Raw genomic sequence first — 57,165 nt, 5'->3', positions numbered from 1 at the left:
CGACCGGCTCGCCACGCACGTCCGCGTCGGCGGCCTCGACACCGAACTGCCCTACTGGACCGGGGTGCTCGACGGTCCCGCCGCGGACCTGCCGGTCGACGCGGCGGGGGAGAACACCGGCTCTCGCACGGTCACCTCGGCCCTGGACGCCGCCACCACCGACGCCCTGCTGCGCCAGGTCCCCGACGTCTACCGCACGCAGGTCAACGACGTCCTGCTCAGCGCCCTGGGCCGGGTTTTGGCCCGGTGGAACGGATCCGAGCGGGTCCTGGTCGCGCTGGAGGGGCACGGCCGTGAGGAGCTCTTCGACGACCTCGACCTGTCCCGCACGGTCGGCTGGTTCACCGCCGAGTTCCCCGTCGCGCTCACGCTCCCGGACACCGAAGACTGGGGGCCGACGCTGAAGGCGGTCAAGGAGCAGCTGCGGGCCGTGCCCGGCAAGGGCCTCGGTTACGGCGCGCTGAGCCGGCTCGTACCGGACTCGCCCCTGCGCGATGCCCGTACCCCGCAGATCTCGCTGAACTACCTCGGCCAGTGGACCGCCGCCGGCGGCGACGGCGGCCTCTACCGGGGCTTCGGCGGCGACCTGGGCGAAGACGACACCCGGCCGCGCAGTCACCTGCTCGACGTCGTCGGCATCGTCGAGGGCGGCCGGCTGGAGCTGGCCTGGACGTATTCCCCCGGCGTGCACCGCGAAAGCACCGTGCGGGACCTCGCCGGGCAGGTCACCGCGGCGCTGCGCGAGATCGTCGTGCACTGCGCCACTCCCGGCGCCGGCGGCCGGACGCCCGCGGACTTCCCGCTCGCCCGGCTGAGCCAGCGCGAACTCGACGTCGTGGCCGGCGACGGCCGGGACGTCGAGGACGTCTACCCGCTCACGCCGCTGCAGGCCGGCATGGTGTTCCACACCCTGTTCGACAGCGGCTCCCCGGCGTACTTCGAACAGGTCCGCGTGCGCCTGGCCGGGGTCGCCGATCCCACCGGGCTCGCCGCGGCCTGGCAGCGGGTGGTGGACCGCACGCCGGTGCTGCGGACCCGGCTGGTCCTGACCGGCGTCGAGGAGCCCGTCCAGGTGGTGGACCGCGCGGCCACGCTGCCGGTCACCCACCACGACCTGCGCGACCTCGGCCCGGCGGCTCGTGAGGCGGCCGTGCGGGAGCTGCTCGAAGCCGACCGCGCGGTGCCGTTCGACCTGAGCCGGGCCCCGCTGACCCGGCTGGCGATCGCCGCGCTGCCCGGCGACGAGGTCGACCTCGTCTGGACCTCCCACCACGTCCTGCTCGACGGCTGGAGCTCCGCCCAGGTCTTCGCCGAGGCGTGCGAGCAGTACGCCGCGACCACGTCGGGCACCCGGTCGGGCCTGGTCACCCGCCGCCCGTACCGCGACTACCTCGGCTGGCTGGCCGAGCGCGACCAGACCCGCGCCGACGCGTTCTGGCGCGCCACCCTGGCCGGGTTCGACGCGCCGACGGCGTTGCCCTACGACCGCCCGCCGGCCGAGGCCCACCGGTCCCGCTCGACCGATGCGGTCCGCACCGGGCTGGCCCCGGCCGCGACGCTGCGGCTGCGCGAGTTCGCCCGGACCCACGGCCTCACCGTCAACACGGTCGTCCAGGGCGCCTGGGCGCTGCTGCTGTCGCTGCTGTCCGGCGACCGGGACGTCGTGTTCGGCACCACCGTCTCCGGCCGCCCGGCCGACCTGGCCGGCGTCGAAACGATGATCGGCATGTTCATCAACACCATCCCCACCCGCGTGCGCCTCGACGGCACCCAGCCGGTCGCGGCGTGGCTGGGGGAGCTGCAGGCGGCCCAGAGCGAAGCGCGTGACCACGACTTCGTCTCGCTGGGCCGGCTCCGGCCGCTCAGCGACGTCGCCGCCGGGCAGAACCTGTTCGACAGCATGGTGGTCTTCGAGAACTACCCGATCAGCGAGCCCGCGACCACGGGCGCGCCCCGGGTCGTCGAGGTCGCCTCGGCCGACGCCACCAACTTCCCGCTGTGCCTGCGCGCGTCCCTCGATGAAGGCCTCACCGTCGACCTCGCCTACGACCCGGGACTGTTCGACGCCGGTTCGATCACGGCGATGACCGACCGGCTCGGCCTGCTGCTCGACGCCGTCACCGCCGATCCCACCCGGCCGCTGGCGCGGCTGCCGTGGGTCGAGGGCGCCGAACGCGCCCAGGTGCTCGCCGACGCCCACGGCGCGGGCGGGCCCGCACCCGCCGCGACCGTGCCGGCGCTGTTCGCCGACCAGGTCCGCCGTCGGCCGGACGCGCCCGCGGTCGTCTCCGGCGACCGGACCCTGACCTACACCGAGCTGGACGAACGGGCGAACCATCTCGCGCACCGGCTGGTCGAGCTGGGCGTCGGCGCCGAAGACCGCGTCGGCCTGCTGCTCGAACCGTCGGCAGACCACGTCGTCGCCGAGCTGGCCGTGCTCAAGGCGGCCGCGGCCTACGTGCCGCTGGACACCCGTGCCCCGCACGAGCGGCTGCGGGCCGTGCTGGCCGAGGCCGCGGTGACGGTCGTGGTGGCCGGGCCGACCTGGGTGACCACCGCCGAGTCCGTCCACAGTGGACCCACGTTGACCGTGGGCGGGCAGCGGTCCTCCTCGGCACCGGAGCGTGCGGCCGATCCCGGCAGCCTCGCCTACGTGATGTACACGTCGGGCTCGACCGGGACGCCGAAGGGTGTCGCGGTGTGCCACCAGGACATCACCGCGCTGGCCCAGGACTCGAGGTTCGCCGGTGACGCCCACGCCCGGGTGCTGGCCCACTCGCCGCTGGCCTTCGACGCCTCCACTTACGAGCTGTGGGCCCCGCTGCTCACCGGCGGCGCCGTGGTCCTGCCCGACGGCCCCGACCTGACCGTGGAGTCGTTGCGGCGCGCGGTGTCCGAGCACGGCGTGACGGCGGCATGGCTGACCGCGGGGCTGTTCCGGCTCCTCGCCCACGACGCCCCGGACGCCTTGCGCGGCCTGCGCGAGGTGTGGACCGGTGGTGACGTCGTCCCGCCGGCCGCGGTGCGGGCGGTCCAAGCGGCCTGCCCCGGCCTCGTCGTGGTCGACGGGTACGGCCCCACCGAAACCACCACCTTCGCCACGTCCTACCGGCTGACCGCGGACGTGCCCGAGCCGATCCCGATCGGCCGCCCGCTCGACGGTGTCCGCGCCTACGTGCTCGACCGCGACCTGCGGCCGCTGCCGGCGGGCGCGCCGGGCGAGCTGTGCCTCGCCGGGCCCGGCCTGGCGCGCGGCTACCTCGGCCGTCCGGGCGCGACCGCCGACCGGTTCGTCGCCGACCCGTTCGGCGCGCCGGGGGAGCGGATGTACCGGACCGGGGACGTCGTCCGCCGTGACGCCGACGGCGACCTGGTGTTCCTCGGCCGCTCCGACGACCAGGTCAAGCTGCGCGGGTTCCGGATCGAGCCCGCCGAGATCGAAGCCGTGCTCACCGCCCACCCGGCGATCGCGCAGGCGATCGCGACGGTCCACACCGACGCCGCCGGCACCCGCCGGCTGGTGGCCCACGTCGTCGCCACCCCGGGGCGGACCGCCGACCCGGCCGAGCTGCGCGCGCACGCCGCCGAGACCCTGCCCGAGTACATGGTGCCCGCGGTCGTCCTGGTGCTGCCGGTACTTCCGTTGAACCGCAACGGAAAGGTCGACCGCCGCGCGCTGCCCGCGCCGGACGGCCCGATCCCGGCCCAGCGCGCCTACGTCCCGCCCGCCACGGTGACCGAGCAGACCGTCGCCGGAATCTGGCAGCGGCTGCTCGGCACCGCCCGGGTCGGCGCGCAGGACAACTTCTTCGAGCTCGGCGGTGACTCGATCCTCAGCATCCGGCTCGTTTCCCGGCTGCTGGCCGAATTCGCCGTGTCGATGTCGCCGCGCGCGGTGTTCGCGCACCCGACGGTGGCCCGGCTCGCCGCGGCGATCGACACCGTCGGCGCCGCCCGCACCGCCGCCGACCCGATTCCCGCCGTGCCCCGCGACCGGCCGCTGCCGCAGTCCTTCGCCCAGCAGCGCTTGTGGTTCCTCGACGAGTTCGAACCCGGCGGCACCGAGTACGTCACGAGCACGGCCGTGCGCCTGCACGGCGAGCTGGTCGTCGACGCGCTCGCCGAGGCGTTCACCGGCCTGGTGGCCCGGCACGAGCCGCTCCGCACCACCTTCGCTTCGGCCGACGGCCACGGCGTCCAGGTCGTGCACCCGCCGACCGCGGTGCCGGTCCCCGTCACCGACTTGAGCGACCACCCCGCCGAGACGCGGGAAGCGGCGCTGGCCGAGGTCCTGCGGGCGGACGGCGAGCAGCCGTTCGACCTGCGGGAAGGCCCGCTGCTGCGGGTCAAGGTCATCCGGCTGGCCCCGCGGGAGCACGTGCTCACCGTGACCGTGCACCACATCGTCACCGACGGCTGGTCCAACGGCCTGATCGCCGAGGAGATAGGCCTGCGCTACGCGGCCGCGCTGCGCGGCGAGCCGGCGGAGCTGCCGCCCCTGCCCGTGCAGTACGCGGATTTCGCGGCCTGGCAACGCGGTCTGCTCGCCGAGCGGGTGCTGGCCGGCCAAGTCGCCTACTGGACCGAGCGCCTGCGTGACCTCACCCCGCTGGAGCTGCCCGCCGACCGGCCGCGGCCGCCGGTGCGCACCACCAGCGGCGCGACCCGGGAGCTGGTCGTCCCGGCCGCGGTGACCGCCCGGCTCGAGCAGGTGAGCCGGCAGCGGGGGACCACCCTGTTCACCACCCTCGTCGCGGCCTGCCAGGTGCTGCTCGGCCGCTGGGCCGGCCAGGACGACGTCGCCGTCGGCACGGTCACCTCCGGCCGCGAGCGCGCCGAGCTGGAAAGCCTCGTCGGGTTCTTCGTCAACACCCTGGTGCTGCGGTCCCGGGTCCGCCCGGAGGTGCCGTTCACGGAGTTCCTCGACGAGGTCGGCGCCGGCGTCCGCGCGGCGTTCGACCATCAGGATCTCCCGTTCGACCGCGTCGTCGACGCCGTCCAGCCCGGCCGCGACCCCAGCCGCACGCCGCTGTTCCAGGCGATGGTCGTGCTGCAGAACAGCCCGCGGGAACCGGCCCGGCTGCCCGGTCTCGAGGCCGAAGACGTCGAGCAGCCCGCGACCGCGGCCAACTTCGACCTCACCGTCGAGTTCCAGCCGGACCACGGCGTGCTGCACGCCGCGCTGACCTACAACACCGACCTGTTCGACGCCGCCACGATCGACCACCTCGCCGAGCACCTGGGCGTCCTGCTCGCCGGCATCGCCGAAAACCCGGCCCGGCCGCTGTCGAGGCTGCCGCTGCTGGGCGAGGACGAACGCCGCCTGCTGCTCGGCACGTGGAACGACACCGGCCGCGCAGTTGCCCCGGGCACCCTGCCCGAACGCGTCGAGGCCCGCGCCCGGCGGCACCCGGACGCGACCGCCGTCGTCTCCGACGGGACCACCCTGACCTACGCCGAACTCGACGCCCGCGCCGGGCGGCTGGCCCGGGTCCTCGCCGCGCGCGGCATCGGCCCGGAGCGGATCGTCGCGCTGGCCCTGCCCCGGTCGGCCGACATCGTCGTGGCGCAGCTCGCCGTCCTGAAGGCGGGCGCGGCGTTCCTGCCGGTCGACCCGACCTACCCGCTCGAACGCATCACCTACATGCTCACCGACGCCTGCCCGGCCCTGGTGCTCACGACCGACACCCTCGCCCCGCCCGTCCCCGACGGCGTCCCGGTGCTCTCGCTCGACGACCCGGCCGCGTTCGCCGCGGACCCGGGAGTGCCGCTCACCCCGCCGAAACCGGGCAACCCCGCCTACGTCATCTACACGTCCGGGTCGACCGGGCGCCCCAAGGGCGTCGTCGTCACCCACGCCGGGCTGACCGGTTTCGCCGACGCGGAAGCCGAGCACCTGCGCATCGCCGAAGACGACCGCGTGATGGCGTACTCCTCGCCGAGCTTCGACGCCGCCGTGCTGGAGCTGTGCCTGGCCCTGCCCGCCGGCGCGGCGCTCGTCGTCGTCCCGCCCGGGCCGCTGCTGGGGGAGCCGCTCGCGGAATTCCTCACCACGCACGAAATCAGCCACACCCTGATCCCGCCCGCCGCGCTGGCCACCCTCCCGGAGGGGCCCCTGCCGCACCTGCGCACGCTCGTCGTGGGCGGTGACGCCTGCCCGGCGGAGCTGGTGGACCGCTGGGCGCCCGGCCGGCGGATGATCAACGCCTACGGCCCCACCGAATCCACGGTCGTCGCGACCTGGAGCGACCCACTGACCCCGGGCGTGGCGCCGCCGATCGGCCGGCCGCTCCCGAACACCCGCGTCTACGTCCTCGACGACGCGCTCACGCCGGTCCCCATCGGCGTCGCGGGCGAGCTGTACGTCGCCGGGCCGAGCCTGGCCCGCGGCTACCTCGACCGGCCGGGCCTGACCGCCGACCGGTTCCTGGCCAACCCGTTCGGCGCGCCGGGGGAACGGATGTACCGCACCGGCGACGTCGCCGCATGGAGCGCGGCCGGGCAGCTCGAGTTCACCGGCCGGGCCGACGACCAGGTCAAGGTCCGCGGCTTCCGGATCGAACTGGGCGAAGTCGAATCGGCGCTGCTGCGTCACCCCGGCATCAGTGCCGCCGTCGCCGCCGTGCAGCAGGACGAGTCCGGGTACAAGCGCCTGGTCGCCTGCTTCGTCGCGGCCTCGCCGGACGACCCGCCCGCCGCCGGTGACCTGCGCGAGTTCCTGGGCCGGTCGCTGCCGGGGCACCTCGTGCCCTCGGCGTTCCAGCCGCTGGCGGCGCTCCCGCTCGGCCCGAGCGGCAAGGTCGACCGGCGGGCCCTGCCGGTGGTGACCGCCGCGGCCGAGCCCGCCGCCCGCCACGTCGAACCGGTGACGCCGGCCGAGCGGGTGCTGGTGGAGGTGTGGGCGCAGGTGCTGGGCCTGGACCGGGTCGGTACGGAGGACAACTTCTTCGAGCTGGGCGGCGATTCCATCCTCAGCATGCAGGTGGTGTCCCGGGCCCGGCAGGCCGGGCTGCGGCTTACCGCGAAGGACGTGTTCCTGCACCAGACCATCGCCGGCCTGGCTCCGCAGGCGACCGCGGTGTCCGAAGGGACGGAGCCCGGCGGGCCGGTCGTCGGGCCGGTGCCGCTGACCCCGATCCAGGACTGGTTCTTCGGGATCCACACCGTCAACCCGCACCACTTCAACCAGTCCATGCTCGTCGACCTGACCGACGGCTTCGACGCCGGGGCACTGCGGCAGGCCCTGGCGGCGGTGTGGGCCCACCACGACGCCCTGCGGATGCGGTTCCGGCAGACGGCGGACGGGTGGCACCAGCACAACGCCGGGCTCGACCCGGCACCCGAGCTGCGCCACGACGACCTGACCGGCGTCGCCGACGCCGACCGCCCGGCCGCCTTGGAGCGGATCGCCGACGCCGTCCACGCCGGTTTCGACCTGACCCGCGGCCCGCTGCTCGGCGCCGTCCTGGTCACCGCGGAACCGAGCTGGCGGCCCAAGCTCTTCCTGGCGGCGCACCACGTCGTGGTCGACGCGGTCTCCTGGCGCATCCTGCTCGACGACCTCGACACCGCCTACCGGCAGGCGCTCCGGCGCGCCCCGGCCGACCTCGGCCCGCGCACGACGTCGTTCCGCGACTGGTCGCACCGGCTCGCCGAGCACGTCCGCGCGGGCGGCTTCGACGACGAAATCCCGTACTGGACCGGCCTTCCCGCCGCCGGCGCGTTGCCGGTGGACCACGACGGCGACGCGCCCGGAACGGACGAAGTCACCGTCGTCCTCGACGCCGAGGACACCAACGCCCTGCTGCGGTCGGCGCCCGCGGCCTACCGCACCCGCGTCAACGACGTCCTCCTGGCGGCCCTGGCCTGGGCGCTGGCGCGGTGGACCGGCCGCCCCGACGTGTCGATCGCCCTGGAGGGCCACGGCCGCGAAGACGTCCTCGACGGCGTCGACCTGACCCGGACCGCCGGCTGGTTCACCACGCTCTACCCGGTGGCCCTCACCGTGGACCGTGGCGCGGACTGGCGGACGCTGGTCAAGTCCGTCCGCAAGCAGCTGCGGGCCGTGCCGGGCAACGGGTTCGGCTACGGCGCGCTGCGCCACCTCGGCGCTCCGGACGTGCGCCGGAAGCTGGCCGAGACCGGGCCGCGGCCCGGGATCTCGTTCAACTACCTCGGCCAGTGGGACGGTTCGGGAGCGGCCGGGACGGCGACGGCGGAGAGCCTCTACGCCGCCCTGCACGGTTCGCTCGGCCACGACCACGACCCGGCCGAGCACCGCCCGTACCTGCTCGACCTGGTCGGCGCGGTCCAGGACGGCGAGCTGGTGTTCTCCCTGATCCACCAGCCGGGCCGCCACGACCGGAAGACCGTCGAAGCGGTCGCCGCCGACTTCGCCGGCGCCCTGCGGCAGATCGCGGCCGACAGCCGGGGCGGGCGCCGATGACCGCGCCGCCGCTGTCCCGGAACCGGGACTACCGCCTGCTGTGGGGCAGCCAGGCGCTGTCGGAAGCCGGCTTCGCCGCGTCGGTCATCGCGCTGCCGCTGCTGGTGCTCGCGGTGACCGGCTCGCCGGCGCTGTCCGGGCTGGTGCTCGGCGTGGACGCGATGGCCCAGCTGGTCGCCGGGCTGCCCGCCGGTGCGCTGGCGGACCGCTGGAACCGGAAGAAGCTCATGCTCGGCTGCGAAGCCGTCTACACGCTGGCGGTCGCGAGCCTGGTCGCGACCGTCTGGCTGGACGTCGTGAGCATCCCCCAGCTGATCGCGGTCGCGGCGGTGATGGGCTGCTGCCGCTCGCTGTTCGGCCCGGCCGAAGGCGCGACGCTGGCCCGGATCGTGCCCACGGCCCAGCTGCCCACCGCGGTGGCGATGAACTCGGCGCGCGGCGCGCTCGGCCAGCTCTCGGGTACCGCGATCGGCGGGTTCCTCTACGGCCTCGCGCGGGCCGTCCCGTTCGCCTTCGACGTGCTCGCCCACGCGGTCTCGTTCGCCGCCCTGTGCTTCGTGCGGTCCCCGCGTCACGAGCCCGTGCCGCGTGGCGAAGGGCACCTGGGCCGGGAGATGGCCGAGGGCCTGCGCTGGGTGTGGGGCGAGAGGCACGTGCGCGTCACCGTGCTGTGCGCGGTGAGCCTGAACTTCTTCTTCAGCGCCTACTACATCGTGGTCGTCGTCCTGGCGCGAGACCGGGGCATCACCGCGGGCGAGATCGGCGTGATGGCCGCGATGCTCGGCGTCGGCGGTGTGGCGGGTTCGCTGATCGCGCCCTGGCTGCAGCGCCGGCTGAGCCCGTACGTGTCGATCATGAGCGTGTTCTGGGTGCTCACCCTGCTCACGCCGCTCGCGGCCGTCATCGACGACGGTTACCTGATGGGTGCCCTGTTCGTCGCCATGGCCCTGCTCCCGCCGACGGCCAACACGACGATCGGCACCTACCAGCTGCTGCTCACGCCCGACCGGCTGCGCGGGCGGCTCACCAGCGTGATGGGCGTGATCGGCGGGGTGTCGGCCGCGACCGGCCCGGCCTTCGGTGGCCTGGTGGTGCAGGCCGTCCCCGGCGGGGGCGCCGTCGTGCTGTGCACGGCCGGGATCGCCCTCGTGACCCTGGTCGTCACCTTCAGCCCCACCCTGCGCCACTTCCCCCGCAGCGACGCCCTCACCGCCGCCCCGGCCGAACCGCAGCCGGTGGGCGGCGCCCACTCCGCCGACGTCCCGACCACCGAGGAGAACCAGCCATGACCACCCAGGAACCCGACCTCGCCTTCGCTTTCGAAGACCTCCTGGCGCGTTCGGCCGAGCTGCGCGAACGCGGCGGCCCGGTGCACCACGACGAGGAGCAGGGCAGCTGGCGGGCGCTCGACCACCCGACCGTCTCGCGCGTGCTGTCCGACCCGGCCACGTTCTCCTCGGACTTCAGCGGGCTCACCCCGGTCCAGGAGGACTTCGAGACCTTCCGCAAGGGCAACTTCGTCGGGATGGACCCGCCGGACCACCGCAAGCTGCGGACCCTGGTCACCCAGGCGTTCACCCCGCGCGTGGTGGCCGGGCTCGAACCGCGGATCCGGGCCATCACGCACGAGCTGCTCGACGAAGTCTCCGGCGCGTCCAGGATCGACCTCGTCGACGCACTCGCCTACCCGCTCCCCATCATCGTGATCGCCGAGCTGCTCGGCATCCCGGTCGCCGACCGGCCACTGTTCACCCGGTGGGCGCAGGTGCTGTTCGGCGGGGACCAGCTGGGGGAGTCGGCCGACATGGACGACATCCAGCGCGCGCTCGACGCGATCGCCCCGACGATCCGCGAGATGAACGCCTACATCCTGGACCACATCCGGCAGCACCGCGCCCACCCCGGTGACGGGCTGACCAGCCGGCTCGTCCAGGCGGAGTTCAACGGCGAACGCCTGGAGGACCAGGAGATAGTCGGGTTCGTGGCGCTGCTGCTGGTGGCCGGGCACATCACGACGACCGCGCTGGTGGGCAACGCCGTGGTCAGCTTCGACCGGAACCCGCACGCCGCGGCCGCGCTGCGCGCCGATCCGGCCGGTCTGCCGACCGCGCTGGAAGAGGTGCTGCGGATGCTGCCGCCGTTTCCCGAACTGGGCCGGCGCACGACCTCGGACGTCGAACTGGGCGGCCGGATCATCCCGGCGAACTCGATCGTGATGGCCGACGTGGCCGCGGCCAACCGCGACCCGGCGAGCTTCGAGCGGCCGGGCGAGTTCGACGCGCGCCGCAGCCCGAACCCGCACCTCACCTTCGGGCACGGGATCCACTTCTGCTTCGGCGCCCCGCTGGCCCGGTTGGAGGGCCGGGTGGCGTTCGAAGTCCTCTTCGAGCGCTACCGCGACCTCGCCGTCGCGCCCGACGACCAGGTGGAGTTCCAGAATCCGGCGGTGATCGTCAGCGTGAAACGTCTTCCTCTTGACGTCGAGACCACGTGAGCAGTGTCATCGGCCACGAGAGACTTCCGGCCGAAACTTGGTCCGGCCGGAAAGCTGCGCACCCGTTGACGTCCGCGGGTGCGCAGCGCCCCGGCCCTACGGCGCAACCTGGTCCACCTCGACCCGGGTGCGCAGGAGGGGCGTCGCCAACCCGTCGACGTCGATGACCACCACCCAGTGCCCGTTCGACGGGACCGTCAGCTTGAACATCGGCGTGAGAGCAACACCGCCGAGCATTTTGTAGAACTGCTTCTGCTTGTAGGCAAGAAAATTCGCCTTGGTCATGAGCCTGACATTCGCGGACGCTTGCAAGAGCACGGTCACGACGGCATCTTTGCGGACGGAACCGAGATCAAAAACGCGCGACTGCATACCTCCCCCTCTACGTCTTCGAAAGACGTCAGGCCGCCGCCCCTGCTTGACCTGCAGACCTCTTCAGGTCAGTCGACCACGCATTCGATGTTGTTACGACGGTAAATGCGCTGTGAACAATTCTTGTTCACGGCGATGAAGTTGATTAACGGTCAACAGGGTTTGGTTTTGGGTACCGTTTCACGGCGTCCGGGCGGCTGGCAGTCCGGCTGTGATGGCGGCGCCACCGCCCGTGGCAGGTCGGCACGCCGGTGACGGGGAAACCGAGCCTCGGCATGACTTCATGCTTAACGCGCTGATGACCAGCGAGGGTCCACTCAGGATTCTGTCCCGACGATCGACGTGCCGGCGGCGGCTCGTCGCACGGCTTCGCAACCGGCCTTCGCGCTGGTCCTGCTGTTGCAGGTTTCGCCGACGATGATGACCTCACCGGTCCCGGCCGAAGGTAGCCCTGTTGCGCCGAATGAGCGTTAGTTTCCGGAAACGGGAGTTCGCTCGGCAAGCAGCGGGGCGAGCAGGTCGCCGGCACGCGCCGGCACGCGCGCACTTCGTCCCAGGTGACCGGCGTCGAGACCGTGGGGTACTCCCGGTCGCGCAGGCTGTATGGCGCGACGGTTGTCTTGGCCGGGTTGTTCTGGCTTCAGCCGATGAACACCCGCCCGGTGCGCTGGTGCAGGTCTGCAACCGGCGGGCCACACGCTCGCGCCGCGGCAAGATCAACGATCCGGTGAAGTGGGTCTGGTCGCTCGAGCCACTCGTCCCGAAATGGATGTACGACGAGCTTATGGACCGTCGCAAGGCCAAGCAACGGTCTCGGGCTGACAGCGGGCCGAACTCGCACCCCCAGACGCGCCGGACGTACACCTTTCGCGGGCTGATCTTCTGCCCGTGCGGCCGCCGTATGGTTCGGTGACCCACGTCACGGTCGCGCGTACTACCTGTGCCGGCCGAGCAACACCAACCGCGGCAGGCCCGACAAGTACGCCGGCCACCCGAAGTCCCTCTACCTCCGCGAGGACGCGATCCTCGACGCCGTGGCAGCGTTCTTCGCCGACCGGGTCTTTCGGGCCGGACCGGAAGGACTGAGTTGGCAGCGAAGCTGTCCGATGTGGACGAGACGCCCAGTTCAGGACCGCGGCTGCTGCCGACGGTGGACGATCTGTCGCTGCTGGATGGGCTGCCCTACCTCGCCCTCAACCTGGTCAAGGCGCCCGAAGCGCTGCTCAGGACACTCTTCGAGGTGGTTCAGCTCCACGACAGGGGAGAGCATGCGACACTGACGATCACCTTGCCCGCCGATCAGATGAACCCGCAAGCAACGCCAGGCCAGGGCGCCGAGGCGGCTTGTGTGATTGCGCGAGTGCCCCCGGTGAGATTCGAACTCACACTGGACGGGTTTTGAATCCGTTGCCTCTGCCAGTTGGGCTACGGGGGCTTGGCATGGTGACTCTACGGGATCACCGGACGCCGGCCGTGTGCGGGGCTGGGGTGTCGCGCCGGCCACTACGTGGTGAACGCCATCTCTGGGACTGGATCGTTCCCGGTAGGCTTCAGGCTTCGCGGAACGCCGCGAAACAACGTTCCGCCGAGTCTTCAGGAGGACCCCGGTGACCGATCAGGCTACCGAGGCCAACGGTGCCGCCACCGTGCCGCAGCGTCGGGTGCTCGTTGCGGAGGACGAGGCGCTCATCCGGCTGGACCTCGTCGAAATGCTGCGTGAAGAGGGCTACGAGGTGGTCGGTGAGGCGGGTGATGGCGAACAGGCCATCGCGCTGGCCACCGACCTCAAGCCCGACCTCGTGATCCTCGACGTCAAGATGCCGAAGCTGGACGGCATCGAGGCCGCGTCCAAGATCACCGGCGACCGGATCGCCCCCGTGGTGATCCTGACCGCCTTCAGCCAGCGTGACCTCGTCGAACGGGCGCGGGACGCGGGCACCATGGCCTACCTCGTCAAGCCGTTCGCGAAGCGTGACCTCGTGCCGGCCATCGAGCTGGCCGTCAGCCGGTTCTCGGAGCTGCAGGCTCTCGAGGCCGAGGTCGCCGGGCTGACCGACCGGCTCGAGACGCGGAAGGTCATCGACCGCGCCAAGGGCCTGCTGATGAGCCGGCAGGGCCTCACCGAGCCGGACGCCTTCCGGTGGATCCAGCGCACCGCGATGGACCGCCGGACCACGATGAAGGCCGTCGCCGAGGCGGTCGTCGAAAGCATCGGGAGCTAGCCGGGAACGGCGGTCGGCGGCAGAATCACCCAGGTGAAACTGCTGCCGGCCGTCGTCGCCCTCACCCTGCTGGCCGGGTGCGAATCCGCCGCGCCCAGCACCCCCGCGCCGACGGCGACCTACGAGCTGCCGCCGCGCCCGGTGCGGCCCGACGAGACCGCCCTCAAGGTGCCGCCCGCCAAGAACGGGGACACCGAGTTCACCCTGCTCGGCCTCGCCGCGGGCCTGCCCAGCATCACCGGCAGCCACGCCGAAATGCTCCCCAAGGGCCAGTACGTCCGGGTGCGGCTCGTGGTGACCAACACCGGCACCTCGAGCGTCCTGTTCGACACGATGCGCCAGCTGCTCGTCGACGACCAGGGCGCCACCCACCCGCCGGACGAGCAGGCCATGCTGATCAAGCGCCAGCCCGCCCAGTTCGACCTCGGGCACAGCGTGCGCGTCGAGTTCGACCTCTACTGGGACATCGCGAAGGACCGCAAGCCGGCCGGCGTCCGGGTCTTCGGCGGCCCCACCATCACCGACATGAAGAACGTCAACGGCACCGACATCAAGCTATGAGAAAGGGCCCGGTCCGTAGACCGGGCCCTTTCTCACGAAAGATCAGACGCCGAGGTCGCCACCGAGGTAGGCGGCCCGCACCTTCGGGTCGTTCAGCAGCTCGGCCCCGGGCGCGCTCTGCACCACGCGGCCCGTCTCGAGCACGTACGCGCGGTCCGACAGCTTCAGCGCCTGCTGGGCGTTCTGCTCGACCAGCAGCACGGTGGTGCCGCGCTTGTTGATCTCGCGGATGATGTCGAAGATCTGCGCGATCAGCATCGGCGCGAGGCCCATCGACGGCTCGTCGAGCAGCAGCACCTTCGGCTTTGTCATCAGCGCGCGGCCGATGGCGATCATCTGCTGCTCGCCGCCCGACATCGTGCCGCCGAACTGCGTCTTCCGCTCGTTGAGCCGCGGGAACAGCTCGTAGACCTCGTCGAGGTCGGCCTGGAGGTCGTCCTTGCGGGTGTAGGCACCCATCAGGAGGTTCTCCTGCACCGTCATGCCGGGGAACACGCCCCGGCCCTCCGGTGACTGGCCGATCCCGAGCAGCACGCGCTTGTGCCCCGGGGTCTTCGAGATGTCCTGGCCGTTGAACAGGATCCGGCCGCTGGTCAGCGGACGCAGCCCCGAGATCGTCTTGAGCGTCGTGGTCTTGCCGGCGCCGTTGGCCCCGATGAGGGAGACGATCTCACCCTCGTCGACCTGGATGCTCATGCCCTTGAGGGCCGCGATCTTGCCGTAGTGGACGTTGATGTCCTCGACCTCAAGAAGCATCTTCGGACACCCCCAGATACGCCTCGATCACCTTCTGGTTGTTCTGCACCTCGTTCGGCAGCCCTTCTGCGATCTTCTGGCCGAAGTCGAGCACGGCCAGCCGGTCGCTGATGTGCATGACCAGGCCCATGTCGTGCTCGATCAGCAGCACGGTGCGGCCGTCGTCCCGGATCTTGCGGATCAGCGCCTGCAGGGCGTTCTTCTCCGCCGGGTTCATGCCCGCGGCCGGCTCGTCGAGCAGCAGCAGCTTCGGGTCGGTGGCCAGGGCCCGCGCGATCTCCAGGCGGCGCTGGTCGCCGTAGGAGAGGTTCTTCGCGACGTTGTGCTCGACCCCGCCGATGCCGACGAAGTCCAGCAGCTCCCGGGCCCGCTCGCGGCCCTGCTTCTCTTCCCGGCGGTGCCACGGCAGGCCGAGCGTCGCGCCGATCGCGCCCGTCTTGTGGTGCGCGTCGACGCCCACCATGACGTTCTCCAGCGCCGACATGTTGTGGAACAGCCGGATGTTCTGGAACGTCCGGGCGATGCCGCGCTTGGTGACCTTGAAGCGCTTCATGCCGTCGATGCGGTCGCCGTCGAAGCGGACCTCGCCCTCGGTCGGCTGGTAGACGCCGGTGACCACGTTGAACACCGTGGTCTTGCCCGCGCCGTTCGGGCCGATGAGGGCGAAGATCTCGCCTTCGTTGATGGTGAGGTTGACCTCGCGCAACGCCGTGACGCCGCCGAAGCGCATGGTCACGTTGTCGAATTCGAGCAGCGCGCTCACTTCGTCACCTCCGCCGAAGCCTCGGAGTCGGGGCCGGCCACTTCCGCGCCCATGGCGCCCATGCCGCCGGTTCCTTCCCGTAGTTCGGCCTTGCGCTGCCGCGACGGCAGCAGGCCCTCCGGCCGCAGCGCCATCATCAGCACCAGGACGGCGCCGAAGACGAGGACGCGGTAGTCGTTGAACTGCCGGAACCGCTCCGGCAGCCACGCGATCACGAACGCGCCGAGGATGACGCCGGGGAGGTTGCCCGACCCGCCCAGCACGACCGCGGCCAGGATGGTCGCGGACAGGATGAACGGGAAGTTCTCCGGCTGGATGAAGATCGCCTTGCTGGCGTAGATCGTGCCGGCGAACCCGCCGATCATGGCGCCGATGGCGAAGGCGAGCAGCTTGAACTTGAACGTCGGCACGCCCATCAGCTCCGCCGCGTCCTCGTCCTCGCGGATCGCCGCCCACGCCCGCCCGACCCGGCTCTTGGTGAGCCGCACCGAGAAGACGATGACGAGCACGATCGCGAACACCATCAGGTAGTAGTACGGCGCCGGGTCGAGGAAGAACTCCATGCCGAACAGCGGCTCGGGGTGCGGGATGTTCGTGATGCCGCGCGCGCCGCCGATGCTGTCGGTGTTGTTCGCCGTGATCCGGACGATCTCACCGAAGCCGAGTGTCACGATGGCCAGGTAGTCACCGCGCAGCCGTAGCGTCGGGGCGCCGAGGATGACGCCCGACACCGACGCCAGGAAGATGCCCAGCAGCACCGTCGGCCAGAACGACCAGCCGTAGGTCGTGCCGATCGACGCCCACGTGTACGCGCCGATCGCGAAGAACGCGACGTACCCGAGGTCGAGCATGCCCGCGTGGCCGACGACGATGTTCAGGCCGACGGCCAGCAGGATGTACGTGCCGACCGGGAAGATCAGCACCGTCGTCCAGTCCGAGTACGGGGACATGAACGAGCCGATCCACGGCGCGGGCAGGATCAGGACCAGGACGATCAGTGCGATGTAGACGCCGTAACGCTGCCAGTGCGGCGCGTCGGCCCACCAGTCGCGCATGCCGTCGATGGGGTGGAAACCCTTGCGCGCGCGGGTTTCGTTCTGTTCAGCCACTCCGTCGCCTTTCATGCGCGTGCCCGCTGCAGGGATTCACCGAGGATGCCGGTGGGCCGGAGCATGAGCACGAGGACGAGGACCACGAACGCGGTGACGTCCTTCCACTCGGAGCCGAGGAAGATCGAGCTCCAGTTCTCGACCAGGCCCAGCACGATGCCGCCGAGGAGGGCGCCGCGCAGGTTGCCGATGCCGCCGAGCACGGCCGCGGTGAACGCCTTGATCCCGAGCAGGAAGCCGACCCGGTAGTCGGTGTTTTCGTACTCCATGACGTAGAGCGCCGCGGCGACGCCGGCCATCGCCCCGCCGAGCAGGAACGTGATCCGGACGATGCGGTCGATGCTGACGCCCATGAGCACGGCGGATTCGGGGTCCTGGGCGGTCGCGCGGATGCCGCGGCCGATGCGGGTGCGGCTGACCAGCTGGTCGAGCACCACCATCACGACGACGGCGGCGATGACGACGAAGACGTGGTCGGTGCGCACGACACCGTTGCCGATCCGGAACAGCTCCTCGTGCGGCACGAACCGGGGCGCGTTCTGCTGGACCTTGCCCGCCTTGTCCGACAGCGCGGGGATGATCAGGAGGCCGAACAGCTCCTGCAGGAACAGGGAGGCGCCGATCGCGGAGATCAGCGCGGCGAGGCGGGTCGCGCCCTTCTTGCGCAGCGGCCGGTAGGCCAGCTGCTCCAGCACGATGGCCGAGCCGCCCGACACGGCAGCCGAGGACACCGCGATGAGCAGGAGGATCCCGATCATCCCGAGCACGCCGACGGTGATCGGGGCGGTACCGCCCGCGACGGCGATGAGGATGAACAGGGACGTCATCGTCCCGATCATGAAGATCTCGGAGTGCGCGAAGTTGATCAGCCTCAGCACGCCGTAGACCATCGTGTAGCCGAGGGCGATGAGAGCGTAGATGGAGCCGGCTACCAGGCCGCCGATGGTGCTGCCCAGAAACTGGCTCTGCAGATCTTGGAACATGACGTAGTTGCCTTACCTGACGGGGCGAGGATGGTCGCCACATTGGCGGGGAGCGGGGGTGCTGTGCCCGTGCACAGCACCCCCGCTCCCGTTAGGTGTTTCTCTTGCTCCGTCAGCCGGCGATCTTGGCTTCGGTCGAGGCACCGAGGTTCTTGATGACCCCGCCGACGACCTGGTAGACGTAGATCGCGTTCGTCTGCGGCTCGCCGTTGTCCTTGAACTTGATCTGCTTCGACGCGCCCTTGAAGTCCTCGGTCTTCAGGAAGTCGTTGATCTTCTCGCCGGTGGTGTTGCCCGCCTTGACCGCGTTGATGATGGCGGTCGCGGCGTCGTAGCCCTCGGTCGCGTAGATCGCCGGGTCGACGTTGAACTTCGCCTTGTACTTGGTGGCGAACTCGTTGCCCGGGGCACCCGCGTCGGGGATGTTGCACGGGCAGCCGACGACGGCGCCTTCGGCGGCCGCGGCACCCGCACCGGAGACCAGCTGCGGGTCGAGCGAACCGTCACCGGTGGCGAAGGTGGCCTTCACGCCACCGTCGCGGAGCTGCTTGAGCAGACGGCCGGCCTGGGCGTAGTAACCGCCGTAGGTGATGACGTCCGGGTTGGCCGCCTTGACCTTCTGCACGGTCGACGAGTAGTCCGACGCGTCCTTGGCGAACTTGTCGCGCTCGGTCGTGATGCCCTTGTCCTTGAAGGTCTTCTCGAACGCGTCGGCCAGGCCGACGCTGTACTCCTGGTCGTCCGAGATGACGTAGGCGTTCTTCGGCGACTTCGCCGTGATGAGGAAGTTCGCGATGCCGGGGCCCTGGTCGTTGTCGTTCGCGACGACGCGGTGCCAGTACTTCCAGCCGTTCGCGGCCAGGCCCGGGTTGGTCGCCGACGGCGACACGCTCGGGACCTTGCCCTGCTCGAGGACACCGCCGACGGCCTTCGACTCACCCGAGAAGGCCGGGCCGATGAGCGCGGTGATCTTGTCCGTGCCGATCGCGGTCTGCACGAGCGAGGTGGCCTGCTCCGGCTTGCCCTGGCTGTCGTAGTTCTTCAGCTCGAGCTTGACCGAAGGATTCGTGGCGTTGTACTCGTCGATGGCGAGCTTGGCGCCGTTGTTGGGCGGGATCACGATCCCGGAGTTCTCACCGGTCAGGTCGCCCATGAACCCGATCTTCAGCGTGCTGCTGTCACCGCTGCCCGACGAGCTGCTGCCGCCGGCACAGCCCGCCAGCGCAAGCGACGTCGCCGCCGCGAGGGCGAGAACCCGTCCAAAACGCACTCCTGACACCGACTACCTCCCATGACCAACCACCGCCGGTAGGCGTTGCCCCCGACACAGGGGCTAGGTTAGGGCAGGAAGATATCCCTCTCGCCCGTCTTGTGCACAGGCGGCCTCACTACTCTGTGTCCACATCGTGACGATCGCAACCGACACGAATTGCACGAAAAGGCGAACGACGTTTCGTTACAGCTCGTCCCTGGTCACGCAGTGATGCTAAGCATCCGGGCGCGTTATGCGAATGGGTGACGTCTGTGTTTCCACAGTATGTCATCGCCCATTTCGACGGCCGGTGCGTGGCCGGTTTCCCCGGTGACCCGCTGTTCACCCTGACGCGGTCCCTTCGGGCGGGGCACCGCCGTAGGGATGCACCTTACGTCCGGTTCGGGCGGCCGGGCGGACCACCCCCGTCCCGGGGCCGGTGAGGTCTGCCCGAAAGGACGTCCGCCCGGGAACGGCTGTCACAACCACCGGTTGTCGTGGACGCCCGGATGGCTGTTGGACCCGTCCCGCTGTCACACGGTTGGCTGAAGGCAGACCGAGGGACAAGGGAGAACGAGATGCGTGAAGTGATCGAGGGTGTCGCCGCCGGGGTGCCGTTCGTGGCCCTGCCGCCGGCGGACCCGGACGCGCCGGCGGCGCTGCTGGCGGGCTGGCACCTGATGGAGGTGCCCGCGAGCGAGCAGGCCTTCGCCGAAGCGGTGCCGATGACCGGGCTGAGGGCGTGGCGGGTGTACCTCGGCCTGCCGCTGACCGGGGCCCGGCTGCCGGAAGGTGGTCCGGCCGAGCTGTTCCGGCTGGCGAGCGAGGACGCCGTGCTCAACGTCTTCGAGCCGGTCACCGAGCAGGCCGTGGCGGAGTTCCCCGCGGCGCTGGCCGAACTGCGCGACCGGCTGCCGGGCGCGGACGGCCCGCTCGGCGTCTTCGGCGGCTCGGCGGGCTCGCTGGTGGCGCTCGAGGTGCTGGCCCGCGGGGACGTCGCCGTCGAGGCCGCGGCGGTGGTCAGCCCGGTCGCCCGGCTGGCGCCGGTGATCGGCCGCAACGAGCGGCTCTTCGACGTCACCTACCCGTGGTCGCCGCGGTCCCGGGCGGTCGCCGACCACTACGACTTCGTGAGCCGGGCCGGTGAGCTGACCACGCCGCTGCTGATCGTGGCGGGGGAAGCGGACGACGCCGCGGTGCGGGAGCCCGCCAGGGCGTTGCGTGAGCGGCTCGGCGACCGCGCGGAACTGGTGGAGATCGAAGGGATGGCGCACGAGTTCGCGCCGGGCTCACCGGAGGCGAAGCACGTCGACGCGGCGTTCACGGAGTGGTTCGGGCGGCGGCTGCGACGCTGAGGTCGTCCGCCGGCAGCCAGGAGTGCGCCGGGTCGTAGGCGCACCAGCCCTCTTCACGGCTGGTGCGCCCGGCCAGCGTCAGCAGCCGCCGCAGCGCCGGGTGCGCCTTCCCGCGCCGCCACACCAGCGACCACGGGAACAGTGGCGACGGCTCGAACGGCAGCACCTTCAGGTTGAGGTCGGGCGCGAGCTCCATGTCCGCGCCGGCGAGGGTGACGCGCCGCTTGCCGTACCGGGTCTGCTCCAGGGTGTGCCGCAGGTCGTAGCTGACGCCGGAGTCGTCGATCGGCACGCCGAACCGCCCGCACAGCTCGGCCACGTACGACAGCCATTCGCCGGGCCCGCTGTGCCCCGGCAGCCAGATCCCGTCGGCGCGCAGCTCGTCGAGGCGCAGGACGTCCAGCACGGCCAGCGGGTGTTCCGGGGCGAGCAGCGCGACCAGCGGCTCCAGCCGGATCGGGCGCTGCTCCAGCTCGTCGGGCAGCGGCCGGCCGCACCCGGTGACCCGGCCGATCGCGACGTCCAGCTCCCCGGACAGCAGCGGCTCGACGGCGTTGGCGAACCCGCGGCCGGCGACCCGCTCGATCCGCAGCTCGGGCTCCCGCTCGGCGAGGCGGCGCAGCAGGAACATCGGGGACAGCCGGAAGTCGACGACGTCCAGGCGCAGTGGCCGGTCGTCAGCGCCCATCGCGGCGACGGCCGCGTCGGCCACCCGCAGCAGCTCCCGGGCGTGGGGGAGGAACCGCTCGCCGTCGGCGGTCAGCTCCACCGTGCGGTTGGTGCGCAGGAACAGCGGGACCGAAAGAGCGCTCTCGAGCCGCCGGATCCGCTTCGACAGCGCCTGCTGGGTGAGGAACAGCGCCTGCGCGGCGCGGCCGAAGTGCCGCTGCTCCGCGGTGACGACGAACGCCCGCACCTGGGCGATGTCGAGGTCCACCGGCTCAGGCGCCCGGCGGGCGGTCCCGGACGACGCACGTGAGCCGCGCGGTGCAGGTGCGGCGGCCCTCGTCGTCGGTCAGCACGATCTCCGCGGTGATGGTGCCGCGCCCGACGTGCAGCGGGGTCGCCACCCCGGTCACCTTGCCGGAGCGGACGGCCCGGTGGTGGGTGCAGGACAGCTCGAGCCCCATCGCCGCGCGGCCGGGGCCGGCGTTCAGGGCGGCGACCGTGGAGCCCAGCGCCTCGGCGAGCACGGCGTTGGCGCCGCCGTGCAGCAGGCCGTAGGGCTGGAGGTTGCCCTCGACCGGGATCGTGCCGACCACGCGTTCGGGCGTCACTTCGACCAGCTGCATCCCGACCTTGTCGTTCAGCTGCTGGTCGGCGGCCGCCGGGTCGATACCCGCCAGCCGGTCCACGTCGATGTGGGCGGCACCATCGGTCACGCAACGCTCCTCTGCTGATGCGACACGTAAGAGTGTCGGACCCCCAGCCTAGACTCGGGCACGTGAGCCCGAGTGAGAAGACGACCGTTGCCAACGCCACAGGAACGACCGCAGTCGCGGAGCGCCCGAAGCTGCTCCTGATCGACGGCCATTCGATGGCCTACCGCGCGTTCTTCGCGCTGCCCGCCGAGAACTTCAGGACCAAGACCGGGCAGGTCACGAACGCGGTCTTCGGGTTCACCTCGATGCTCATCAACCTCCTGCGCGACGAAGCGCCGACCCACCTCGCGGTGGCGTTCGACCTCTCGCGCAAGACGTTCCGGTCGGAGACCTTCGCCGACTACAAGGCGAACCGCAGCGCGACGCCGGACGAGTTCCGCGGCCAGGTGGACCTGGTCCGCGAGGTCCTGGACGTGCTCGGCATCCCGTCGCTGACGAAGGAGAACTTCGAGGCCGACGACATCATCGCCACGCTCACCACGCAGGCCACGGCCGAGGACTTCGACGTCCTGATCTGTACCGGCGACCGTGACGCGCTGCAGCTGGTCACCGGCCAGGTCACCGTGCTGTACCCCAAGCGCGGCGTCTCGGAGATGACCCGGTTCACGCCCGAGGCCGTCGAGGAGAAGTACGGCCTCACCCCGCAGCAGTACCCGGACTTCGCGGCGCTGCGCGGCGACCCCTCGGACAACCTGCCGAACATCCCCGGCGTCGGCGAGAAGACCGCGGCCAAGTGGATCAAGCAGTTCGGCTCGCTCGACGACCTGATCGACCGGGTCGACGAGGTCAAGGGCAAGGCGGGGGAGGCGTTGCGCGCGCACCTCAGCTCGGTGCAGCTGAACCGCCAGCTGACCGAGCTGATCCGGGACGTCGAGCTGGAGGTCGGCCCGTCCGGGCTGGAGCTGCGCCCGTGGGACCGCGAGGCCGTGCACGCGCTGTTCGACGAGCTGGAGTTCCGCGTGCTGCGGGACAGGCTGTTCGCGACCCTGCAGAGCGCCGAGCCGGAGGCCGACGAGGGCTTCGAGGTCTCGGGTGACGCGCTCGCCCCCGGCGCGCTGGCCGCCTGGCTCGCCGCGCACGCGGGCGAAGGCGAGTCGGTGGCGCTGTCCTTCCGCACCACGGGCGCGTCCGTCCGCTCCGACCTGCGCGCGGTCGCCTTCGCGACGTCCGACGGCGAAGGCGCGTACGTCGACGTCACGGCGATGGACCAGGCCGACGACGCGGCGCTCGCCGCCTGGCTCGCCGACCCCAAGATCCGCAAGACCGGCCACGAGCTCAAGGTCCCGTTGCACGCGATCCGCGCCCGCGGCTGGGTCGTGGCGGGGCTCGGCATGGACACCGCGCTGGCCGCGTACCTGGTGCGGCCCGGGCAGCGCACGTTCGACCTGGACGACCTCGCGCTGCGCTACCTGCACCGCGAGCTGCGCTCGGAGACCGACGGCGGCGACGGGCAGCTGTCGCTGCTCGACGGCGGCGCGGAAGGCCTGGAGCAGAAGGAGATCCAGGAGGAGCTCGTCAAGGCGCGGGCCGTGTTCGAGCTGGCCGGCGCGCTCGAGAAGGAGCTCGAAGAGATCGGCGGCGCCCGGCTGCTCGCCGAGCTTGAGCTGCCGCTGCTCGAGGTGATCACCGAGCTGGAGATCGCCGGGGTCGCGGTCGACCTGGAGCAGCTGACCACGCTCGAGGCGCATTACCTCTCGCGCGTCACGCAGGCCGCCGAGGCCGCGTACGAGGTCATCGGCAAGCAGATCAACCTCGGCTCGCCGAAGCAGCTGCAGGTCGTGCTGTTCGACGAGCTCGGCATGCCGAAGACCAAGCGCACCAAGACCGGCTACACGACCGACGCCGAGGCGCTGCAGGGGCTGTTCGAGAAGACCGAACACCCGTTCCTGCAGCACATGCTGGAGCACCGGGACGCCACGAAGCTGCGCACCACGGTCGAGGGGCTGATCAAGTCCGTCGCCGACGACGGCCGGATCCACACCACGCTGCTGCAGACGATCGCGGCCACCGGGCGGCTGTCGTCGACCGAGCCGAACCTGCAGAACATCCCGGTCCGCACCGAAGAGGGCCGCCGCATCCGCGACGCGTTCATCGTGGGCACCGGCTACACCGAGCTGATGACCGCGGACTACAGCCAGATCGAGATGCGGATCATGGCGCACCTCTCCCGCGACGAGGGGCTCATCGAGGCCTTCAACAGCGGCGAGGACCTGCACACGTTCGTGGCGTCGCGGGCCTTCTCGCTGCCGCCGGAGGAGATCACGCCGGAGCTGCGCTACCGCGTCAAGGCGATGTCGTACGGCCTCGCGTACGGGCTGTCGGCGTACGGGCTCTCACAGCAGCTGCGGATTTCGACCGACGACGCCAAGTCCCAGATGGAGGCGTACTTCGACCGCTTCGGCGGCGTGCGCGACTACCTCCTTTCGGTCGTCGGCATCGCCGCGAAGAACGGGTACACGGAGACGATCTTCGGCCGCCGCCGCTACCTGCCGGACCTCAACAGCGACAACCGCCAGCGCCGCGAGATGGCCGAGCGGATGGCGCTGAACGCCCCGATCCAGGGCAGCGCGGCCGACATCATCAAGGTCGCGATGCTCAACGTGCACAGCGCGATCGTCGAGGCGAAGCTGCGGAGCCGGATCCTGCTGCAGGTGCACGACGAGCTCGTGCTGGAAGTCGCCGAGGGCGAGCGCGAGCAGCTGGAGAAGCTGGTGCGCCAGGGCATGGGCTCGGCCTACGAACTCGCGGTACCGCTGGAGGTTTCGGTCGGCTACGGCCGGTCCTGGAACGACGCGGCCCACTGAGTCCGGCCGCCTGACGAACCCCGCGCCGTCTGCCGGTGCGGGGTTCGTCCACGTCCGGGGGACGGTGCCTACGCTGCGTCGCCGCCGGAATCACCGGGTCGTGGGGCGGGACTACTCGGCCGGACGGCGCCCCGCGCGGCGTGTCCGGACGAAGCTGAGTGGCCCGAACGGCCCACCCGGGTCCCGGCCGAAAGGACCACCGTCATGGCCACCGACTTCCAGCGGCGCAAGATCTCCGGCGTGTTCGGCGCGATGGACGCCGACGACGACGGCTTCCTCACCGAGACCGACTTCCGGGCCCTCACCACGAGATGGCTCGACCTCCGCGGCACCGACGACAGCACCGCCGAAGGCCAGAAGCTCGCCGCCATCATGATGGGCTGGTGGGGCACCCTGCTCGCGGCGTCCGACCGGGACCGCGACGGGAAGGTCACCCTCGACGAGGTCCTCGACGTCGTCGACGAGCTGCCCGGGATGGCCGGCGCGGTCACCGGCACCGCCGACGCGATGTTCGAGGCCGTGGACGAAAACGGCGACGGCGCCATCTCCGCGGCCGAGTACCACCAGCTGATCGAGGCCTGGAACGGCACCGAAACCCCGACCGACGAGGTCTTCGCCCACCTCGACCTCGACGGTGACGGCCGGCTCTCCCGCGAGGAGTTCACCGGCCACTGGCTCGAGTTCTGGGCGGGCGACGATCCCGCCGCTCCGGGAAGCTGGGTTTTCGGTCGCGTGTGATCCGCTCAGCGGGACTCCATTGCGACGAACGGCGGACGCCGTTCGGGTGAGGTGTTACCGCTGGGTAGCGGGTCCCGCGCCGCTGCGTCGCGATCACGGCGTAGGGTCCGCCGAATGGGGTTCGAGCGTGAGCGACGACGCTGGCGGGTCCGGCTGCACGACGAACTCGGCCGGCTGTGCGGCGCGGGCACGGTACTCGACGAGTACCACGTCCTGACGAGCGCGCACGTCGTCGAGACCGCCGGCGGCCCGCGATCCGCGTTGAGCGTCGACTTCGTCGGCCTGGCCGAGGCGTTGCCCGGCACGGCGACCGTCGTCGAAGGGTGCTGGGTGCCCTCCGACGGCGGTGGCCGTGGCGACCTCGCCCTGCTGCGCCTCGAACGTCCCGAGTCCCGCGTCTTCCGCGCGCCGCTGCACCGGATGCCGCTCGGCGACCACCAGCTGGTGCGCGCCTTCGGGTTCCCGCCCGGCTCGGTCGGCCGCTGGACCCACGCGCGGCTCGGCGGTCCCGAGCACCCCGGCGGCCCCGGCGGCGAATGGGTGCGCCTGCTGCGCACCGCCGAAGCCGAGTCGCTCGGCCCCGGTTTCGGCGGCACGGCCGTGCTCGACGAGGCCACCGGGCACGTCGTCGGCATGGTCGTCGGCAAGGACACCGGGACCTGGATGATCCCCGTCGAGACCATGCTCGGGCACCTGCCCCAGCTGAGCATCTGGACGTCCGGCGGTCCCGCCGTCGACGCCAGTTTCTCCCGCCCCGTCGGCGAAGCCGTCGACGTCTCCTTCGTGCAGCGCGTCGTCGACTGGTTCTCCAAGGCCGAGCCCGGCACCGTCTGGGTCGTCGACACCGGCGAGGCCGGCTCGCCGGTCGCGGCGGCACTGCGCTTCGGCATCGTCCTCGCCGACCGTGAACGTTCGCTCGGCGTCCCCGGGCTGCCGCCGGCCCTCGGCCAGATGCCGCCGGCGGGCAGCGTCGACCTCGCGGTGGACGCGACCGGCCGCACCGCCGACGCCGTCCGCCACCGCATCGCCGAACGGCTCACCACCGGCGTCGCGGGCCGCACGCTCGTCGTCGACGCGATCGACGACTCCGCCGAACCCGACCGGCTCGTCGGCGAGGTGCTCGGGCCGCTCGCCGGGCGCGCGTCCGAGCTCGGCATCCGGCTGCTGCTGGGCTTCCGCGAGGAAACGTCGCCCGGGGTGGCGGCCGTGCGGGCGAGCACGGACCGCGCCCGTCCGGCGCCGGACGACCTCGCGGGCCGGCTCGACCTGCTGACGCAGTCCGTGGAGGAGCTCGCCGAGATCGAGGCCTACCAGTTGCGGGTCGCGACGCGCTTCACCGGCGTCGCGATGCTGCCCGCGCGGGCCCACCGGCTGCGCGGCGCCCTCAAGCAGCTCCGCTCGGCCGAGGTCGACGGCGACGCCGAGTGGGTCGAGAAGCACATCGACGGCCACGAGCACGCGGTCGCCCCGGCGGTCGAGGACGGCCGCCGCCAGCGCGCGGTGCTCGACGGTCTGGTCGCCCGCCGCGAGGAGCTGCGCGCCCGCCTGGCCGGCGACAACGAGCTGGCCCGCGAACACGGCATCGCGGACGACCCCGACCTGGAGCAGGTGTACGTCCCGGCGAAGCGCCTGCTGATCGACGGCCCCTGCGAGCTGACGGCGGCGGCCACCGCGGTGGACACCTACGCAGCCGCGGTCCGAGCCCGCATCGAAGACCGCACCTGATTTTCCGCGCGGTGCAAGGAAGTCCGTGAATGTCGCATTGAGGGACTTAGAGTCCCTCAATGCGACATTCACGGACTTCGAGGTCCGGAACTGTCGGTGCCGGGCGGTAGCGTGGAAGACGGGGGGCGGCGCCCTGCGGCTGCCGCGAAGACCCGGCCTGTGGTGGCGCGGCTACCTCCGGCCCAGGCCGCGGATCAGCACCATCACCGCTTCCCGGACCTCCGCCCGGGTCCGCTCCGGGCCGAACACCTGCCAGTCCAGCGCCACCACCAGCATCGTCCCGAACAAACCTGCTGCCGCCGTCGGGATCTGGACTCCGTCCGGGAGCCGGCCGGCCTCCTCCAGACGGGACAGCTGGCCCTTCACGATCGAGATGATCTCCTCGCGCAGCAACGAAAGCGTGCCGTGCCACTGGCCGGGCGTGCGCCACAGCTCGCTCACCAGGATCTGCGAAAACCCCGGGTACTGGGCGATGAACTCCAGAGTCACGTCGATCTGTGCCTCGATCACCTCGAGGGGATCCGCGTCGGACACCGCCGAGCGCAGCCGAAGAGCGAGCGTGTCGACGCCGTAGCGCAGCAGGCCGTCGACCAAGCCGTCCTTCGAACCGAAGTTGTAGTAGACGGTGCCCTTCGCGACGCCGGCCTCGGCGGCGATGTCGTCGACCGTGAGACCCACCAGGCCCCGGCTCTTCGAGAGCCGGAGCGTGGCCTCGAAGAGCTTCTGCTTGGTCCCGCCGCTCACAGGCTCAGCTCGGGCTTGAGCGCCGACACCGTCCAGACCCGGCGTTTGCGCGCGGCCAGCGTGGACACCAGGATACCGCCGGCCAGGTAGGCCAGCAGCACGCCGATGTCGCCGAGGATCTGCACGGTGGCGCCACTGTAGAACAGGTGCCGGAAGCCGTCGATCGCGTACCCCATCGGCAGCACGATGTGCAGCGGGTACAGCGCGTCCGGGATGGTCTGCCACGGGAACGTGCCGCCCGCGCTGACCAGCTGCAGCACCAGCAGCACCAGGCCGAGGAACTTGCCGACCGCGCCGAAGAAGCTGTTGAGCGCGTGCACCACCGACGTGAACGTCAGCGACACCAGCACCGCGAAGCCGATCGCGCCCAGCGGGTGCGCGATGTGGATGCCGACCAGCCACGTCACCGCGCCGAACAGGACGATCACCTGCGCGACGCCGAGCAGCGCCGAGGACAGCCAGCCGCCGACGGCGACCCGGAACGGCGCCGCGCCCGCGGTCAGCGCGCGCGTCGAGAGCGGGCGCAGGATCAGGAACAGCACGAACGCGCCGATCCAGGTGGCCAGCGAGATGAAGAACGGCGCCAGGCCCGCGCCGTACGTCCCGGCCGAGGACTCGCCGTTGGCGTTGACCGCCACCGGGTCCGCGATGGTGTTGGCCGTCGCCGCGCGGGTCGGGTCGTCCGGGTTCGGGATCTCCTTGAGCCCGGCCGAAAGTCCGTCACGCAGCTTCACCGCGCCGTCGGCGAGCTGGTTCGTGCCGGTGACCGCGGTCTTCTCGCCGTCGTTCAGCTTCGCGGCGCCGTCCTTGAGCTGGTTCGCGCCGTCGGACGCCTGCGCGATGCCGTTCGCCAGCTGCGGGGACGCGGCGGCGAGCTTGGCCGCGCCGTCGGACACCTGCTTGGCGCCGTCGGCCAGCTTCGCGAGGTCGCCATTGGCCTGCTGGATCTTGCTGTTCGCCTGGTCGACGGGGGAGCGCAGCTGGTCCGCGCGCGCCACGATCGCCGTGATCTGGTCCTCCGGCACCCCGGCGTTGCGGAGGTCGGTCTGCAGCTGCGTGCGGTAGCTGTCGAGCTTGCCCTGGATGTCGGACGACGCGGTCGCGGCCACCGACGCGGCGTCGGCCACCTTCTGGTCCCCGGCGGCCACCTGCGACGCGCCGTCGGCGAGTTTCTGCGTCTGGGACGGGAGATCCGCGGTGCTGCTCTTGAGCGTGCCCAGGCCGGTGGCGAGCGTCGACGAGCCGTCGGCGAGCTGGGCCGCGCCACTGGCCAGCTGCTGCTGGCCGGACTTCAGCTGCGTCGCGCCGTCCGCGAGCTGCGACGCCCCGGTCGACGCCTCCTGGATCTTCCCGTAGATGGTGGAGAACCCGACCAGGAACCGGTCCGCGGCCTCGCTGCCGACCTTCTCCGCGATCGTCTTGCGCACCTGCTCGGCGACCTGCTTCGCGATGGTCCCGGACAGGTAGTTGTTGGCGTCGTTGGTGGTCAGCGTGATCGTCGCCTGCTGCGGCTGGAAGTTGCCGACGGACAGCAGCGCGGCGGAGAAGCCGCTCGGGATGCCGATCGCGAAGGAGTACTTGTCGTCGCGGACGCCGTCACGAGCGTCCTTTTCGGACACTTCGTGCCACTGGAACGTGCCGGACTTGACCAGCTCGTCGGTCACCTCGCGCCCGACGTTGCGCTGCTGGCCGCTGGCGTCCTGCGCGCCCATGTCGCTGGTGAAGACGGCCGCGGGCAGCTTGTCCAGGCGGCCGTACGGGTCGTAGTTCGCGTAGAGGTAGAAGGACGCGTAGAGCAGCGGCACCAGCACGAGCGCGATCAGCGCCAGCTTGGGCATCGTGCCGGTGGAGAGGCGCCGCAGTTCGTTGCGGGCGATCCGGAGGGCGTTCATGCGAGGTCTCCGTCAGGGCTCTCGGCGAGCTCTTCAGTAGGGGGTGCGGGAGTGAAGTTCTGTGGCGCCGGCTGCTCGGCCGAGCCGATGCGCGCGGGCGCGAAGGGCAGTGCGGACACCGGCGTCGTCGCGGTCAGCACGACCACGGCCAGCCCACGCTCGGCCTGTTCGCGGGCCAGCCCGGCCCAGCTGTCGACGTCGCTGGTGTGCCGGTCCGGCGTGTCGAGCACGAGGACGCGCACGCCCTTGCGGACCGCGGCCAGCTCGGTGAGCAGCCGGGTGCGCAGGGCGGGCGCGAGGTTTTCGAACCGGGTGCCGGCGAACGGCGCCGCGTCGTGCTCGGTGAGCCAGCGGGTGACGTCCTCCTTGCCCGCCGGGCGGTGGGCCAGGGCCAGCTCCTCGCCGACGACCACGCGCAGGCTGACCGCCTCGTCCGGGTCGCTGACCCCGGGCGCGTCGACGACCGCGACCAGCTGGGGGAGGCCGGCGTCGGAGCCGTCCACCGTGACCGTGCCGGTGCTCGGCTTGAGCCGCCCGGCGAGCGCCAGGCCGAACGCGGTGACGCCGACGCCGGGTTCGCCGTGCACGATCGCCAGGTCGCCCTCGCCGACGGTCAGCGAGGTGGGCGGTAACAAGGTGCCGTGGTGCCCTTCGAGGGACACCCGATCGGCTCGGACCTGCACGGGGGACTCCAGCGTCTGCGACTTTTGAACTGACCGGTCAGTTCAAAAGCTAGCCCTCGTGGGGGTGCGGAGCAAGATCACCGGACGCACGTCACACAAGTGGGTGACTCACCGCAGGGCGCCCGCCGGGCGCACCTCCCACGTCGTCCACAGTGGACGATAGCCCTGCCGGTGCCAGAACACCGAGGCCAGCGGGTTGGTCGGGTTGTAGTAGAGGTACGTGCCGGTCGCGCCGCCGGTGCGCAGCTCCTGGTGCACGCGGGCCATCAGCGCCCGGCCGAACCCGCCGCCCCGCTCGCCGGGCGCGGTCACGACGTTGTTCACGTAGCCCCAGCGTCCCGGCGGCAGCAGCTCGGCCGCCGCGCTGCCCGCGGTCGCGTCGATCCACGCGCAGTGCGCCATCGCCTGGACCACGCCGCCGTCCTCGGCCAGCCAGACCGCCGGCTCCTCGGCGTCGAGGGCCTCCCGCAGCGCGGGCGCCAGCAGGTCGGCGGTGTTCGCGCGGCGGGGCGCGGCGACGAGGCCGGTGTAGTCGAACGTGGCCGTCGCCAGCTCCAGCGCGACGGCGAAGTCGTCCGGCCCGGCCCGGCGGACGACTTCGACGTCGCAATCCGGGGGCGGCGGCGGCGCGGTCCGCACGCCCAGCGCGCCGAGCGGGACCAGGCCGTGGTCGAGGAAGGCGCGGATCGCCTCGGCGTCCCGGCTGGGCCAGACGACGGCGCACGCCGAGTCGTCACCGGTCTTCTCGCCGTCGAGCAGGCCCCGCAGCGCGCGCAGGAGCAGGTCGAGGCCCTCGGTGCCGGTGTCGCCGAAGTACGGGAAGAGCTGCCAGGTGTCGGCGGCCGACCACAGCGTCGAGACGTCGCCGGGGCCCAGCCGGTGCCGCTGCAGCACCCCGGTGACCTGGGTGCCGTCCGCCGTCGCCGCGTCCAGCCGCACGCCGTCGGCGGGTGGCGCGGCGGGCGGCAGCAGCGCGTCGACGGCCGCGAAGCGTGCCCTGCAGGCAGCGAGCAGCGGCTCGGCGATGTCCATGGTGCCCCTCTGGTCGTCGGTCAGGACCAGGCCGGTCGCCGGATCCACATCGTCCACAGTGGACGATAACCCTGCCGGTGCCAGAACACCGGGGAGAGCGGGTTCGCCGGGTGGTAGAACAGGAACGTACCGCGCACCTCGTACGACAGCAGGGCCCGATGGGCCGTCGCCATCAGGGCCCGGCCGACCCCGCCGCCGCGCGCCGCCGGGGCCACCGACAGCGTGTCGACGTACCCCCAGCGCCCGGGCGGCAGCCTGCCGTGGATGCTGTCGCCCGGCACCGGCGAGGCCAGCGCGCAGGCGGCCAGCCCGGCCGGCACCCCCTCGTCCTCGGCGAGCCAGGCCAGGCCGCTGAAGCGCAGGTGGCGCCGGACCTCGGCGAGCAGCAGCGGCCGCGCCCCCGGCCGCCGCACCGCGGTGCCGACCTGGGACGTGTAGCGCCACTCGGCCAGGCGCAGCTCGGTGATGGCCTCGGTGTCGCCGTCCCCGGCCTTCCGGACCGGCACCCGCGCCGGGCCCGGGCCCGGCGGCGGGTCCGGCGGCCGGACGGCCAGGCAGGTCAGCGGCGCGAAGCCGTGCGCGAGCAGGACCGCGGACGCCTCGTCGTCCCGGCTCGGCCAGGCCAGCGTGCAGCCCGAGTCCGGGCCGGCGCCCGAGCCGCGCATCCGGTCCCGCCACGCGCCCAGCAGCGCCGCGAGGCCCGCGGCGCCGCTGTCGCCCGGCACCGCGGTCAGGTCCCAGATCTCCAGCGGGCCCCACAGGGCGGGCCACGACCCCGGCGCGTGCGTGACGCGGGTCAGCAGGCCGCCCGCCCGCCGGCCGCCCACGCTCGCCAGCAGCGGCTCGCTCGCCCCGTGTGGGGGCGCGATCGGCGGGAGCAGCGGGTCGAGCGCGGCGAACGCGGCGTTCTGCTCCTGCTCGAGGGGCGTCACGAGCGGTGCGTGCGGAAGATCGCGGTGCCCGGGAAGAGCCGGCCGCGCAGCGGGCTCCACTGGCCCCAGGTCCGCGTGTGGCCCTCCGGCCACTCGGGTTCGACGAGGTCGGTGAGGGTGAACCCGGCCGCGGCCAGCGCGCGGACGTAGTCGCCGAGGGTGTGGTGGTACTCGACGTAGGTGGCGGTGCCGTCGTCGTCGACCTCGACGTAGGGCGTGCGGTCGAAGTACGGCTGGGTGACGGTGAGCCCCTGCGGGCCCGGGTCGTCCGGGAAGATCCACCGCATCGGGTGGGTCACCGAGAACACCCACGGCGCGCCGGGCCGCAGCACCCGGCAGACCTCGGCGAACACGGCGTCGACGGACGCCACGAACGGGATCGCGCCGAACGCCGAGCAGGCGGCGTCGAAGCTGCCCGACGCCAGCGGGAGGTACTCGGCGTTCGCCTGCACGAGGGGCACGGCGAGGCCGGTGCGGGTGTTGCCCTCCTGCGCGTGGCGCAGCATGCCGGCGGACAGGTCGGTCGCGACGGCGTCGGCGCCCTCGGCCCGCAGCCAGCGCGCGCACGCGGCCTGCCCGCAGCCGACCTCCAGCACGCGCTTGCCGCGGACGTCGCCGAGCAGCCGGGCGTCCGCCTCGCGCACGCCCTCCGGGCACCAGACGAAGTCGGCGTCGCCGAGGAACCCGCCGTGCTCGGCCTGGTAGTCGTCGGCGTCGGCGTCCCACCAGGCGAGGTTCGCGGCCGCGGCCTCCGGCCCGCCGACCTCGCGGTAGGCGACGGCGGTGGTGCCCAGCGCGTGCTCGGCGGCGTCGTGGCGCCCCGGCGCGGCGGGGTCGTTCGGTGGCATGATGGTGTCTCCGGTCCCGGCCGCCGGTGCCCGCTCCACCCGCGTCCTCCTGCGTGCGTTTGCCTTCGCGAGGACCTTAGCGATCGCCGGGGGACCCTGATTGTGCCGCCTAGCGACTGCCGCGTAGGATAAGTGTTAGCGCAGTGGGTTCGCGCTGCCTTCCGCTCAGCTTCTGGTTGGGACTCGGGTCGCGCACCGTTTGCGGGTCATGCCGCGGTCGTTCACTGGTGGACGTTTGCTTGCAGGGTCGTCGCATGCCGTAACACCCCATCGCGCCGACAACTGCCAACCCTCGATTCCCATCCACCGGAGCAACCCGCCTAATGACCATCGACACCGCCACCGCCCCGACCGCCCCGAACGCGGCCCCGCAGGTCGCCATCAACGACATCGGGTCGGAGGAAGACTTCCTCGCGGCTATCGACAAGACGATCAAGTACTTCAACGATGGCGACATCGTCGAAGGCACCATCGTCAAGGTCGACCGCGACGAGGTCCTGCTCGACATCGGCTACAAGACCGAGGGCGTCATCCCCTCGCGTGAGTTGTCCATCAAGCACGATGTCGACCCGGCTGAGGTTGTCACCGTCGGCGATGAGGTCGAAGCCCTCGTTCTCCAGAAGGAGGACAAGGAAGGCCGTCTGATCCTGTCCAAGAAGCGCGCGCAGTACGAGCGCGCCTGGGGCACGATCGAGGAGCTCAAGGAGAAGGACGAGCCCGTCAAGGGCACCGTCATCGAGGTCGTCAAGGGCGGCCTCATCCTGGACATCGGCCTGCGCGGCTTCCTGCCCGCGTCGCTGGTCGAGATGCGCCGCGTCCGCGACCTTCAGCCGTACGTCGGCCGCGAGCTCGAGGCGAAGATCATCGAGCTGGACAAGAACCGCAACAACGTGGTCCTGTCCCGCCGCGCCTACCTGGAGCAGACCCAGTCCGAGGTGCGCAGCGAGTTCCTCAACGCGCTCGCCAAGGGCCAGGTCCGCAAGGGCGTCGTGTCCTCCATCGTCAACTTCGGTGCCTTCGTGGACCTGGGTGGCGTCGACGGCCTGGTGCACGTCTCCGAGCTGTCCTGGAAGCACATCGACCACCCGTCCGAGGTCGTCGAGGTCGGCCAGGAGGTCACGGTCGAGGTCCTGGACGTCGACATGGACCGCGAGCGCGTCTCGCTGTCGCTGAAGGCGACCCAGGAAGACCCGTGGCGCCAGTTCGCCCGCACCCACGCGATCGGCCAGATCGTGCCGGGCAAGGTCACCAAGCTGGTTCCGTTCGGTGCGTTCGTGCGCGTCGAAGAGGGCATCGAGGGCCTGGTCCACATCTCCGAGCTGGCCGAGCGCCACGTGGAGATCCCGGAGCAGGTCGTCCAGGTCAACGGCGACGTCATGGTCAAGGTCATCGACATCGACCTCGAGCGCCGTCGCATCTCGCTGTCGCTGAAGCAGGCGAACGAGGGTGTCACGCCGGACACCGAGTTCGACCCGACCCAGTACGGCATGGCCGCCGAGTACGACGCCGAGGGCAACTACATCTACCCCGAAGGCTTCGACCCGGACACCCAGGAGTGGCAGGAAGGCTTCGACAAGCAGCGTGAGGAGTGGGAGCGCCAGTACGCCGAGGCGCACACTCGTTACGAGGCCCACATGAAGCAGGTCCAGAAGGCCGTCGAGGCCGACGCGGAAGCCGCGGCGGACGCGGCGACCGGCATCGAGGGTGGCGCGGAAAGCTACACCTCGGGTTCGGCCCCGGCCGACACGAAGAGCACCGGTGGCACCCTCGCCTCCGACGAGCAGCTCGCGGCCCTCCGCGAGAAGCTCTCCGGCGGTGCGTGAGCACTAGCTCTCTGAACCACAGCGAACCCCGGGTCCGGAAACGGCCCGGGGTTCGCTGCGTTCCAGCCCCGGCTCCTGGGTTTCACCCCGAACCACGCGAGTCACGTGTCTGGTCACACGAGCTACGGCCCGGAACACGAGTCGCCGCAGGCCTCGCCCGGTCGGCTCCCCCGCCGGTCGACGCGGGCCGCTCGCTCTGCCCGTGCGCCCCAATGTGGCGTTGGTTGCGTCCGACGCACCGAACGCCACATTGGGTGCGTTGGATGCACCGAACGCCACATTGGGGCGCATCGCGGGCCGGTGGCGGAGCCGGTGAGCCCGGTACGTCAGCGGTCGCGCAGGCCCAGGCCGGTCATCATCGCGATGACACCCCGCCGGTACATCTGTGCGTTCGCGTCGTCCGTCGGGGGGATGAACCAGTCCGGCAGCGCGGTGCGGGAGGCGAGCATCAGCTCCGCCCCGACCAGGCCGTGCATGGCCGTCCACAGCTGGTACGCCGCGGTCTGCGCGTCCGTGCCCGGGGGGCTGACCCGCCGGACGCGGTCGATGAACAGGCCGAACGTCGTCCGCACCACGGCCGAGCGCAGCGCCGGGTCGGGGTCGAAGCCGGGGACCGGGCGCTCGAACATCAGCGCGTAGCGGGCCGGGCTTTCGCGGGCGAAGAGCCGGTACGCCATCGCCAGGTCGAGCAGGTCCGCGATGCCGTCCGGGCTTTCCGGCGGCAGCGCCTCCAACGCCCCGTGCAGCGACTCGAAAGTGCGCTCGTACAGGGCGTCGAGCAGGCCCGAGCGGCCGCCGAAGCGGGTGTACACCGAGATCGTCGACGCGCCGGCGGCCTCGGCCACCCCGCGGACGGTGAGAGCGGTGACGCCCCGGTCGAACAGCACCGCCAGCGCCGCGTCGAGGTAGCGCTCGCGGTGGCCGTGCTCGGCCGGGCGCATCGACACGTGCCTGGTGGCCACGACGCCCCCCCTTCGCAGCAGCCGCGCACAACGGCGTCCGGGTTACCCACCCGCAGCAGAAGATACGATATCCGCGGCGTCTTGGGAATGCGCCCGATGTCCGGATGTGCGGCATTCCCGTCCGGCGGGCACCGGTCCGGCCCCCGGGAACCCTGGCAACGTCGGGAACACCGACGAAAGGGTTCCCCGATGACCGCCACCATCTCCGTCCCGGACACCGCGCTGGCCCGCGAGGCCGCCGACCTCGTCCGCGACACCGCCGGCCCGCTCCTGTACGACCACTCCTCGCGGGTCTACCTCTTCGGCGCGCTGCAGGGCGCGCGCCGCGGGCTCGCCTTCGACGCCGAACTGCTCTACGTCGCCGCCCTGTTCCACGACCTCGGCCTGGTCGAGGGCCACCGCACCGGCCGCCGCTTCGAGCTCGACGGCGCCGACGAGGCCCGGCGCTTCCTGCTCGGCCACGGCGTCGACGCGGACCGGGCCCGGATCGCCTGGACGGCCATCGCGCTGCACACCACCCCGGGCATCCCCGAGCACATGGAACCGGAGATCGCGCTGGTCACCGCCGGGGTCGAGTACGACGTCCTCGGCATCGGCTACCACGACCTGCCCGCGGACAGCCGCGCCGCGATCGTCGCCGCGCACCCGCGGCCGGACTTCAAGCGCCGCATCCTCGCCGCCTTCACCGACGGTATCCGTGACCGGCCCGACACGACGTTCGGGAACGTCAAGGCCGATGTTCTGGCCCGGTTCGTGCCAGGCTTCGAGCGGCAGGACTTCGTCACCACGATCTTGGACTCACCCTGGGAGGACTGACCCGGATGGCACACCCCGAGCCCGGCACGGTCGTCGTCACCGCGAGCGGCGGCGGCACGTACACGCAGCAGGTCAGCACGGCGGGACACACGCTGCTGGCCGACGAGCCGGTGTCCGTCGGCGGGGCCGACGCCGGCCCGAACCCGTACGAGCTGCTGCTCGCGTCGCTGGGTTCGTGCACCGCGATCACGCTGCGGATGTACGCCGATCGCAAGGGCATCCCGCTGACCGGCGCGACGGTCCGGCTGCGGCACGACCGCGTCCACGCCGAGGACTGCGAGAAGTGCGAGACCGAGCACGGGATGCTCAGCCGGATCACCCGGGAGATCGAGCTGGACGGCGACCTCGACGACGACCAGCGCGCCAAGCTCATGCTGATCGCGGACAAGTGCCCGGTGCACCGCACGCTGTCGTCGGAGATCGTGATCGAGACGCGCGAAACCGGCCGCTGAACGAGGTGGGTCAGGCGGCCTGCGCCGTCACGGGCCGCGCGGTGGCGACGCCGACGGCCGGGACCCAGATGCGTTCGATGGCGGCCAGCCGGGCCTTGCGGCGGAGGCCCGCGAAGCTGTGCTTCGCCGGGACGAGCAGGGTGCTCAGCCAGGTCCGCCGGTAGTCCTCGAGGGCCGTGGCCACGGAGTGGTGAACCATGCAGTGCACCAGCCCCGGCGTGCCGAGCCGGTGCTTCCCGGCGTGCTTGCTGTCCGCCATCGTTCCTCCGTGTGGGCGACCTACGCGGCGCACGGTACGCATCTGGACCGATGAAGGTGGGTAAGCAACGCGGCGTGTCCGGATTTCGGTTGAGTCACGCGTCACGTTCGGCTTGCGCATCACCCGTCCGTGTGCGGCCTGCTGTGATCGACGTCCCCCGGCGGTCACCGGGGCCCGTGACTAGGGTGATCGGCATGTTGCGTGTGGGGCTGACGGGTGGCATCGGGGCCGGCAAGTCGACCGTGGCGAACCGCCTGGCCGAGCACGGCGCCGTGCTGGTGGACTCCGACAAGATCGCCCGCGAGGTGGTCGAACCCGGCTCCGAGGGGCTCGCCCGGCTGGTCGAGGAGTTCGGCACGGAGATCCTGGCCGCCGACGGCTCGCTCGACCGCCCGGTGCTCGCGGCCAAGGCGTTCGCCGACGACGAGTCGCGCCGCCGGCTCAACGCGATCGTGCACCCGCTGGTCGGCGCCCGCACCGGCGAGCTGATGGCCGCCGCGGCGCCGGACGCGATCGTCGTCCACGACATCCCGCTGCTGGTCGAGGGCGGGCTCGCGACGGCGTACCACCTGGTCGTCGTGGTCGACGCGCCGGTCGAGGTGCGGGTCCGGCGGCTGGTGTCGGCCCGCGGGATGGCCGAGCCCGACGCCCGCGCGCGCATCCGGGCGCAGGCCAGCGACGAGCAGCGCCGCGCCGCCGCCGACGTCTGGCTCGACAACGGCGGTCCCGAGGACGCGGTCCTCGCCGACGTCGACGCGCTGTGGGCGGACAGGCTGGTGCCGTTCGAGGCGAACGTCCGGCTGCGCCGCCCGCGCCCCCCGATGTCGCCGAAGATCGCCGAGTACGACCTCACCTGGCCGCAGCAGGCCGAGCGGGTGCTCGCCCGGGTCCGCGCCGCGACGGGGGAGCTGGGCCTGCGGGCCGACCACATCGGGTCGACGTCCGTGCCGGACCTGCCGGCCAAGGACGTCCTCGACCTCCAGCTCACGGTGTCCACTTTGGCCGACGCCGACACGCTGTCCGAGCTGCTTTCCGACGCCGGTTTCCCGCGCCTGGCCGGCGACTGGGCCGACGACGCCCAGGACGGCGACGGCACCTGGCCGAAGCGGCTGCACGTCGGCGCCGACCCGAAACGGCCGGTGAACCTGCACGTCCGGTCCCGGGAGACGCCCGCGTGGCGCCTCGCGCTGCTGTTCCGGGACTACGTGCGCGCGCACCCGAACGAGCGGGACGACTACCGCGACGTGAAGCTGCGGCTGGCCGAGGCCCATGCCGACGACGGCCACGTCGCCGACTACGCCGACGAGAAGCAGGACTGGGTCAACGGCGCGTTCGTCCGCGCCGAAAAGTGGGCCGAGACGACCGGCTGGACGCCCTAGGAACCGAGCAGCCCGCGCTCGAACGCGACGGCCACGGCGGCCGCGCGGTCCTTCACGCCGAGCTTCGCGTAGACGTGGATCAGGTGCGTCTTGACCGTCGCCTCGCTGATGAACAGCTTCTTCGCGGTTTCCTTGTTCGACGAGCCGCGCGCGACCAGCGCCAGCACCTCCAGCTCACGCTGGGACAGCGGCTCCCGCGCGGGCTCGCGCATCCGGCCCATCAGGCGCCCGGCCACCGCGGGGGAGAGCACGGCCTGCCCGCGGGCGGCCGCCCGGACCGCGCGGAACAGCTCTTCGCGGGGCGCGTCCTTGAGCAGGTAGCCGGTGGCGCCCGCCTCGATCGCGGGCAGCACGTCGGAGTCGGTGTCGTACGTGGTCAGCACCAGGACGCGCGCCGGGTTGCCCAGCCGCGCGAGCTCGCTGATCGCCGTGACGCCGTCGGTGCCCGGCATCCTCAGGTCCATCAGCACGACGGCGGGACGCAGCCGCTCGGCCAGCGTGACCGCTTCGGCGCCGTCGGCCGCCTCGCCGAGCACCTCGAAGCCCTCTTCGCCGCCGGCGGGTTCCGCGGACAGGATGCCGCGCAGGCCGTCCCGGACGATCGGGTGGTCGTCGGCGATCAGCACGGTGATCGTCATGCGCGGGCCTCCGGGGGCAGGGGCACGGCGGGCAGGGCGACGGAGATCGCGGTCCCGGCGCCGGGCTCGGACTCGACGTGGAGCGTACCGGCGAGGCGGCGCACCCGGCGGCGCATGCCCGGCAGCCCGAAGCCGCCGTCCGCCGCGGCGGGCTCGAAGCCGGCGCCGTCGTCGCGGACGTCGAGGGTCACCTCGTCGGTCATGTACGACAGCGTGACGCCGACCCGGCTCGCCGCGGCGTGCTTGTCCACATTGGACAGAGACTCCTGGGTGATGCGCAGGATCGTCGCCTCGATCTCGGGGTGCAGCCGCGCGGGGTCGCCGGTGGTGGTGACCGTCGCGGGCACGCCGGTCCGCTCGCCCCACCGCTGCGCGACGTCGGTCAGCGCGTCGAGAAGCGTTGCGGTGTCGAGGGGTTCGGGGTGCAGCGCGCGCACCGAGCGCCGCGCGGCGGTGAGGTTCTCGCGGGCGAGCGCGGACGCGGAGTCGAGGTGCCGCTGCCACTCCGCCGGGTTCTCCTTGGCCAGCGCGGCCGCCTCGAGCTGGGTGATGATGCCGGTGAAGCCCTGCGCCAGGGTGTCGTGGATCTCCTGGGCGAGCCGCTGCCGCTCGTCGAGCATCCCGGCTTCCCTGGCCTGGCTGAGCAGCTGCCGCTGCAGGCCTTCGTTCTCCGCGTATGCGGCGGCCAGCTCGTCCAGCGTGCGGCGGCGTTCCTCGTTCTGCCGGGCGACGGCCGTCGACAGCAGCCCGCCGCCCCCGATGGCCGCGGTCTGCACGATCATGATCGTGATCCAGATGCCCGGCTTGTCGGCCAGCGCGTGGATCGGGCCGCCGTTGCCGAGGGTGTTGATCAGCAGGGACGTCGCCGCCAGCGCGACGAAGGCGAGCCAGGTGGGCCGCACCTGCATGGCGATCAGGAACGCGTAGATCATGAAGATGAGGAACGTGACGTCCCGGACCTCGAGGAAGCTGCCCAGCCCGATCACCCCGAGGAAGGTGACCAGGGCGAACACCGGCTTCTCGCGCAGCCGCACGGGCGCGAGCACGACCATGCCGAGCACCCACACGGCGGTCGTGGCGACCAGGATGCCGGTGGTCGTCCACCAGTGGCTGTCGTGGCCGCCGACGGCGAGGGTGATCGCCGTCGCGACCGCGAGCAGGAGACCGGGGACGTACCGCTCGATCCGGCTCAGCCACGGCTGCCAGCCGGTCGGCTCCTGCGCCGTGAGCGGCGGCCACAGCGGCCGGTTCCAGTCGAACCCGGCGGTCACGCGCGCATGTCCTTGAGCTCCGGCCAGATCTCGGCCCAGCCCGCCGTGCGGCCGGTGAGCAGCCAGACCGGCAGGTGCGCGCTCGCGTTGCGGACGCCGAGCCGGTTGCCGACCTGGCCGACGATCCGCGTGTCCCGGAAGGACTTCGCCGCCTTCGACGGGTCGTAGCCGACGAACAGGACGTTGTCCGCGGTGTCGTCCGGCTTGCCGAAGTACCAGAAGCCCCGGCTGGGGCTGTACGCCTCGGGCAGGCCGTGCTCGGGTCCGTACCGGCCGAGCGCGCCGGCCTGCCAGTACCCGCCGGTGACGATCGCGGTGCCCGGCGGCGCGGTCCGGTACAGCGCGGCGACGTCGGCGGCGAGGTCGGGCCAGCCGATCTCCTCGGCGGCGTAGACGGGCCGCGGTGCCTCCGGGTGGTCGGCGAGGAAGTGCGCGGGCCACACCGGCAACGTGAACGGCAGGCTGAACAGCGCGGACAGCACGAACACCGGCCAGGTCGGCACCCACCGCCACCAGGACGCCGGTTCACGCGCTTCCAGGTGCACGGCGGCGGCCGCCCACAGCACGCCGAACATCCCGGCCGCGTAGTAGAACCGCCCGTTCGCGACGAGGAACACCGCGACCACGCCCAGCGCCGTCCAGCCGAGAAACCGGTACGGCCGCAGCTGTTTGCTCCCGATCAGCACGACGACGCCGTAGAGCACCCCGAGCGCCCCGATCACCCAGCCCGCCCCGGCCAGCAGGTCGGGGACGAAGCTCTCGCGCCCGCCGGCCGCGTCCACCTCGGCGCCGACCGCGTCGCCCATGCCCAGCTGCGGCCAGCCGTTCGCGCGCTGCCACAGCACCGTCGGGACCAGCGAGCCGGCGGCGATCAGCGCGCCCAGCCAGAGTTTCGGACGGCGCACGAGTTCTCGTGGGCCGACGGCGAGGAGCGCGAGCCCGGCCACCACCCAGAACGCGGCGATGAGCAGCTTGTCGTTGAGCGCCACCGCCGTCACGACCCCGAGCCAGACCAGCAGGGTGTCGTGGCGGGTGCGGACCCAGCGGACCACCAGCCACAGCACGAGCGTCCACAGCAGCGGGTCGATCGTCGACGTCGCCAGGTAGTGGCCGCTGCCGACGAACTGGCCGCAGATCGCGTACGCCGCCGCGGCCCGGGTCTGCGCCTTGCGCCGCCCGCCCAGCTCGCGGGCGATCAGCGCCGTGACGACGACCCCGCCGGCCGTCGCCGCGATCGCCGGCAGCCGGAACACCACCAACGACCCCGGCGCGAGCCGGTCCATGGCCCAGGCGAGGAACGGCACCAGCGGCGGCTGGTCGGCGTAGCCCCAGGCCAGGTGCCGTCCCGCGGCGAGGAAGTAGAGCTCGTCACCGAAGTAGCCGTAGCGGCCGGCGGTGAGCAGGAGGGCGACCGCGACCCCGGCGGCGAGCAGGGCCACCGGCAGCCGGGCGAACCGCGCCAGCTCGGCTTTCGCCTGGTCGGGGGCCGTGGCTACGGCGTCCATCACGCTCCTGTCGGTCGGCGGCGCCGGTCCCTTCCGCACCCTACGTCGCCCGGCTCGGCGGCAGCGGGCGGAGGGTGACGCCGGTTACGTGTGCGTGTTCGTCAGCTTCGGCCACAGCGCCGTCCAGGGTTCGGTCCGGCCGGTCGCCAGCCACATCGGCTGGCCGTCGAAGTAGCTCGGCTTCGCGGTTCCGGTGTCGACCTTGCCCAGCGGCTTGATGTCGGTGAAGTGCCCGCGCAACGGCTCGGGGTTCGCCCCGACGTACAGGACGCTGGTCGCGTCCTCCGGCGGCACGACCAGGGTCGCGTACCCGCGGTTGCCGCTGGCGGGCTCCGGCAAACCGAGGTCACGCCCGTAACGGTCGAGCGCGCTCGCCGTCCAGTACGACTCGGTCACCACCGCCGTGTGGGCCTGGTCCGGCACCGAGGCGAACGCCGTCGCCACCGACCGGGCGCCTTCGGGCCAGCCGATCTCCGCGAACGCGAACACCGGTGTCGGCAGCGCCGGGTGCTCGGTCAGCCAGCTCTGCGGCCAGAGGGGCAGCGCGCCGGGCACGGCCAGGAGCGCGGCCACGACGTACCACGGCCAGGTCGCGAGCCAGCGCCACCAGCGTGACGGCTCCCGGCGTTCGAGCGCGACCGCGGCCATGGCCCAGCACACCGGGAACATCCCGGCGACGTAGTAGCTGCGGCCGTTCACCGCCAGGAACACCGCGGTCAGCGCGACCGCCGTCCAGCCGAGCAACTGGAGCTCGGGGCTGCGCAGGAGCCGCCACAGGCCGTACAGCAGCAGCGCCACGCCGACCGGGATGCCGGCGACGAGCAGCACCTCCGGCAGGAACAGCAGCCGGCCGCCCCAGGTGTCCGCGACCTCCTGCGAGATCGCCGCGCCCATGCCGAGCTGCGGCCAGCCGTGCGCGGCCTGCCAGAGCAGCGTCGGCACCAGCGCGACCACGGCGATCCCGGCGCCTGCCCATAACGCTGGCCGCCGCAGCAGCTCCCGCGGACCGCAGACCAGGAGCGCGACGCCGGCCGCGAGCCAGAACCCGCCGATGAGGAACTTCGTGTACAGCGCGAACGCCGTCACCACGCCCGCCCAGACGAGCAGGCCGTCGGCGCGAGTGCGCAGCCAGCGGACCAGCAGCCACAGCAGGAGCGTCCAGAGCAACGGGTCCACTGTGGACGTCGCGAGGTAGTGGGCGCCCGCCAGGAACTCGGTCGACACGGCGAAAGTCGCAGCGGCAAGCGTTTGCGCCTTCGCCCCGCCACCGAGTTCGCGGGCGATCAGCGCGGTGACCACGGCCCCGGCGAGCACCGCCAGCATCGCCGGGATCCGCAGCACGAACGGCGAGTGGCCGAGCGCGTCCATCGTCCGGGCCAGCAGCGGCAGCAGCGGCGGCTGGTCGACGTAACCCCAGGCGAGGTGCCGTCCCGCGGACAGGAAGTAGAGCTCGTCGCCGAAGTAGCCGTAGCGGTTCGCGGTCAGCACCAGCGGGATGGCGAGCAGCGCCGTCACGACGGCGATCGGGACGCGCGCGATCGGGGCGGCCGGCCGGATCCGGGCCGGCGCGGGTGCGGTCGTCACATCCATCGGAACACCCGCGTCGCGATCGTGGTGCAGACGACCGCGAAGACCGCCATCGCCCCGAGCTGCAGCAGCTCCGGGGCGTCCCCGGCCCAGGTGGCCCGCAGCGCGTTGAGCGTCGCTCCGAGCGGCAGGACGTCCGCGACGTGCTGCAGGAACGGCGGCAGCTGCTCCTTCGGCACCCACACGCCGCCGAGCGCCAGCATCGGGAAGAACAGCGCCGAGCCGATGCCGCTCGCCGCGCGGCCGGTGGGCGCGAGCGCCGCCACCAGCAGCCCGACGGAGAACAGGGCCAGCGCGCCGAGCACGAGCGAGAGCAGGAACCCGGCCGGGTTGCCCGGCAGCTCGACGCCGAGCGCGAGCGCGCCCACCCCCACGATGAGCGCGACCACGACGACGACCGCGGCCAGGTTCACCAGCAGCTGGGCGGTGAGCAGCCGGCTCGGCGGCACGGGGCTCGCGGAAAGCCGTTTCAGCAGGCCCTTTTCCCGGTAGGTGCCCAGCGCGTTCGGGAACTGCGTCAGCGCCAGCATGGCGATCAGGATCGTCACGGCCATCGGCGCGATCACCGTGGCCAGCGCGCTGTGCCCGCCGTACTTCGGGTCCGGGTCGTTCGCGCCGGGCATCAGCCCGAACACCAGCAGCAGCGCGAGCGGGATGCCGACGACGACGGCCGGGGCGCCCGGGTCGCGCAGGAACACCTTCGCCTCGGTGGTGGTCAATTTGGTCAGGACGCTCATGTCTTTCCCCTCATTCCGGCTTGTGGCCGGTCAGCGCGACGAAGGCGTCGTCGAGACCGGCCTGTTCGACCCGCAGGTCCCCGGCGAGCACGCCGAGCCGGGCGAGCGCCGACGTCACGGCGTGCAGGACGTTGCCGCCGCCGGTGACCACCAGGCGATCGCCGTGGCGCTCGACCCGGCGGACCTCCGGCAGCGCTTCGAGCGCGGCGGGGTCGATCGGCGCCGACGGCCGGAACCGGACGACCTGCTCGTCGTTCACCCCGGCGACCAGCCCGGCGGGGCTGTCGAGCGCCACGACGCGGCCGGCGTCGATCACCGCGATCCGGTCGCAGAGCCGTTCGGCCTCGGCCATGAAGTGCGTGACCAGCAGGATCGTCACGCCCTGGTCGCGCACGGCCTCGATCAGGTCCCACGTGTCGCGGCGGGCCTGCGGGTCGAGGCCGGTGGTCAGCTCGTCGAGCACCGCGACCTCCGGGCTGCCGATCAGCGCGAGCGCGATCGACAGCCGCTGCTGCTGGCCGCCGGAGAGCTTCTTGTACGCGGTGTTGCGCTGCTCGGTCAGGCCGAGCGTGGCGAGCAGCCGCCCCTGGTCCGCGGGCTCGCGGTAGAAGGAGGCATAGAGGTCGAGCAGCTCGCCGACCCGCAGCTTGTCCTGCAGCCGGCTCTCCTGGAGCTGGACGCCGACGCGCTGCCGCAGCTCGGCGCGGTCGCGCCGCGGGTCGAGCCCGAGCACCGACAGCGTGCCGCCGTCGGGCACCCGCAGCCCTTCCACGCACTCGACGGTCGTCGTCTTGCCCGCGCCGTTCGGGCCCAGGATCCCGAAGATCTCCCCGCGCTCGACGTCGAACGAGACGTCCTCGACCGCGACCTTCTCCCCGTACCGCTTGTGGAGGTGCCCGACCTCGATGACCGGCATGCCGTCCCCTCTCGCTCCGTTTGGCAACGGATCGAGCGTCCCGCGGGGGAGGGGTTCGGCGAATCGCCGAGACGGTCGGGAAGGGCATCCACCGATCGGTGGACTAGTGGCGGCGCCAGGTCAGGGTGATGTCCTTGGTGGCCAGCCAGGCGGCCAGGTCGTACCCGTGCGAGGCCAGCCCCTCGACCGCCGCGTAGGTCGTCTCCAGCGCGGACTCGGCCTCGTCCGCGGTGACCAGGTCCGCCTTGCGGGCGTCGAGGAGCTCGTCGGTGTCGATCACCCGCAGCGAGAGCTTGTCCTTCAGGACGATGTCGACGTAGAGGTCGGTGGCGACCCAGTGCGTGCCGTCGCGGCGGACGCGCACGACGTCGAGGTAGAAGTCCTGGTCGCGCTCGTGGCCGGGGGAGAACCAGAAGTCGGTGACGCGCAGGCCGAGGTCCGGCAGCAGCCACGACTCGAGGTAGTGGAACTGGGCGCGGCCCGGCGCCGGGCGGGCCAGGTACAGGCCGAACGGCTCCTCGCGGAACTCCTCGACCTCCCGGCTGATGCCCTTCGGGTCGATGTTCGTGCGCGCGGCCGGGTCGAAGATTTCGACTTTCGGCGGGTGCAGTCCCGTCATGCGGCCATCCTGCCTGGTGGCGGCCGGAACCCGGTCACGAATCGCGAACGGTCGCCGTCCGGGCCACACGTTCGGGCTAAGGTCTGCCGACGACCGGGGGAACCGAGGGGAACTGGGGATGTTCGGGATCATCAGGCCGTGCCGGCACCGGCTGTCCGAGCGGTTGCACGCCGACTGGGTCGCGCACCTGTGCGGGCTCTGCCTCACGCTGCGCGACGAGCACGGGCAGCTCGCCCGCGTCGTCACCAACTACGACGGGCTGATCATCTCGGCCCTCGTCGAAGCCCAGACACCGCGTGCCGACCGGCGCCGCGACGCGGGCCCGTGCCCGTTGCGCGGCATGCGGTCGACGTCGGTGGCCCGCGGCGAAGGAGCCCAGCTGGCCGCGGCGGTGTCGCTGGTGCTGGCCGCGGCGAAGGTCGGCGACCACGTCGAGGACCGCGACGGCGCGTTCGGCAGGCGTCCGGTCGCCGCGGCCGCCCGCCGCGTCGCGGCCCGCTGGGCGGCGCAGGGCGGCCGCACCGGCGGCCGCGTCGGGTTCGACACGGCGGTGCTCACCGAAGCCGTCGACCGGCAGGGCGAGCTGGAACGGGCGATGCGCCTGGGCGACTCCGCGTTGCTGGCGACCGAGCCCGCCGAGCTGGCGGCGGCCGCGGCGTTCGCGCGCACGGCGGAGCTGGCCGGGCGGCCGGGGAACGCGGCACCCCTGGCCGAGGCGGGCCGCCTGTTCGGCCGCGCGGCGCACCTGCTGGACGCGGTCGAGGACCACGCGGCCGACGCGGCGGCGGGAGCGTGGAACCCGCTGCACGCCACGGGCACGGACCTGGCCGAGGCCCGCCGGCTGTGCGACGACGCCGTGCTGGGGGTCGAGCTGGCGTTGCGGGAAGCGGAGTTCGCGGAACCGGCGCTGGTGCACGCGCTGCTGGTGCACGAGCTGCGCCAGGCGGTGCGACGCGCCTTCGGCCACGGCCAGCAGCCGCCGCCCGGGTGGATCGGGCCGGGACCGACCCCGCAGCAGTATCCACACCAGCACCCCCAGGGCTTCGCGCCGCCCGGCCCGGTCCCGCCGCCGGGCGCGCCCGGCCCCGCAGGACCCGATGGCCCGGACGGTCCTGATGGTCCTGATGGCCCGGAATCCCTGCACGGCAAGGGCGGCGGCTGCTGGGTCCCGAAGTTCGCCGTGCCGCCGAAGAAGCGGAACTTCTTCTTCGGCTGCGCCGTCGCCTCCTACATGTGCTGCACCTGCCAGTTCTGCTGCCGGGATCCCTACCCTGGTCCGTGGAGCGGGAACCCGGCGGCGACCGGCGGCTGTGACGGCGGCGACTGCGACTGTGACTGCTGCGACTGCTGTTCCTGTTGTGACTGCACCTGCTGAAGGGAACACGATGACCGAGCCGATGGGACAGCTGAACGACCGCGGCCGGGCCACCTTCGCCGAGCTGGTCGAAGGCGGCGAAGCCCGGCTCGACGCGCTGTTCGCCACCGTCCCGGCGCTCGGCGAGCTGGCCGTCGGCACGGTCTACGGTCACCTCCACGAACGCCCGGCCCTCGACGCCCGCACGCGGGAGGCCGCCACCCTCGCCGCGATCGTCGCGGCGGGCATGGTGGGGCCGCCGCTGAGCGTCCACCTCCGCACCGGCCTCGCCGCCGGGCTCTCCCCGGCCGAGGTGGGCGAGATCGTCGTCCAGACGGCGGCGTTCGCCGGCTTCCCCCGCGCGGTTTCCGCGGCCGACCAGCTGAACCGGCTCTTCGAGGGCCACGGTCTCCCGATCCCGCCGCCGGCGTCGGCCCGGGAGGTCGTCCTGGCGTACCTCGAGGCACCGGGCGCCGAGGTCGCCGACGTGCTCGCGGAGTTCCCGCGCACCGAGGTCCAGGCGACCGGGCCCGACCGGGTGCTGGTCGCGTGCTTCGGCGACGGGCCCGCGCCGGGTGCCGTCGTGCACTGCGTGGTGGCCGGCGGCGAAGTGGCCTTCGCGACGGTGTACCGACCCCGCTGACCAGGGCCGACGGAAATTGTCGGTGCCGAGGCTTACTCTGGTCGACGTGGCTTTCGCAACCGAACACCCCGTGCTGGCGCAGTCCGACTTCCGGCCCGTCTCGGAGATCCCCCGGGAGGGCGGCCGGTTCGAGGTCGTCAGCGACTACCAGCCCGCCGGTGACCAGCCGGCGGCCATCGACGAGCTCGAACGCCGCGTCAACGCGGGCGAGAAGGACGTCGTGCTCCTGGGCGCCACCGGTACCGGCAAGTCGGCGACCACGGCGTGGCTGATCGAGCGCGTCCAGCGGCCGACACTGGTGATGGCGCCGAACAAGACCCTCGCCGCGCAGCTGGCGAACGAGCTGCGCGAGCTGTTCCCGCACAACGCGGTCGAGTACTTCGTCAGCTACTACGACTACTACCAGCCCGAGGCGTACATCGCGCAGACGGACACCTACATCGAGAAGGACTCGTCGATCAACGACGACGTCGAGCGGCTGCGGCACTCGGCGACGATGAACCTGCTGTCCCGGCGGGACGTCATCGTGGTCGCGAGCGTGTCCTGCATCTACGGCCTGGGCACCCCGCAGTCCTACCTCGACCGGTCTTCGAAGCTGAAGGTCGGCGAGCAGCTGGACCGGGACGTCTTCCTGCGCGCGCTGGTCGACGTCCAGTACACGCGCAACGACATCGCGTTCGCGCGCGGCACGTTCCGCGCGCGCGGCGACACGGTCGAGATCATCCCGGCCTACGAGGAGCTGGCGATCCGCGTCGAGTTCTTCGGTGACGAGATCGAGAAGCTGTACTACCTGCACCCGCTGACCGGCGACATCGTCAAGGAGGTCGACGAGGTCCGGATCTTCCCGGCGACGCACTACGTCGCCGGCCCGGAGCGCATGGAGAAGGCGATCAAGGGCATCGAGCAGGAGCTCGAGGATCGCCTGGCGGAGCTGGAGAAGGGGGGCAAGCTGCTGGAGGCCCAGCGGCTGCGGATGCGCACGGCCTACGACATCGAGATGATGCGGCAGGTCGGGTTCTGCTCCGGCATCGAGAACTACTCGCGCCACATCGACGGCCGCGGCGCGGGCACGGCGCCGGCCACGCTGATCGACTACTTCCCGGACGACTTCCTGCTGGTGATCGACGAGTCGCACCAGACCGTGCCGCAGATCGGCGGCATGTACGAGGGCGACATGTCCCGCAAGCGCAACCTGGTCGAGTACGGCTTCCGGCTGCCGAGCGCCGTCGACAACCGGCCGCTGACCTGGGAGGAGTTCTCCGACCGGATCGGGCAGACGGTCTACCTGTCGGCGACGCCGGGGCCGTTCGAGATGGGCCAGGCGGGCGGCGAGTTCGTCGAGCAGGTGATCCGGCCGACCGGCCTGGTCGACCCGAAGGTCGTCGTGAAGCCGACCGAGGGCCAGATCGACGACCTGGTGCACGAGATCCGGGAGCGCGCGGAGAAGGACGAGCGCGTCCTGGTCACCACGCTGACGAAGAAGATGTCCGAGGACCTCACGGACTACCTGCTGGAGCTGGGCATCCGGGTGCGGTACCTGCACTCGGAGGTCGACACGCTGCGCCGGGTGGAGCTGCTGCGGCAGCTGCGGGCGGGCGATTTCGACGTCCTGGTCGGCATCAACCTGCTGCGGGAGGGGCTCGACCTGCCGGAGGTGTCGCTGGTGGCGATCCTCGACGCGGACAAGGAAGGCTTCCTGCGCAGCGGCACGTCGCTGATCCAGACGATCGGCCGCGCGGCGCGCAACGTGTCGGGCGAAGTGCACATGTACGCCGACAAGATCACCGACTCCATGCGGCACGCGATCGACGAGACCGACCGCCGTCGCGAGAAGCAGGTCGCCTACAACGTGGAGCGCGGGGTCGACCCGCAGCCGCTGCGGAAGAAGATCGCCGACATCCTCGACCGCGTCTACAGCGAGGCGGAGGACACCGAGCAGGTCTCGGTCGGCGGCTCGGGCCGCAACTCCTCGCGAGGCAAGAAGCCGGAACAGGGCGACCGCGTCCGCAGCTCCGGAATGCTGGTGGACAAGAACGTCTCGGCAATGCCGCGCGCCCAGCTGGCGGACCTGATCCAGCAAATGACCGACCAAATGATGCAGGCGGCGCGCGACCTGCAGTTCGAACTGGCGGCCAGGCTGCGCGACGAGGTCCAGGACCTGAAGAAGGAGCTACGCGGCATGGATGCGGCGGGCATCAAGTAACCGAACACTGCGGCGGCCGCCGCCCGGGCCATCGACCGCCGCCGGGACGCCAGCTGCCGCTGAGACGCCGGCCGCAGCCGGGGCGCCAGCCTCCGCTGGGACGGCAGCCGCGGCGCCATGTCGAAGCCCGGCGCGATCAGCGCATCGGAGTCGAGGGTGGGATGCGGGTGGCTCGGCCACCCACTCGAGCGCAGGCAGCGTCGGCGGGCTCGCACGCCCGGGCCGCAGCCGGGCTGCCCGCCCTGCGGTTCGAGCTGGCCGACCGGCTGCGCGGCGAGGTCCAAAACCTGAAGAAAGAGCTGCGCGGCATGGACGCGGCCGGCATCAACTAACCCGAACACCGCGGCAACCGCAGCCGGGCGCCGACCACAGTCCGGGACGCTAGCCGCCGCGGGGCGCCGACCGCGGCCGGGGCGCTGACCCCGCGGGGTCGCCGACCGCCGCCGGGCGCCGACCGCCGCCGAGACGCCGACCGCCGCCGGGTCGCCGACCGCCGCCGGGATGCTGACTGCCGCCGGGACGCCGACCGACGCTGCGGCGCCGGCGGTGGCGCCACGTCGAAGCCCGGCGCGATCAGCGCTGGTCAACGCCGACCGCGGCCGCCCTGGTCACGCACCCGCGCGCTGGTGTCGGCGAGCCCGTCACACGCTCTGAACAGCAGTCACTCGATCGAGCATTACACCGCAGTTGGTACGATTACACCATGGCAATGAACATCAAGGACCCGGAGGCCGAGCGCCTGGCCGCCGAGGTCGCCGCACTCACGGGCGACACCAAGACCGGTGCCGTCCGCGAAGCCCTGCGCCTGCGCCGCGACCAGCTCGTGGCGCGGGACAACGCTACCCGCGACGGTGCCGCGTTCGTCCGGTTTCTCGAGGAGGAGATCTGGCCTCAGGTGTCTGCCGAAATCCGGGGTGTGCCGATCAGCAAGGCCGAGCGCGAGGAAATCCTCGGTTACGGGCCGGGTGGCGTGTGATCATCGACAGTTCGGCGATCATCGCCGCGATCACGGGTGAACCGATGGCCAGAGTCATCGGCGAGGCGATCGGCTCGGCGCCGGACTGCCGCGTGGGTGCGCCGACCTTGGTCGAGACCACCCTGGTCCTGGTGCACAAGGAAGGTCCACGGGGCAAGGCACTGCTGGCGGACTTCTTGCAGCAGCGGCGTTTCGACGTGATTTCCTTCGGCGACGCGCATTGGCGGTCGGCGCAGGTCGCCTTCATGCGGTTCGGCAAGGGGCGGCATCCGGCCGGCTTGAATTTCGGGGACTGTCTCACCTACGCCACGGCGTTCGTCGCCGGGGAACCGTTGCTGTGCATCGGGGACGACTTCCCGCAGACCGACCTCGAGCTGGTGAAACTCGGGTCGTGAACATCGAAGCCGTGGTCGCGTACTGCCTGGGGATGCCCGGTGCCGAGGAGACCTACCCGTTCGGCGACCACGTGCTCGTCGCGAAGGTCGGTGGCAAGGGGTTCGCCTTCATCGGCCAGGAGGAACCCGGCAGCGTCGCCGTGAAATGCGGCGCTACCAAAGAAGAAGCCGCCGAACTGCGGGAGCGTTACCCCGAGGCCGTGTCCGTGATGGACTACCTCGGGCGCTACGGCTGGAACCGCGTCGCGCTCGGCGCCGGGGTGCCCGACGCCGAGCTGGAAGAACTTCTCGACGCCTCCTACGAGGCCGTCGTGAAGAGGCTGCCCAAAGCCAAGCGGCCCTGAGCTCAGCCGGGCGCCGGCGCGGATTCGTCCGCCTGCAGCATTCCGAAGATGTTGCCCTCGGTGTCCTTGCAGTACGCCAGCCACCCGACCCCCGGCACCGGCTGCTTCGGCAGCGCCAGCGTCCCGCCCGCGCGGGCCACCTCGCCCAGGCTGTGGTCGACGTCCGCGACGTCGATCGTGTTCACGAACCCGTGCACCGGGGCCGATTCGTCGGGGGCCGGGCCCTGGCGGGGCACCAGGCCGCCGTCGATCCCGTCGCCTTCGCCGGTGGAGATCACCCAGTACGGGATGTCGCCCCAGCGCTCGAACTTCCAGCCGAACACCGCGGTGTAGAACGCCACCGCGCGCTCGGGGTCGCCCGCGTGGATTTCGAAGTGGACGGGACGAGGCATGCTCGCCTCCTCAAACCGGATCGACAGGTCTGACGAGACTACGCCCGTTTGGGGAGGTCAGAGCCAGTAGCCTGAGCGGGCCCGCCGCGGTTGATCATCGACAGGAGCTTTCATGGAACGGCAGAGGTCGCCCGAGCGGCTGGTCTTCTTCAGCGACGCCGTCGTCGCCATCGCCCTGACGCTGCTGGTGCTGCCGCTCACCGAGCTCGTGCCGGAACTGATCGCGACCGGCGCGCCCGCCTCGGAGGCCGTCACCGCGAACTGGTCGAAGATCTTCAGCTTCCTCCTCAGCTTCGCCGTGATCGGCCGGTTCTGGCTCATCCACCACCGCATCTTCGAGCACGTGCGCGCGTTCTCCACCCCGCTTGTGGTCGCCAACTTCTGCTGGCTGCTCACCATCGCGGTCCTGCCGTTCCCGACCCAGCTCATCGGTGCCTACCCGTCACAGCCCTTCACGGTGCTGTTCTACCTCGGCACCCTGCTCGTCGGCAGCGTCTGCCACACCGCGCTGCTGTTCATCGTGCGCCGCGATCCCGTGGTCCGCGGGGACGCCGAGCCCGTGTCCGACGCCTGGGCCCGCAGCTTCGTCGTGACCACGGGCATCTTCGCCCTCGCGGTGGTCGTCGCCTGCTTCCGGCCGGGTTTCGGGTACTACGTCCTGCTGCTGCTCGTCCTGGAGCCGCTGATCACCCGCCGGCTGGTGACCACGCCCGCCGCCTAGGTCACAACCGCGGGTGTCCCGCGAGCGTCAGGTCCGCGTCGAAGTCCGGGAACCCCGCCGGGGCGCTACGGGCACTCGAAACAGCGGCCGCCGGGGGCAGCCCGGCCCAGCGCCGGACCGTCGCGGTCGCCGCGGCGGCGTCGGCCGCGGGCAGCTGGGCGATCCGCGAGCCGTGGTTGCCGCCCGGGACGTAGTAGCGGTACGAGTCCCGGCTGCCGAAGCCGAGCTCGAACGGCTCGGCGCCCCACGGGTCGTTCGAGCCGTAGACGAACAGCAGCCGCGTGCCGCGCGACTTCACCCAGAAGTCGACGTCCGGCATGGCCAGGTAGTCGAAGCGCGGCAGGCGGATCGAGCTCGGCACGAACGTCTTCGGCTGGTCGGCGCCGGGATAGCGCAGCAGGTCGCGCAGGTAGCCGTCGTACGCCTCGGGCGCGCCCAGCTGGACCGCCGCCTGGTAGTAGTACGGGATGTAGGGCGAGAGGTCCTGGTCGGAGTAGGTGTTGAGGCTCTCCACCCGCTCGTACCAGGCGTAGACGTCGGCCGCGGGCGCGCCGGGCTTCGGCACCGTCGCGCAGTCCGCCTGCGTCTGGTACTGCCAGAACGCGAAGTACGAGTCGATCACCGAGATCTCGAGGGACTTGTCGGCCGAGCCGACGATCGAGAACGTCAGCCCCCGCTTCGCCGCGTCCACCGCGGCGATCGCGGCGAGCTCGTCACGCCGCTTCAGCGCGTCGCGCTGGATGGCCTTCAAAGCGTCGCGGCAGCCAGGATCGTTGCCGACGCGCGAAAGGAACTTGTTGTAGACGTCGATCGGGTCGATGACGTCGTTGGGCGCGACGTAGGGGACCGTCCCGTCGACGTCGTCGGGGAAGAAGCGCCGGAAGTACGTCGCGGTCATGCCGCCCTTGCTGCCGCCGGTGGCCAGCCACTTGCCCGGGTAGATCGCCTTGAACGCCTGCACGGCGGCGTGCTCGTCCGCGGCGGCCTGCCAGATCGTCAGCTGCTGCGCCCAGTTCGCCGGCTCCGGCCGTGACGGCGTGAAGTAGCGGTACTCCATCGAAAGCTGGTTGCCGTTCACGATCTGCGTCGGCTCCGACCGGTTCGGCGCGGTGCTGACGTTGTAGCCGCTGGTGAAGGCGACCGTCGGCGCGGCGAAGTCGCGGTGCAGCAGGGTGAACCGCTGCTGGAACGTGCCGGCGCCGGGGTGGCGGTGGTCGGCGGGCTGGGTGAAGGTCAGCTCGAAGAACCGGAAACCCGCCGGTGCCGGGTCCTCCTTGACGATCGTCAGGCCGGGGATCCCTTGCAGGGCCGCCTTGATGTCGGTCGCCGCGCCGGCCGACGGAGCCAGGCCCACCAGCCCGGCGAGCGCGAGCAGGACCGCCGTGCACGCGGTGGACAGTCTGCGCATGAAACCCTCCCGGCTCCGGATCCTTCGGTGGGACCCTCACAGAACCGGCCGGTGTCGGCAATCGGCTGTCCGGGCGCAGAACCGGTGGGAACCCGACTTTCGGCGGGTGGCGCGGCCACCGGGTGGCGTCCTCGACCGTGCGCAGCCACCGGCATCGTGCGAGTTGTCCGGGTGATCGGCGCCACGTTACCGTCCGGAACCAGCAGGTACCGACATCGAGCGAGGGGTCCGCCATGAAGGTTTCCGACTGCCCGACGACCCAGGTCGAGGTGCGCGTCGGCGCGCGCCCGGAAGAGGTCTGGCGCTGGCTGCTGGACATCGACCTGCCGTCGCGGTTCTCCACGGAGTTCCAGGGCGGGGGCTGGGTCGAGGGGTCCGAGCCCGGCCTGGGCGCGCGGTTCCGCGGCCGCAACTCCCACCCGGTCGCGGGGGAGTGGGAGACGGTGTCGACGGTGACCGGGTACGAGCCGGCACGCCTGTTCGCGTGGGCGGTGATGGACGTGGCGAATCCGGCCGCGTCGTGGAAGTTCGAGCTGGTCCCGGACGGCGAGGGCACGGTGCTGCGGCAGTGGGCGCAGATCGGCCCCGGCCCGTCCAACCTGACGAAGATCATCGCGACGATGCCCGAGCACGAGGAGGAGATCGTCGCGATGCGCCTGGGCGAGCTGCAGGACAACATGCGCAAGACGGTCGAGGGGATCAAGTCGCTCGCCGAGAGCGACGTCCGCGCGGTCTAGCGGCGGCCCAGTACCTGGTCCACGTAGGACTTGACGGCGCCGAGCGCCTCGGGGGCCCGCCACATCCGCTCGACCTGGGGGTCGTCGGCGTGGCGGTACTCCGCGATCCGTTCGTGGTAGGGCTGGCGGATCTGGGCCTTCGTGTGCGCGAACGGCCCGGCGGGCAGGGCGCCAAGCCGGGTCGCGATGGCGACGGCCCGCTCGAGGACTTCCTCCGGCGGCGCCAGCTCGTCGGCCAGGCCACGGGCGAGCGCGTCCTCGCCGCCGACGGTCGCGCCCGAGTAGGTCAGCGACGGCAGCGGCGTCGTCCCGTACGCGCAGCGCAGGATCTCCAGCGCGGCGAGCGGGAACGGCAGCCCGACGAGCAGCTCGGTCACGCCGATCCGGCCGGGCCCGGTGGTGAGCACGCGGTGGTCGCAGGCGGCGGCGAGGACCGCGCCGCCGGCGATCGCGTGGCCGTTCAGCGCCGCGACCACCGGCCGTGGGAAGCCGAACACCGTCAGCAGCGCGTCCGACAGCAGCGGCAGGAACTCCGACACGTACGCGGCGCCGCCCTCGTGGACCCGCTTGAGGTCCACGCCGGCCGAGAAGATGCCGCCGGTCCCGGTGAGCACGACGGCGCGGGCCGTTTCGATCTCTTCCAGCCGCAGCACCAGCTCCCGGCACGAATCGGTGTCCAGGGTGTTGCCCTTGCCGTGCTCGATCCGGAGCACGGCGACGTCGGACTGGCTCTCCACGATGATCGGCACGGCCCGACCGTACCGCGCCATCGCTGCCACGACATCCTCGTCGTCGACGAGGACACCCCGCATCGGCGTCGTCCGGCCCGTGAACGTCACGGCGACGTCCGCGCCACCGCTGAAGTTCCACCGCCAGGCGGCCGGCGTGAGCGCGTACCGCCCGGGCTCGGCAGCAGCGCGCGCAGCACCACGTTGACCGTCTTCACCAGCGGCGCGGGCGGCTGGTGGCCCAGCACGACGTCCACCTCAGCTCGTGATGTCCTTCGTGGCGAACCGCCGGCCCGCGTACAGGAAGAACACCGCGCCGTAGATCGTCGCCGACAGCAGGCCGCTGGCCAGGTTCGTCCAGTCGACGTCGGTGGAGATCAGGTCCATCCACGAGAACCCGTAGTGCGTCGGCAGGTAGTTGCGCAGGCCCTCCAGCGCCGTGATCTGGTCCAGGATCTGCGACAGGATCGCCACCAGCACCGCGCCGCCGACCGCGCCGAGCGGGGCGTCGGTCGTCACGCTCAGGGCGAGCGCGAGCCCGGCCACCCAGGCCAGCTGCAGGATGATGTACACAGTGGACAGTGCGATGGCCAGCAGGCTGTCGCCGAAGGACACCGCGTCGCCGGTCGGGCTGATCGCGTCGCCCGCGCCGTACCAGATCACGCCGACGCCGAGCGAGACCAGCGGCAGCAGGATCAGCGCCGCCGCCGAGAGAATCCCTGACACGATCGCCTTCTGCCGCAGCACCCGGTGCCGCGGCACCGGGATCGCCAGCAGGTACTTCAGGCTCGACCAGGACGCCTCGCTCGCGATCGTGTCGCCGAAGAACAGCGCGACGATCATCGGCAGCAGGAACGTGCCCGACACGAACAGCGCCAGCACCACGAAGTTCGGCGCGCTGGCCGTGGCCAGGTCGACGAACCCGCCGCTGCGCCGGTTCGGGTTGGACTGCCCCGCCTCGAACGCGATCACCAGGATGAACGGCAGGATCGCGACGAACCCGAGCAGCAGCTGGGTCCGCCGCCGCTTGAGCTGGCGCCGCAGTTCGACGCCGAGCCCGAGCGTCCGCCGCGCGGAGTAGCCCGCGACGGCGCCGTCCGGCCCGACCCCGGCGTGCTCGCTCGAGGCGAGATCGCTCAGCTCGTCCAGCGCGTGCGGGTCCGTGTGGACCCCTGAATCACTCACGACTGGTCTCCCACCAGTTGCA

General features: G+C 71.9%; 50 protein-coding genes, 1 tRNA gene and 3 pseudogenes (2 of these 54 cut by a window edge). 22 read left to right on the top strand and 32 right to left on the bottom strand.

What is annotated here, in order from left to right; genetic code table 11:
* The 3 genes in view from VA596_RS28350 to VA596_RS28340 are tightly spaced (each overlapping or abutting the next) and all read left to right on the top strand, a layout consistent with a single transcriptional unit that may run on beyond the window.
* Positions 1-8,446, top strand: partial view of a non-ribosomal peptide synthase/polyketide synthase gene (locus VA596_RS28350; RefSeq protein ID WP_323331226.1) — the 3' portion only. The gene continues 11,330 nt to the left of window position 1, outside the view; only the last 8,446 of its 19,776 coding nucleotides appear in the window; its start codon lies beyond the left edge, outside the window; its stop codon occupies positions 8,444-8,446.
* Positions 8,443-9,735, top strand: a complete 1,293-nt coding sequence (locus VA596_RS28345; RefSeq protein WP_323331225.1) for an MFS transporter — start codon at positions 8,443-8,445, stop codon at positions 9,733-9,735. Before VA596_RS28350 ends, VA596_RS28345 begins: the two co-directional genes overlap by 4 nt.
* Positions 9,732-10,940, top strand: a complete 1,209-nt coding sequence (locus VA596_RS28340; protein ID WP_323331224.1) for a cytochrome P450 — start codon at positions 9,732-9,734, stop codon at positions 10,938-10,940. The genes VA596_RS28345 and VA596_RS28340 overlap by 4 nt, the downstream gene beginning before the upstream one ends.
* Positions 10,941-11,036: 96 nt before the next feature.
* Here VA596_RS28340 and VA596_RS28335 read toward each other — a convergent pair whose 3' ends face one another.
* The 4 genes and pseudogenes from VA596_RS28335 to VA596_RS28320 form a co-directional block, all read right to left on the bottom strand.
* Complete coding sequence (locus VA596_RS28335; RefSeq protein WP_323331223.1) at positions 11,037-11,312, bottom strand: DUF1883 domain-containing protein; 276 nt, start codon at positions 11,310-11,312, stop codon at positions 11,037-11,039.
* Positions 11,313-11,629: 317 nt separating this feature from the next.
* Positions 11,630-11,740, bottom strand: a pseudogene (locus VA596_RS28330) (hypothetical protein); the annotation flags it as partial.
* Between the two features lie 98 nt (positions 11,741-11,838).
* Positions 11,839-11,982: pseudogene (ligD, locus tag VA596_RS28325) on the bottom strand (non-homologous end-joining DNA ligase LigD); the annotation flags it as partial.
* 691 nt (positions 11,983-12,673) lie between these two features.
* A tRNA-Leu gene (locus VA596_RS28320) sits at positions 12,674-12,747 on the bottom strand.
* 172 nt (positions 12,748-12,919) lie between these two features.
* On the opposite strand from VA596_RS28320, the gene VA596_RS28315 reads away from it, so the two are divergent.
* Both VA596_RS28315 and VA596_RS28310 read left to right on the top strand, forming a co-directional pair.
* A complete protein-coding gene (locus VA596_RS28315; protein ID WP_020646628.1) occupies positions 12,920-13,534 on the top strand; it encodes an ANTAR domain-containing response regulator in 615 nt (204 codons plus the stop codon).
* A gap of 33 nt (positions 13,535-13,567) precedes the next feature.
* Entirely contained in the window at positions 13,568-14,095 is a 528-nt protein-coding gene (locus tag VA596_RS28310) for a DUF4352 domain-containing protein (RefSeq protein ID WP_323331222.1), read from the top strand.
* A gap of 42 nt (positions 14,096-14,137) precedes the next feature.
* On the opposite strand, the gene VA596_RS28305 is transcribed toward VA596_RS28310, so the two are convergent.
* The 5 genes from VA596_RS28305 to VA596_RS28285 form a co-directional block, all read right to left on the bottom strand.
* Positions 14,138-14,851 (bottom strand): ABC transporter ATP-binding protein, encoded by a 714-nt coding sequence (locus VA596_RS28305; protein WP_323331221.1) that lies wholly within the window; start codon positions 14,849-14,851, stop codon positions 14,138-14,140.
* Entirely contained in the window at positions 14,841-15,614 is a 774-nt protein-coding gene (locus tag VA596_RS28300; RefSeq protein WP_323331220.1) for an ABC transporter ATP-binding protein, read from the bottom strand. Before VA596_RS28300 ends, VA596_RS28305 begins: the two co-directional genes overlap by 11 nt.
* A complete protein-coding gene (locus VA596_RS28295; RefSeq protein ID WP_323331219.1) occupies positions 15,611-16,738 on the bottom strand; it encodes a branched-chain amino acid ABC transporter permease in 1,128 nt (375 codons plus the stop codon). Before VA596_RS28295 ends, VA596_RS28300 begins: the two co-directional genes overlap by 4 nt.
* A complete protein-coding gene (locus tag VA596_RS28290; protein WP_323331218.1) occupies positions 16,735-17,706 on the bottom strand; it encodes a branched-chain amino acid ABC transporter permease in 972 nt (323 codons plus the stop codon). Before VA596_RS28290 ends, VA596_RS28295 begins: the two co-directional genes overlap by 4 nt.
* Before the next feature lie 112 nt (positions 17,707-17,818).
* Positions 17,819-18,976: a branched-chain amino acid ABC transporter substrate-binding protein gene (locus VA596_RS28285; RefSeq protein WP_323331217.1), complete on the bottom strand. Its 1,158-nt coding sequence runs from the start codon at positions 18,974-18,976 to the stop codon at positions 17,819-17,821.
* Positions 18,977-19,536: 560 nt separating this feature from the next.
* Here VA596_RS28285 and VA596_RS28280 point away from each other — a divergent pair.
* Positions 19,537-20,313 carry an alpha/beta hydrolase family protein gene (locus VA596_RS28280; RefSeq protein WP_323331216.1) on the top strand — a complete coding sequence of 259 codons (777 nt, stop codon included), beginning with the start codon at positions 19,537-19,539 and terminating at the stop codon, positions 20,311-20,313.
* On the opposite strand, the gene VA596_RS28275 is transcribed toward VA596_RS28280, so the two are convergent.
* Positions 20,279-21,250, bottom strand: a complete 972-nt coding sequence (locus tag VA596_RS28275; RefSeq protein WP_323331215.1) for a LysR family transcriptional regulator — start codon at positions 21,248-21,250, stop codon at positions 20,279-20,281. The two genes, VA596_RS28280 and VA596_RS28275, sit on opposite strands and share 35 nt — an antisense overlap.
* A 4-nt stretch (positions 21,251-21,254) precedes the next feature.
* Positions 21,255-21,695, bottom strand: a complete 441-nt coding sequence (locus tag VA596_RS28270) for a PaaI family thioesterase (RefSeq protein WP_323331214.1) — start codon at positions 21,693-21,695, stop codon at positions 21,255-21,257.
* A gap of 62 nt (positions 21,696-21,757) precedes the next feature.
* Here VA596_RS28270 and polA point away from each other — a divergent pair, with 62 nt between their 5' ends.
* The 3 genes from polA (at position 21,758) to VA596_RS28255 (ending at position 26,962) form a co-directional block, all read left to right on the top strand.
* Positions 21,758-24,499, top strand: a complete 2,742-nt coding sequence (gene polA, locus VA596_RS28265) for a DNA polymerase I (protein ID WP_323331213.1) — start codon at positions 21,758-21,760, stop codon at positions 24,497-24,499.
* 204 nt (positions 24,500-24,703) lie between these two features.
* Entirely contained in the window at positions 24,704-25,237 is a 534-nt protein-coding gene (locus VA596_RS28260; protein WP_323331212.1) for an EF-hand domain-containing protein, read from the top strand.
* A 114-nt stretch (positions 25,238-25,351) separates the two neighbouring features.
* Positions 25,352-26,962 (top strand): S1 family peptidase, encoded by a 1,611-nt coding sequence (locus VA596_RS28255; protein ID WP_323331211.1) that lies wholly within the window; start codon positions 25,352-25,354, stop codon positions 26,960-26,962.
* Between the two features lie 171 nt (positions 26,963-27,133).
* Here the strand turns inward: VA596_RS28255 and VA596_RS28250 are convergent, their stop codons facing one another.
* The 6 genes from VA596_RS28250 to VA596_RS28225 all read right to left on the bottom strand — a co-directional run bounded on the left by VA596_RS28250 (position 27,134) and on the right by VA596_RS28225 (position 33,093).
* Positions 27,134-27,706, bottom strand: a complete 573-nt coding sequence (locus VA596_RS28250; protein ID WP_323331210.1) for a TetR/AcrR family transcriptional regulator — start codon at positions 27,704-27,706, stop codon at positions 27,134-27,136.
* Positions 27,703-29,598, bottom strand: coding sequence for a YhgE/Pip domain-containing protein (locus VA596_RS28245; RefSeq protein ID WP_323331209.1), 1,896 nt, complete (start codon positions 29,596-29,598; stop codon positions 27,703-27,705). The genes VA596_RS28250 and VA596_RS28245 overlap by 4 nt, the downstream gene beginning before the upstream one ends.
* Entirely contained in the window at positions 29,595-30,281 is a 687-nt protein-coding gene (locus VA596_RS28240; RefSeq protein ID WP_323331208.1) for a P-loop NTPase family protein, read from the bottom strand. Before VA596_RS28240 ends, VA596_RS28245 begins: the two co-directional genes overlap by 4 nt.
* A 108-nt stretch (positions 30,282-30,389) precedes the next feature.
* Positions 30,390-31,313 (bottom strand): GNAT family N-acetyltransferase, encoded by a 924-nt coding sequence (locus VA596_RS28235; protein WP_323331627.1) that lies wholly within the window; start codon positions 31,311-31,313, stop codon positions 30,390-30,392.
* 20 nt (positions 31,314-31,333) lie between these two features.
* Entirely contained in the window at positions 31,334-32,245 is a 912-nt protein-coding gene (locus VA596_RS28230; RefSeq protein WP_323331207.1) for a GNAT family N-acetyltransferase, read from the bottom strand.
* A complete protein-coding gene (locus VA596_RS28225) occupies positions 32,242-33,093 on the bottom strand; it encodes a class I SAM-dependent methyltransferase (RefSeq protein WP_323331206.1) in 852 nt (283 codons plus the stop codon). Before VA596_RS28225 ends, VA596_RS28230 begins: the two co-directional genes overlap by 4 nt.
* A gap of 323 nt (positions 33,094-33,416) precedes the next feature.
* Between VA596_RS28225 and rpsA the strand changes: the two genes are divergently transcribed.
* On the top strand, positions 33,417-34,916 hold the full coding sequence (gene rpsA / locus VA596_RS28220; protein ID WP_323331205.1) for a 30S ribosomal protein S1: 1,500 nt from the start codon (positions 33,417-33,419) through the stop codon (positions 34,914-34,916).
* Positions 34,917-35,242: 326 nt separating this feature from the next.
* On the opposite strand, the gene VA596_RS28215 is transcribed toward rpsA, so the two are convergent.
* Positions 35,243-35,857, bottom strand: a complete 615-nt coding sequence (locus tag VA596_RS28215; protein WP_323331626.1) for a TetR/AcrR family transcriptional regulator — start codon at positions 35,855-35,857, stop codon at positions 35,243-35,245.
* A 210-nt stretch (positions 35,858-36,067) separates the two neighbouring features.
* Here VA596_RS28215 and VA596_RS28210 point away from each other — a divergent pair, with 210 nt between their 5' ends.
* Together VA596_RS28210 and VA596_RS28205 are read left to right on the top strand one after the other, a co-directional pair.
* A complete protein-coding gene (locus tag VA596_RS28210; protein ID WP_323331204.1) occupies positions 36,068-36,694 on the top strand; it encodes an HD domain-containing protein in 627 nt (208 codons plus the stop codon).
* A 5-nt stretch (positions 36,695-36,699) separates the two neighbouring features.
* Complete coding sequence (locus tag VA596_RS28205) at positions 36,700-37,146, top strand: OsmC family protein (protein ID WP_323331203.1); 447 nt, start codon at positions 36,700-36,702, stop codon at positions 37,144-37,146.
* Positions 37,147-37,156: 10 nt separating this feature from the next.
* Here the strand turns inward: VA596_RS28205 and VA596_RS28200 are convergent, their stop codons facing one another.
* Positions 37,157-37,405 carry a hypothetical protein gene (locus tag VA596_RS28200; protein WP_323331202.1) on the bottom strand — a complete coding sequence of 83 codons (249 nt, stop codon included), beginning with the start codon at positions 37,403-37,405 and terminating at the stop codon, positions 37,157-37,159.
* Positions 37,406-37,599: 194 nt separating this feature from the next.
* Here VA596_RS28200 and coaE point away from each other — a divergent pair, with 194 nt between their 5' ends.
* Positions 37,600-38,784, top strand: coding sequence for a dephospho-CoA kinase (coaE, locus tag VA596_RS28195; protein WP_323331201.1), 1,185 nt, complete (start codon positions 37,600-37,602; stop codon positions 38,782-38,784).
* On the opposite strand, the gene VA596_RS28190 is transcribed toward coaE, so the two are convergent.
* From VA596_RS28190 to VA596_RS28160, 7 genes are all read right to left on the bottom strand, one after another.
* Complete coding sequence (locus VA596_RS28190) at positions 38,781-39,422, bottom strand: response regulator transcription factor (RefSeq protein ID WP_323331200.1); 642 nt, start codon at positions 39,420-39,422, stop codon at positions 38,781-38,783. The genes coaE and VA596_RS28190 overlap by 4 nt on opposite strands.
* Positions 39,419-40,693, bottom strand: a complete 1,275-nt coding sequence (locus tag VA596_RS28185) for a sensor histidine kinase (RefSeq protein ID WP_323331199.1) — start codon at positions 40,691-40,693, stop codon at positions 39,419-39,421. Before VA596_RS28185 ends, VA596_RS28190 begins: the two co-directional genes overlap by 4 nt.
* Entirely contained in the window at positions 40,690-42,198 is a 1,509-nt protein-coding gene (locus VA596_RS28180) for an ArnT family glycosyltransferase (protein WP_323331198.1), read from the bottom strand. Before VA596_RS28180 ends, VA596_RS28185 begins: the two co-directional genes overlap by 4 nt.
* Positions 42,199-42,282: 84 nt before the next feature.
* Positions 42,283-43,788 carry an ArnT family glycosyltransferase gene (locus VA596_RS28175; RefSeq protein WP_323331197.1) on the bottom strand — a complete coding sequence of 502 codons (1,506 nt, stop codon included), beginning with the start codon at positions 43,786-43,788 and terminating at the stop codon, positions 42,283-42,285.
* A complete protein-coding gene (locus VA596_RS28170; RefSeq protein ID WP_323331196.1) occupies positions 43,779-44,522 on the bottom strand; it encodes an ABC transporter permease in 744 nt (247 codons plus the stop codon). The genes VA596_RS28175 and VA596_RS28170 overlap by 10 nt, the downstream gene beginning before the upstream one ends.
* Before the next feature lie 10 nt (positions 44,523-44,532).
* On the bottom strand, positions 44,533-45,438 hold the full coding sequence (locus VA596_RS28165; RefSeq protein ID WP_323331195.1) for an ABC transporter ATP-binding protein: 906 nt from the start codon (positions 45,436-45,438) through the stop codon (positions 44,533-44,535).
* Positions 45,439-45,541: 103 nt separating this feature from the next.
* Entirely contained in the window at positions 45,542-46,057 is a 516-nt protein-coding gene (locus VA596_RS28160; protein ID WP_323331194.1) for a DUF402 domain-containing protein, read from the bottom strand.
* Positions 46,058-46,175: 118 nt separating this feature from the next.
* On the opposite strand from VA596_RS28160, the gene VA596_RS28155 reads away from it, so the two are divergent.
* From VA596_RS28155 to VA596_RS28125, 7 genes and pseudogenes are all read left to right on the top strand, one after another.
* A complete protein-coding gene (locus VA596_RS28155) occupies positions 46,176-47,432 on the top strand; it encodes a DUF5685 family protein (protein ID WP_323331193.1) in 1,257 nt (418 codons plus the stop codon).
* A gap of 10 nt (positions 47,433-47,442) precedes the next feature.
* Entirely contained in the window at positions 47,443-48,054 is a 612-nt protein-coding gene (locus tag VA596_RS28150) for a carboxymuconolactone decarboxylase family protein (protein WP_323331192.1), read from the top strand.
* 46 nt (positions 48,055-48,100) lie between these two features.
* Positions 48,101-50,257 (top strand): excinuclease ABC subunit UvrB, encoded by a 2,157-nt coding sequence (gene uvrB / locus VA596_RS28145; protein ID WP_323331191.1) that lies wholly within the window; start codon positions 48,101-48,103, stop codon positions 50,255-50,257.
* A gap of 242 nt (positions 50,258-50,499) precedes the next feature.
* Positions 50,500-50,589, top strand: a pseudogene (locus VA596_RS50830) (helicase-related protein); the annotation flags it as partial.
* Between the two features lie 371 nt (positions 50,590-50,960).
* Complete coding sequence (locus VA596_RS28135) at positions 50,961-51,233, top strand: type II toxin-antitoxin system VapB family antitoxin (protein ID WP_323331189.1); 273 nt, start codon at positions 50,961-50,963, stop codon at positions 51,231-51,233.
* A gap of 44 nt (positions 51,234-51,277) precedes the next feature.
* Complete coding sequence (locus VA596_RS28130) at positions 51,278-51,628, top strand: type II toxin-antitoxin system VapC family toxin (RefSeq protein WP_323331188.1); 351 nt, start codon at positions 51,278-51,280, stop codon at positions 51,626-51,628.
* Positions 51,625-51,972, top strand: a complete 348-nt coding sequence (locus VA596_RS28125; protein ID WP_323331187.1) for an MmcQ/YjbR family DNA-binding protein — start codon at positions 51,625-51,627, stop codon at positions 51,970-51,972. Before VA596_RS28130 ends, VA596_RS28125 begins: the two co-directional genes overlap by 4 nt.
* 2 nt (positions 51,973-51,974) lie before the next feature.
* On the opposite strand, the gene VA596_RS28120 is transcribed toward VA596_RS28125, so the two are convergent.
* The gene (locus VA596_RS28120; protein ID WP_323331186.1) at positions 51,975-52,364 is read right to left on the bottom strand and encodes a VOC family protein; all 390 of its coding nucleotides are present in this window, start codon (positions 52,362-52,364) and stop codon (positions 51,975-51,977) included.
* A 112-nt stretch (positions 52,365-52,476) separates the two neighbouring features.
* Here VA596_RS28120 and VA596_RS28115 point away from each other — a divergent pair, with 112 nt between their 5' ends.
* Positions 52,477-53,085 carry a TMEM175 family protein gene (locus VA596_RS28115; protein WP_323331185.1) on the top strand — a complete coding sequence of 203 codons (609 nt, stop codon included), beginning with the start codon at positions 52,477-52,479 and terminating at the stop codon, positions 53,083-53,085.
* A gap of 1 nt (position 53,086) precedes the next feature.
* Here the strand turns inward: VA596_RS28115 and VA596_RS28110 are convergent, their stop codons facing one another.
* Entirely contained in the window at positions 53,087-54,493 is a 1,407-nt protein-coding gene (locus VA596_RS28110; RefSeq protein ID WP_323331184.1) for a S28 family serine protease, read from the bottom strand.
* Between the two features lie 233 nt (positions 54,494-54,726).
* Between VA596_RS28110 and VA596_RS28105 the strand changes: the two genes are divergently transcribed.
* A complete protein-coding gene (locus VA596_RS28105; protein WP_323331183.1) occupies positions 54,727-55,230 on the top strand; it encodes an SRPBCC family protein in 504 nt (167 codons plus the stop codon).
* On the opposite strand, the gene VA596_RS28100 is transcribed toward VA596_RS28105, so the two are convergent.
* The 4 genes from VA596_RS28100 to VA596_RS28085 all read right to left on the bottom strand — a co-directional run.
* Positions 55,227-56,000 carry an enoyl-CoA hydratase/isomerase family protein gene (locus tag VA596_RS28100; RefSeq protein WP_410171936.1) on the bottom strand — a complete coding sequence of 258 codons (774 nt, stop codon included), beginning with the start codon at positions 55,998-56,000 and terminating at the stop codon, positions 55,227-55,229. The genes VA596_RS28105 and VA596_RS28100 overlap by 4 nt on opposite strands.
* Before the next feature lie 65 nt (positions 56,001-56,065).
* Positions 56,066-56,215 (bottom strand): hypothetical protein, encoded by a 150-nt coding sequence (locus VA596_RS28095; protein ID WP_323331182.1) that lies wholly within the window; start codon positions 56,213-56,215, stop codon positions 56,066-56,068.
* A 1-nt stretch (position 56,216) separates the two neighbouring features.
* Positions 56,217-57,143 carry an ABC transporter permease gene (locus tag VA596_RS28090; protein WP_323331181.1) on the bottom strand — a complete coding sequence of 309 codons (927 nt, stop codon included), beginning with the start codon at positions 57,141-57,143 and terminating at the stop codon, positions 56,217-56,219.
* Positions 57,140-57,165, bottom strand: the 3' end of a protein-coding gene (locus VA596_RS28085) for an alpha/beta fold hydrolase (protein ID WP_323331180.1). The gene runs 2,842 nt beyond the window's last position; only the last 26 of its 2,868 coding nucleotides appear in the window; its start codon lies off the right edge, out of view; the stop codon is at positions 57,140-57,142. The genes VA596_RS28090 and VA596_RS28085 overlap by 4 nt, the downstream gene beginning before the upstream one ends.

This window comes from Amycolatopsis heterodermiae, from assembly GCF_034929455.1.
GTDB classification, from domain to species: domain Bacteria; phylum Actinomycetota; class Actinomycetes; order Mycobacteriales; family Pseudonocardiaceae; genus Amycolatopsis; species Amycolatopsis heterodermiae.
This window is presented reverse-complemented; position numbering and strand designations above follow the sequence as displayed.

Bases quoted from the DNA above. Each gene is read 5' to 3' on its own strand.
- VA596_RS28190 (WP_323331200.1), bottom strand. From the start codon at position 39,422: ATGACGATCACCGTGCTGATCGCCGACGACCACCCGATCGTCCGGGAC.
- VA596_RS28105 (WP_323331183.1), top strand. From the start codon at position 54,727: ATGAAGGTTTCCGACTGCCCGACGACCCAGGTCGAGGTGCGCGTCGGC.
- VA596_RS28295 (WP_323331219.1), bottom strand. From the start codon at position 16,738: ATGAAAGGCGACGGAGTGGCTGAACAGAACGAAACCCGCGCGCGCAAG.
- VA596_RS28150 (WP_323331192.1), top strand. From the start codon at position 47,443: ATGACCGAGCCGATGGGACAGCTGAACGACCGCGGCCGGGCCACCTTC.
- VA596_RS28280 (WP_323331216.1), top strand. From the start codon at position 19,537: ATGCGTGAAGTGATCGAGGGTGTCGCCGCCGGGGTGCCGTTCGTGGCC.
- VA596_RS28110 (WP_323331184.1), bottom strand. From the start codon at position 54,493: ATGCGCAGACTGTCCACCGCGTGCACGGCGGTCCTGCTCGCGCTCGCC.
- VA596_RS28235 (WP_323331627.1), bottom strand. From the start codon at position 31,313: ATGGACATCGCCGAGCCGCTGCTCGCTGCCTGCAGGGCACGCTTCGCG.
- VA596_RS28305 (WP_323331221.1), bottom strand. From the start codon at position 14,851: ATGCTTCTTGAGGTCGAGGACATCAACGTCCACTACGGCAAGATCGCG.
- VA596_RS28130 (WP_323331188.1), top strand. From the start codon at position 51,278: ATGGCCAGAGTCATCGGCGAGGCGATCGGCTCGGCGCCGGACTGCCGC.
- VA596_RS28100 (WP_410171936.1), bottom strand. From the start codon at position 56,000: ATGGCGCGGTACGGTCGGGCCGTGCCGATCATCGTGGAGAGCCAGTCC.
- VA596_RS28135 (WP_323331189.1), top strand. From the start codon at position 50,961: ATGGCAATGAACATCAAGGACCCGGAGGCCGAGCGCCTGGCCGCCGAG.
- VA596_RS28340 (WP_323331224.1), top strand. From the start codon at position 9,732: ATGACCACCCAGGAACCCGACCTCGCCTTCGCTTTCGAAGACCTCCTG.
- VA596_RS28345 (WP_323331225.1), top strand. From the start codon at position 8,443: ATGACCGCGCCGCCGCTGTCCCGGAACCGGGACTACCGCCTGCTGTGG.
- VA596_RS28155 (WP_323331193.1), top strand. From the start codon at position 46,176: ATGTTCGGGATCATCAGGCCGTGCCGGCACCGGCTGTCCGAGCGGTTG.
- VA596_RS28120 (WP_323331186.1), bottom strand. From the start codon at position 52,364: ATGCCTCGTCCCGTCCACTTCGAAATCCACGCGGGCGACCCCGAGCGC.
- VA596_RS28245 (WP_323331209.1), bottom strand. From the start codon at position 29,598: ATGAACGCCCTCCGGATCGCCCGCAACGAACTGCGGCGCCTCTCCACC.
- VA596_RS28165 (WP_323331195.1), bottom strand. From the start codon at position 45,438: ATGCCGGTCATCGAGGTCGGGCACCTCCACAAGCGGTACGGGGAGAAG.
- VA596_RS28260 (WP_323331212.1), top strand. From the start codon at position 24,704: ATGGCCACCGACTTCCAGCGGCGCAAGATCTCCGGCGTGTTCGGCGCG.
- VA596_RS28180 (WP_323331198.1), bottom strand. From the start codon at position 42,198: ATGGACGCCGTAGCCACGGCCCCCGACCAGGCGAAAGCCGAGCTGGCG.
- VA596_RS28335 (WP_323331223.1), bottom strand. From the start codon at position 11,312: ATGCAGTCGCGCGTTTTTGATCTCGGTTCCGTCCGCAAAGATGCCGTC.
- VA596_RS28200 (WP_323331202.1), bottom strand. From the start codon at position 37,405: ATGGCGGACAGCAAGCACGCCGGGAAGCACCGGCTCGGCACGCCGGGG.
- VA596_RS28225 (WP_323331206.1), bottom strand. From the start codon at position 33,093: ATGCCACCGAACGACCCCGCCGCGCCGGGGCGCCACGACGCCGCCGAG.
- VA596_RS28170 (WP_323331196.1), bottom strand. From the start codon at position 44,522: ATGAGCGTCCTGACCAAATTGACCACCACCGAGGCGAAGGTGTTCCTG.
- rpsA (WP_323331205.1), top strand. From the start codon at position 33,417: ATGACCATCGACACCGCCACCGCCCCGACCGCCCCGAACGCGGCCCCG.
- VA596_RS28115 (WP_323331185.1), top strand. From the start codon at position 52,477: ATGGAACGGCAGAGGTCGCCCGAGCGGCTGGTCTTCTTCAGCGACGCC.
- VA596_RS28205 (WP_323331203.1), top strand. From the start codon at position 36,700: ATGGCACACCCCGAGCCCGGCACGGTCGTCGTCACCGCGAGCGGCGGC.
- VA596_RS28160 (WP_323331194.1), bottom strand. From the start codon at position 46,057: ATGACGGGACTGCACCCGCCGAAAGTCGAAATCTTCGACCCGGCCGCG.
- coaE (WP_323331201.1), top strand. From the start codon at position 37,600: ATGTTGCGTGTGGGGCTGACGGGTGGCATCGGGGCCGGCAAGTCGACC.
- VA596_RS28175 (WP_323331197.1), bottom strand. From the start codon at position 43,788: ATGGATGTGACGACCGCACCCGCGCCGGCCCGGATCCGGCCGGCCGCC.
- VA596_RS28215 (WP_323331626.1), bottom strand. From the start codon at position 35,857: ATGCGCCCGGCCGAGCACGGCCACCGCGAGCGCTACCTCGACGCGGCG.
- VA596_RS28255 (WP_323331211.1), top strand. From the start codon at position 25,352: ATGGGGTTCGAGCGTGAGCGACGACGCTGGCGGGTCCGGCTGCACGAC.
- VA596_RS28210 (WP_323331204.1), top strand. From the start codon at position 36,068: ATGACCGCCACCATCTCCGTCCCGGACACCGCGCTGGCCCGCGAGGCC.
- VA596_RS28290 (WP_323331218.1), bottom strand. From the start codon at position 17,706: ATGTTCCAAGATCTGCAGAGCCAGTTTCTGGGCAGCACCATCGGCGGC.